This is a genomic window from Micromonospora sp. RTBAU3-60, assembly GCF_054963695.1.
This window is the reverse complement of sequence record NZ_JBUEGB010000015.1, coordinates 1-55909: the sequence shown is the minus strand read 5'-3', so window position 1 is coordinate 55909 and position 55909 is coordinate 1. Positions and strand designations below refer to the sequence as shown.

At 72.2% G+C, this 55909-nt stretch carries 52 protein-coding genes, 1 tRNA gene, 1 other RNA gene and 1 pseudogene (1 of these 55 cut by a window edge); 27 read left to right on the top strand and 28 right to left on the bottom strand.

Annotated features, from left to right (window positions below; translation table 11 throughout):
* The 5 genes from smpB to ACY34I_RS17170 all read left to right on the top strand — a co-directional run.
* Positions 1 to 308 carry the 3' portion of an SsrA-binding protein SmpB gene (gene smpB, locus ACY34I_RS17190; RefSeq protein WP_462756015.1) on the top strand. It extends 172 nt beyond the left edge of the window, so only the last 308 of its 480 coding nucleotides appear in the window; the start codon falls outside the window, past its left edge; its stop codon occupies positions 306 to 308.
* A 104-nt stretch (positions 309 to 412) separates the two neighbouring features.
* Positions 413 to 788: a transfer-messenger RNA gene (gene ssrA / locus ACY34I_RS17185) on the top strand.
* A 77-nt stretch (positions 789 to 865) separates the two neighbouring features.
* Positions 866 to 1522, top strand: coding sequence for a hypothetical protein (locus ACY34I_RS17180; RefSeq protein WP_462756014.1), 657 nt, complete (start codon positions 866 to 868; stop codon positions 1520 to 1522).
* A 124-nt stretch (positions 1523 to 1646) separates the two neighbouring features.
* On the top strand, positions 1647 to 2117 hold the full coding sequence (locus ACY34I_RS17175) for a hypothetical protein (RefSeq protein WP_462756013.1): 471 nt from the start codon (positions 1647 to 1649) through the stop codon (positions 2115 to 2117).
* A 39-nt stretch (positions 2118 to 2156) separates the two neighbouring features.
* Positions 2157 to 3161, top strand: coding sequence for a hypothetical protein (locus tag ACY34I_RS17170; RefSeq protein ID WP_462756012.1), 1005 nt, complete (start codon positions 2157 to 2159; stop codon positions 3159 to 3161).
* 3 nt (positions 3162 to 3164) lie between these two features.
* On the opposite strand, the gene mdlC is transcribed toward ACY34I_RS17170, so the two are convergent.
* Together mdlC and ACY34I_RS17160 are read right to left on the bottom strand one after the other, a co-directional pair.
* Complete coding sequence (gene mdlC, locus ACY34I_RS17165) at positions 3165 to 4760, bottom strand: benzoylformate decarboxylase (protein WP_462756011.1); 1596 nt, start codon at positions 4758 to 4760, stop codon at positions 3165 to 3167.
* 140 nt (positions 4761 to 4900) lie between these two features.
* Positions 4901 to 5704, bottom strand: a complete 804-nt coding sequence (locus ACY34I_RS17160) for an S-methyl-5'-thioadenosine phosphorylase (protein ID WP_462756010.1) — start codon at positions 5702 to 5704, stop codon at positions 4901 to 4903.
* 152 nt (positions 5705 to 5856) lie between these two features.
* Here ACY34I_RS17160 and ACY34I_RS17155 point away from each other — a divergent pair, with 152 nt between their 5' ends.
* Both ACY34I_RS17155 and ACY34I_RS17150 read left to right on the top strand, forming a co-directional pair.
* Positions 5857 to 6447 (top strand): YqgE/AlgH family protein, encoded by a 591-nt coding sequence (locus ACY34I_RS17155; protein ID WP_462756009.1) that lies wholly within the window; start codon positions 5857 to 5859, stop codon positions 6445 to 6447.
* A gap of 89 nt (positions 6448 to 6536) precedes the next feature.
* A tRNA-Ala gene (locus tag ACY34I_RS17150) sits at positions 6537 to 6609 on the top strand.
* A 97-nt stretch (positions 6610 to 6706) separates the two neighbouring features.
* Here the strand turns inward: ACY34I_RS17150 and ACY34I_RS17145 are convergent.
* The 6 genes from ACY34I_RS17145 to ACY34I_RS17120 all read right to left on the bottom strand — a co-directional run bounded on the left by ACY34I_RS17145 (position 6707) and on the right by ACY34I_RS17120 (position 12083).
* Positions 6707 to 8257, bottom strand: coding sequence for an alpha/beta fold hydrolase (locus ACY34I_RS17145; RefSeq protein ID WP_462756008.1), 1551 nt, complete (start codon positions 8255 to 8257; stop codon positions 6707 to 6709).
* A gap of 130 nt (positions 8258 to 8387) precedes the next feature.
* Complete coding sequence (locus tag ACY34I_RS17140) at positions 8388 to 8657, bottom strand: hypothetical protein (protein WP_462756007.1); 270 nt, start codon at positions 8655 to 8657, stop codon at positions 8388 to 8390.
* Positions 8654 to 9007, bottom strand: a complete 354-nt coding sequence (locus ACY34I_RS17135) for an ArsR/SmtB family transcription factor (protein ID WP_462756006.1) — start codon at positions 9005 to 9007, stop codon at positions 8654 to 8656. Before ACY34I_RS17135 ends, ACY34I_RS17140 begins: the two co-directional genes overlap by 4 nt.
* A 299-nt stretch (positions 9008 to 9306) precedes the next feature.
* Positions 9307 to 9747 carry a VOC family protein gene (locus ACY34I_RS17130; protein WP_462756005.1) on the bottom strand — a complete coding sequence of 147 codons (441 nt, stop codon included), beginning with the start codon at positions 9745 to 9747 and terminating at the stop codon, positions 9307 to 9309.
* 117 nt (positions 9748 to 9864) lie between these two features.
* On the bottom strand, positions 9865 to 11436 hold the full coding sequence (locus tag ACY34I_RS17125) for an MFS transporter (RefSeq protein WP_462756004.1): 1572 nt from the start codon (positions 11434 to 11436) through the stop codon (positions 9865 to 9867).
* A 143-nt stretch (positions 11437 to 11579) separates the two neighbouring features.
* Positions 11580 to 12083, bottom strand: coding sequence for a hypothetical protein (locus tag ACY34I_RS17120; protein ID WP_462756003.1), 504 nt, complete (start codon positions 12081 to 12083; stop codon positions 11580 to 11582).
* Between the two features lie 372 nt (positions 12084 to 12455).
* Here ACY34I_RS17120 and ACY34I_RS17115 point away from each other — a divergent pair, with 372 nt between their 5' ends.
* From ACY34I_RS17115 to ACY34I_RS17105, 3 genes are all read left to right on the top strand, one after another.
* On the top strand, positions 12456 to 13739 hold the full coding sequence (locus tag ACY34I_RS17115; protein WP_462756002.1) for an ABC transporter substrate-binding protein: 1284 nt from the start codon (positions 12456 to 12458) through the stop codon (positions 13737 to 13739).
* Positions 13740 to 13806: 67 nt separating this feature from the next.
* Positions 13807 to 14796, top strand: a complete 990-nt coding sequence (locus ACY34I_RS17110) for a carbohydrate ABC transporter permease (RefSeq protein WP_462756001.1) — start codon at positions 13807 to 13809, stop codon at positions 14794 to 14796.
* The gene (locus tag ACY34I_RS17105) at positions 14793 to 15692 is read left to right on the top strand and encodes a carbohydrate ABC transporter permease (RefSeq protein WP_462756000.1); all 900 of its coding nucleotides are present in this window, start codon (positions 14793 to 14795) and stop codon (positions 15690 to 15692) included. The genes ACY34I_RS17110 and ACY34I_RS17105 overlap by 4 nt, the downstream gene beginning before the upstream one ends.
* A 51-nt stretch (positions 15693 to 15743) precedes the next feature.
* Here the strand turns inward: ACY34I_RS17105 and ACY34I_RS17100 are convergent, their stop codons facing one another.
* From ACY34I_RS17100 to ACY34I_RS17080, 5 genes and pseudogenes are all read right to left on the bottom strand, one after another.
* Positions 15744 to 18038, bottom strand: a complete 2295-nt coding sequence (locus ACY34I_RS17100) for a DUF4153 domain-containing protein (RefSeq protein WP_462755999.1) — start codon at positions 18036 to 18038, stop codon at positions 15744 to 15746.
* Between the two features lie 64 nt (positions 18039 to 18102).
* Positions 18103 to 19320 carry an RNA-guided endonuclease InsQ/TnpB family protein gene (locus ACY34I_RS17095; protein WP_462755998.1) on the bottom strand — a complete coding sequence of 406 codons (1218 nt, stop codon included), beginning with the start codon at positions 19318 to 19320 and terminating at the stop codon, positions 18103 to 18105.
* Positions 19321 to 19716, bottom strand: a pseudogene (tnpA, locus tag ACY34I_RS17090) (IS200/IS605 family transposase). It abuts the gene before it with no gap.
* A gap of 310 nt (positions 19717 to 20026) precedes the next feature.
* A complete protein-coding gene (gene mgrA / locus ACY34I_RS17085; protein WP_462755997.1) occupies positions 20027 to 21016 on the bottom strand; it encodes an L-glyceraldehyde 3-phosphate reductase in 990 nt (329 codons plus the stop codon).
* Positions 21017 to 21055: 39 nt separating this feature from the next.
* Entirely contained in the window at positions 21056 to 21508 is a 453-nt protein-coding gene (locus ACY34I_RS17080) for a GNAT family N-acetyltransferase (RefSeq protein ID WP_462755996.1), read from the bottom strand.
* Between the two features lie 65 nt (positions 21509 to 21573).
* Between ACY34I_RS17080 and ACY34I_RS17075 the strand changes: the two genes are divergently transcribed.
* The 5 genes from ACY34I_RS17075 to ACY34I_RS17055 all read left to right on the top strand — a co-directional run bounded on the left by ACY34I_RS17075 (position 21574) and on the right by ACY34I_RS17055 (position 26171).
* Positions 21574 to 22542, top strand: coding sequence for an aldo/keto reductase (locus ACY34I_RS17075; protein WP_462755995.1), 969 nt, complete (start codon positions 21574 to 21576; stop codon positions 22540 to 22542).
* Positions 22543 to 22547: 5 nt separating this feature from the next.
* Positions 22548 to 23045: a hemerythrin domain-containing protein gene (locus tag ACY34I_RS17070; protein WP_462755994.1), complete on the top strand. Its 498-nt coding sequence runs from the start codon at positions 22548 to 22550 to the stop codon at positions 23043 to 23045.
* A 63-nt stretch (positions 23046 to 23108) separates the two neighbouring features.
* Positions 23109 to 24353: a sensor histidine kinase gene (locus ACY34I_RS17065; protein ID WP_462755993.1), complete on the top strand. Its 1245-nt coding sequence runs from the start codon at positions 23109 to 23111 to the stop codon at positions 24351 to 24353.
* Positions 24350 to 25000, top strand: a complete 651-nt coding sequence (locus ACY34I_RS17060; RefSeq protein ID WP_462755992.1) for a response regulator transcription factor — start codon at positions 24350 to 24352, stop codon at positions 24998 to 25000. Before ACY34I_RS17065 ends, ACY34I_RS17060 begins: the two co-directional genes overlap by 4 nt.
* Before the next feature lie 73 nt (positions 25001 to 25073).
* A complete protein-coding gene (locus ACY34I_RS17055) occupies positions 25074 to 26171 on the top strand; it encodes a hypothetical protein (protein WP_462755991.1) in 1098 nt (365 codons plus the stop codon).
* Between the two features lie 228 nt (positions 26172 to 26399).
* Here ACY34I_RS17055 and ACY34I_RS17050 read toward each other — a convergent pair whose 3' ends face one another.
* Positions 26400 to 27827 (bottom strand): MFS transporter, encoded by a 1428-nt coding sequence (locus tag ACY34I_RS17050; RefSeq protein ID WP_462755990.1) that lies wholly within the window; start codon positions 27825 to 27827, stop codon positions 26400 to 26402.
* 25 nt (positions 27828 to 27852) lie between these two features.
* Positions 27853 to 28533, bottom strand: coding sequence for an NAD(P)H:quinone oxidoreductase (wrbA, locus tag ACY34I_RS17045; RefSeq protein WP_462755989.1), 681 nt, complete (start codon positions 28531 to 28533; stop codon positions 27853 to 27855).
* 78 nt (positions 28534 to 28611) lie between these two features.
* On the opposite strand from wrbA, the gene ACY34I_RS17040 reads away from it, so the two are divergent.
* The 3 genes from ACY34I_RS17040 to ACY34I_RS17030 all read left to right on the top strand — a co-directional run bounded on the left by ACY34I_RS17040 (position 28612) and on the right by ACY34I_RS17030 (position 32620).
* Complete coding sequence (locus tag ACY34I_RS17040; RefSeq protein ID WP_462755988.1) at positions 28612 to 29067, top strand: MarR family winged helix-turn-helix transcriptional regulator; 456 nt, start codon at positions 28612 to 28614, stop codon at positions 29065 to 29067.
* A 101-nt stretch (positions 29068 to 29168) separates the two neighbouring features.
* Complete coding sequence (locus tag ACY34I_RS17035) at positions 29169 to 30656, top strand: magnesium chelatase (RefSeq protein ID WP_462755987.1); 1488 nt, start codon at positions 29169 to 29171, stop codon at positions 30654 to 30656.
* A gap of 2 nt (positions 30657 to 30658) precedes the next feature.
* A complete protein-coding gene (locus ACY34I_RS17030) occupies positions 30659 to 32620 on the top strand; it encodes a VWA domain-containing protein (protein WP_462755986.1) in 1962 nt (653 codons plus the stop codon).
* A gap of 140 nt (positions 32621 to 32760) precedes the next feature.
* Here ACY34I_RS17030 and ACY34I_RS17025 read toward each other — a convergent pair whose 3' ends face one another.
* Positions 32761 to 33165 carry an ArsR/SmtB family transcription factor gene (locus tag ACY34I_RS17025; protein WP_462755985.1) on the bottom strand — a complete coding sequence of 135 codons (405 nt, stop codon included), beginning with the start codon at positions 33163 to 33165 and terminating at the stop codon, positions 32761 to 32763.
* On the bottom strand, positions 33165 to 33818 hold the full coding sequence (locus tag ACY34I_RS17020; protein WP_462755984.1) for an SRPBCC domain-containing protein: 654 nt from the start codon (positions 33816 to 33818) through the stop codon (positions 33165 to 33167). Before ACY34I_RS17020 ends, ACY34I_RS17025 begins: the two co-directional genes overlap by 1 nt.
* A 144-nt stretch (positions 33819 to 33962) precedes the next feature.
* Between ACY34I_RS17020 and ACY34I_RS17015 the strand changes: the two genes are divergently transcribed.
* Complete coding sequence (locus ACY34I_RS17015) at positions 33963 to 34439, top strand: hypothetical protein (protein WP_462756102.1); 477 nt, start codon at positions 33963 to 33965, stop codon at positions 34437 to 34439.
* A 5-nt stretch (positions 34440 to 34444) separates the two neighbouring features.
* Here ACY34I_RS17015 and ACY34I_RS17010 read toward each other — a convergent pair whose 3' ends face one another.
* Positions 34445 to 35437 (bottom strand): GlxA family transcriptional regulator, encoded by a 993-nt coding sequence (locus tag ACY34I_RS17010; RefSeq protein ID WP_462755983.1) that lies wholly within the window; start codon positions 35435 to 35437, stop codon positions 34445 to 34447.
* A gap of 52 nt (positions 35438 to 35489) precedes the next feature.
* Here ACY34I_RS17010 and ACY34I_RS17005 point away from each other — a divergent pair, with 52 nt between their 5' ends.
* A complete protein-coding gene (locus tag ACY34I_RS17005) occupies positions 35490 to 36791 on the top strand; it encodes an MFS transporter (protein ID WP_462755982.1) in 1302 nt (433 codons plus the stop codon).
* A 148-nt stretch (positions 36792 to 36939) separates the two neighbouring features.
* Here the strand turns inward: ACY34I_RS17005 and ACY34I_RS17000 are convergent, their stop codons facing one another.
* Together ACY34I_RS17000 and ACY34I_RS16995 are read right to left on the bottom strand one after the other, a co-directional pair.
* On the bottom strand, positions 36940 to 37668 hold the full coding sequence (locus ACY34I_RS17000; protein ID WP_462755981.1) for an RICIN domain-containing protein: 729 nt from the start codon (positions 37666 to 37668) through the stop codon (positions 36940 to 36942).
* Positions 37669 to 37726: 58 nt separating this feature from the next.
* Entirely contained in the window at positions 37727 to 38011 is a 285-nt protein-coding gene (locus tag ACY34I_RS16995; protein WP_462755980.1) for a DUF427 domain-containing protein, read from the bottom strand.
* Positions 38012 to 38146: 135 nt separating this feature from the next.
* On the opposite strand from ACY34I_RS16995, the gene ACY34I_RS16990 reads away from it, so the two are divergent.
* A complete protein-coding gene (locus ACY34I_RS16990) occupies positions 38147 to 39370 on the top strand; it encodes a sialidase family protein (RefSeq protein WP_462755979.1) in 1224 nt (407 codons plus the stop codon).
* A gap of 43 nt (positions 39371 to 39413) precedes the next feature.
* On the opposite strand, the gene ACY34I_RS16985 is transcribed toward ACY34I_RS16990, so the two are convergent.
* Positions 39414 to 41405: a beta-galactosidase gene (locus ACY34I_RS16985; protein ID WP_462755978.1), complete on the bottom strand. Its 1992-nt coding sequence runs from the start codon at positions 41403 to 41405 to the stop codon at positions 39414 to 39416.
* A 212-nt stretch (positions 41406 to 41617) separates the two neighbouring features.
* Between ACY34I_RS16985 and ACY34I_RS16980 the strand changes: the two genes are divergently transcribed.
* Positions 41618 to 42316 (top strand): FadR/GntR family transcriptional regulator, encoded by a 699-nt coding sequence (locus ACY34I_RS16980; RefSeq protein ID WP_462755977.1) that lies wholly within the window; start codon positions 41618 to 41620, stop codon positions 42314 to 42316.
* A 122-nt stretch (positions 42317 to 42438) separates the two neighbouring features.
* The gene (locus ACY34I_RS16975; protein ID WP_462755976.1) at positions 42439 to 43422 is read left to right on the top strand and encodes an acetylxylan esterase; all 984 of its coding nucleotides are present in this window, start codon (positions 42439 to 42441) and stop codon (positions 43420 to 43422) included.
* Positions 43423 to 43490: 68 nt separating this feature from the next.
* On the opposite strand, the gene ACY34I_RS16970 is transcribed toward ACY34I_RS16975, so the two are convergent.
* The 5 genes from ACY34I_RS16970 to ACY34I_RS16950 form a co-directional block, all read right to left on the bottom strand.
* A complete protein-coding gene (locus tag ACY34I_RS16970) occupies positions 43491 to 44423 on the bottom strand; it encodes a dihydrodipicolinate synthase family protein (protein WP_462755975.1) in 933 nt (310 codons plus the stop codon).
* Complete coding sequence (locus ACY34I_RS16965) at positions 44420 to 45445, bottom strand: oligopeptide/dipeptide ABC transporter ATP-binding protein (RefSeq protein WP_462755974.1); 1026 nt, start codon at positions 45443 to 45445, stop codon at positions 44420 to 44422. Before ACY34I_RS16965 ends, ACY34I_RS16970 begins: the two co-directional genes overlap by 4 nt.
* Positions 45442 to 47406, bottom strand: a complete 1965-nt coding sequence (locus tag ACY34I_RS16960) for a dipeptide/oligopeptide/nickel ABC transporter permease/ATP-binding protein (protein ID WP_462755973.1) — start codon at positions 47404 to 47406, stop codon at positions 45442 to 45444. Before ACY34I_RS16960 ends, ACY34I_RS16965 begins: the two co-directional genes overlap by 4 nt.
* Positions 47406 to 48365: an ABC transporter permease gene (locus tag ACY34I_RS16955; RefSeq protein ID WP_462755972.1), complete on the bottom strand. Its 960-nt coding sequence runs from the start codon at positions 48363 to 48365 to the stop codon at positions 47406 to 47408. Before ACY34I_RS16955 ends, ACY34I_RS16960 begins: the two co-directional genes overlap by 1 nt.
* A 76-nt stretch (positions 48366 to 48441) precedes the next feature.
* The gene (locus tag ACY34I_RS16950) at positions 48442 to 50058 is read right to left on the bottom strand and encodes an ABC transporter substrate-binding protein (protein WP_462755971.1); all 1617 of its coding nucleotides are present in this window, start codon (positions 50056 to 50058) and stop codon (positions 48442 to 48444) included.
* Between the two features lie 220 nt (positions 50059 to 50278).
* Here ACY34I_RS16950 and ACY34I_RS16945 point away from each other — a divergent pair, with 220 nt between their 5' ends.
* Positions 50279 to 51001 carry a FadR/GntR family transcriptional regulator gene (locus tag ACY34I_RS16945; protein ID WP_462755970.1) on the top strand — a complete coding sequence of 241 codons (723 nt, stop codon included), beginning with the start codon at positions 50279 to 50281 and terminating at the stop codon, positions 50999 to 51001.
* Positions 51002 to 51010: 9 nt separating this feature from the next.
* Here the strand turns inward: ACY34I_RS16945 and ACY34I_RS16940 are convergent, their stop codons facing one another.
* A complete protein-coding gene (locus ACY34I_RS16940) occupies positions 51011 to 51481 on the bottom strand; it encodes an aminoacyl-tRNA deacylase (RefSeq protein WP_462755969.1) in 471 nt (156 codons plus the stop codon).
* Between the two features lie 95 nt (positions 51482 to 51576).
* Here ACY34I_RS16940 and ACY34I_RS16935 point away from each other — a divergent pair, with 95 nt between their 5' ends.
* The 3 genes from ACY34I_RS16935 to ACY34I_RS16925 all read left to right on the top strand — a co-directional run bounded on the left by ACY34I_RS16935 (position 51577) and on the right by ACY34I_RS16925 (position 54960).
* Entirely contained in the window at positions 51577 to 52977 is a 1401-nt protein-coding gene (locus ACY34I_RS16935) for an FAD-binding oxidoreductase (protein WP_462755968.1), read from the top strand.
* On the top strand, positions 52974 to 54317 hold the full coding sequence (locus ACY34I_RS16930; RefSeq protein ID WP_462755967.1) for a class I SAM-dependent methyltransferase: 1344 nt from the start codon (positions 52974 to 52976) through the stop codon (positions 54315 to 54317). The genes ACY34I_RS16935 and ACY34I_RS16930 overlap by 4 nt, the downstream gene beginning before the upstream one ends.
* Positions 54318 to 54438: 121 nt before the next feature.
* A complete protein-coding gene (locus ACY34I_RS16925; protein WP_462755966.1) occupies positions 54439 to 54960 on the top strand; it encodes a SigE family RNA polymerase sigma factor in 522 nt (173 codons plus the stop codon).
* Positions 54961 to 55065: 105 nt separating this feature from the next.
* Here the strand turns inward: ACY34I_RS16925 and ACY34I_RS16920 are convergent.
* Positions 55066 to 55909, bottom strand: an 844-nt coding sequence (locus ACY34I_RS16920; protein WP_462755965.1) for an RNA-guided endonuclease InsQ/TnpB family protein, incomplete at its 5' end; no start/stop codon positions are given.

The window sequence follows — 55909 nt, the reverse complement described above, 5'->3', positions numbered from 1 at the left end:
AGCTCTACCTGCACGGCATGCACATCCCGGAGTACACCCAGGGCACCTGGACCAACCACGAGCCCCGGCGTACCCGGAAGCTGCTGCTCAAGCGGCTGGAGATCGACCGGCTGATCGGCAAGACCCGGGAGAGCGGGCTCACCATGGTGCCGCTGCAGGTCTACTTCTCCGACGGCTGGGCGAAGGTGGAGATCGGCCTGGCCCGGGGTAAGAAGTCGTACGACAAGCGCCAGGACCTCGCCAAGCGGGACGCCGACCGGGAGATTGCCCGGGCGGTCGGCCGGCGCGGCAAGGGCATGAACGAGTGATTCGTCCCCCGTTGTCCGGAACGATGATCCGGCCGGCCTCGGGATGAATCCGGTTGCGGCAGGCGTTAGGCTTAACGGTGCTGCCGACAGGGGCAGCCCGTCGAGGGGGTGACTGGTTTCGACTTCGTGCGTTGCGGCAGGGGAAGCGAGCCGAGGAAGCCGACGTCGTCTCGTGAATCGGTCGTCGGAAACCAATAAGCGCCAAGAACAATCGCGCTGACTTCGCTCTCGCCGCCTGAGGCGAGTAGCAAGTCTGTCGGCCTGGGAGCGCCTTCGACCCAGTTAGCCGGCATCAGCTAGAAGGCTGGCCAATCGGACCCGGTCGCGGGGTCCGTGCGGCGAGATCAATCAGCGACTGGGCCCGTCACACCGACTCGCTCGCGTGATCGGAGGGGCCGAGTAGAGGCACAGCGAGCTGCGCTCGGAGAAGCCCTGACAAGGCGGCGAAGGACCCGGGTTCGATTCCCGGCACCTCCACCACCTGACCTGTGCGCCCCGGTCCACCCGGACCGGGGCGCACAGTCGTCTTCGGCCCCGGTGCCATCTAGGCTGCGGCTGTGGCGAACGAGAAGATCCGGCTCTCCGTGGGTGCCGCGCCCGGCCAACGCGCCTTCGCAGCGGTGGTGGGCGTCCTGTGCACCGCCTTCGGGGCGGTCTTCGTGCTGCTGCCGATCTTCGCCGGCCCGCTGCTGAGCCGGCTGACCGGCTACGGCGACCCCTTCCCGTCGTACGACGAGGCGCGGGACCTGCCGCCCGGCATGCTCCCGCCGGCGCTGAACGACTCCGCCGCGCCGGGGTCGTTCCGGTTCGCCGGGCTCTGCGGCCTGCCGTTCGTGCTGCTCGGCCTCTATCTCCTGTTGCGGGTGCTGCGGACCGCCGCCTGGCTGGACGGGACCCGGGCCTCTGTCCGCGGCGCGCTCGGCACCCGCACCGTGGACCTGGCCACCGCCGAGGTGCGGGGCGGGGCGCTCGCCTACCGGGGCGGCGACGACGCGGTTCTGCGGGTGCCGACCGTGATCGCCCGCGACCGGGACACCGGCCGGCGGGTCACCATCCCGCTCCAGGGCATGGGGCTGGCCACCCTGCCGTCGGACGAACTGCGGGCGCTCGCGGACGCGATCACCACCGGCCGGCCGAATGAGGGCCGGGACGCCGACGTGCACGTCCTGGCCGGTCGCCTGCGCGACATGGCGGGAGATCCGCTGGGCCGGTGAGGTTATTGGGACAGATGGGGCTGCTGGGGCGAACGGGGCAGATGAGGCGCGGCGTGACCCTGGACAGCCCGCCCGGCCAGGTCCACCATCGCTGTACGCGGAAGCGCAGCAGCGGGAGGTGCCCATGGTCACCGGTCCGATCCAGCAGCCGTCCACCGTTGCCCCGGCGGCGCGACCGCCCGCCGCGCGCCAGCCCGGGCCCACCCTCCCCGGTGAGCTGCGCGCCCTCGCCCGGGCGCTCGCCACGTCGGCGGAGGAGTCGCGCTGGCGGGAGCACCTGGTCGTCCAGCTCGGCCCGGTCCGGCGGGGCTTCGCCGAGCACGTCCGGCTCACCGAGGGCCCCGACGGCCTCTACGCGGAACTGCTCCACCAGGCGCCCCGGCTGGACCGGGGGGTACGCCTGCTGACCCACGAGCACGCCGCCATCGCTGCGGCGCTCGTCGCCCTCCAGCGCGCCGCCGAGCTGCCCGCGGTGCCCGCCGAGGAGGTGCGGGAACGGGTCGGGAACCTGCTGCGGGCCCTCGACCGGCACCGGCAGCGGGGCGCGGACCTGCTCTGGGAGGCGTACGAGACGGACCTGGGCGGGGAGACCTGATCTGGGGAACCGGGGGCGGGGACGCGGCGTCCAACCGGCATGCGTCGCACCTTCGCCCTGCTGGGGTTGCCGCTTCTGCTCCTCGCCGGCTGCGCCGCGCCCGGCCCCGCTCCGATCGGGCCGCCGGGCGAGGACCCCGACCACCGCTGGGCGGCGTTCCACCAGCGGGCCGGCGAGGTGGCCGACGCCTGGCGGCCGGGCGAGGTGTGGCGCAGCGGTTACGTGCCGCTGGAGGAGGCCACCGTGCTGACCGGTGAGCCGGGCTTCACCGGCGACACCAAGCAGGCGTTCCTCCTCGGCTGGTACCGGGACCAGATCGCCCTGCCGACCGCCACGCCGGCCGACGGGACGATCCGGTTCCCGGACGGCACGCTGCGGGTGCCGCTGATCAGCGCCGCCGAGGCGTACGCCCAGCTGGACCAGGGAGACCCGCCGACGTGTGACGGGCGGCCGATGGCGCCGCCCACCGCGCGACCGGGGCGGCTCAAGGACGGCGGGCCGACCATCGAGCCGGGACCGGACGGCCTGCTGCCCACCCGCCCGGGACCGGACAGCCCGGTCGCCACCCACGTGGACACCCCCTGCATCCCGCTCACGGTCACCGGGGTGAAGCTGGGCAGCGCCTCGGTGCGTACCAGCCGGGGCTTGGCCGAGGTGCCGGCCTGGCTGTTCACCGTGGAGGAACTGCGGGTGCCGGTGGCCCGGCTGGCGGTCGCGGCGCGCGCGGTCGGGGCCCGACCGGAGGGCGTGACGCCCGCCCGGCCGCTGCCCGACGGGGTGGTGGCCGTGCAGACCCTCGACGCCGTGGACGGCGCCCGCCTGGACTACCGGGTCGGGGTGGGCGCCTGCGACGGCGGTGTCACCCTGCTGGTGCTGGAGCGGGACGACGTGGTGGTGCTGGGCGCCGGGGTGGTCCGGTCGACCGGCATCTGCACGGCGCAGCTGGTGCTGAAGCCGGCGAGCGTCACCCTGAAGGCCCCGCTCGGTGCCCGGACGGTGCTCGACGTGGGCAGCGGCACCCCGCTCACCCTGGTGCGGCGGTGACGCTCAGAGGAGCCGGGGCAGCTCGGTGCTGATCGGCGCCGGCAGCACCGTGGGCCGGTCGGCGGCCAGCGCCGCGTCGAGCGCCTCCCCGAGCCGGTCCAGCGGGTCCACCACGGCGGACGCGCAGCCGTAGCCGTGGGCGATGGCGGCGATGTCCAGCCCGGGTAGGTCGAGCGCCGGCACCCCGGGGGTGTGCTTCAGCTCGGCGAAGGCCTTGAGGATGGCGTACTGGTGGTTGACCGGGACCACGACGGCGAGCGGCAGGCGCAGCTGCGCGGCGGTCCACAGCGCCTGCACGGAGTAGTGGAACGAGCCGTCGCCGACCACGGCCACCACCGGCCGGCCGCGCCCGGTGTCCCGCTCGGCCAGGGCGACCCCGACCGCCGCCGGCAGGCCGAAGCCGAGGCCGCCGCTGGCCATCGTGAAGTACGACCGCGGCCGGCTGATCCGCAGTTGCCGGCGCAGCGCGGCCAGGTTGGATGGTGACTCCTGCACCAGCACCCCGTCGGCCGGCCAGTGCCGGGCCAGCGCGGCGAAGAGCGCGTCGGCGCTCGGCGGGCTGGTCGCCTCGGGCGTCTCCGGCTCCGGTCGGACGGGCGGCGCCGGCCGGTCCGCCGGCGGCAGCAGCTCCAGCAGGCCGGCCAGGACCAGCCCGGCGTCGCCGAGCAGGCTCTCCCCGACCGGGGCGCGGGCCGCCTCGTCCGGGTCGTCGGTGACGTGCAGCAGCCGGGCGCCGTCGGGCAGGTAGTCGCCCGGCACGTGCGGGTAGTAGCGGAACACCGGGGCGCCGACCACCAGCACCGTGTCGTGGCCGTGCAGCGCCGCGGCGAGCGGGCCGATCGCGTACGGCAGGACCCCCCGGAAGTGCGGGTGGTTCTCGGGGAAGACGGCCCGCTCCGGCGCCGGGGCGGCCCACACCGGGGCGGCCAGCCGTTCGGCCAGCGCCACGGCCGCCGGCCACGCGTCGGTCCGGTCCACCGCCGCGCCGAGCACCAGCACCGGGGCGCGGCTGGCGGTGAGGGTGGCGGCGAAGCCGCGCAGCCGGTCCGGGTCCGGGGCGGCCCGGGTCGCCACCGTCCGGACCTGCGGGGGCGGGTCGGCGGGCTGGGCCCAGTCGTCCATCGGCACGGAGAGGAACACCGGCCCGGCCGGGGGCTGCACCGCCGTCGCGTATGCCCGCATGAAGGCCGCCGGCACGTCCTGCGCGCGGGCCGGCTCGTGGGCCCACTTGACGTACGGCTGGGTCAGCTCGGCCGCCCGCGGGCTGGCCAGCCGGGGTTCGAGCAACAGCATCTCCCGGGTCTGCTGGCCGGCGGTGACGATCAGCGGGGTCTTGTTGTGCCAGGCGGTGACCAGGTTGCCCATGCCGTTGCCGGTGCCCGGGGCGGTGTGCAGGTTGACGTGCGCGGGCCGGCCGGTGGCCTGGGCGTACCCGTCGGCCATGCCGACCGCCGCCGCCTCCTGAAGCGCGTGCACGTAGCGGAAGTCGGCCGGGAAGTCGCGGAGGAAGGGCTCCTCGGTGGAGCCGGGGTTGCCGAAGACGGTGGTCAGCCCCAGGGCACGCAGCAGGTCGTACGTGGTGTCGCGGACCGTTGCCATCGCCGGCTGCCCCCCGTCCCCCAAAGGTGCGGGGAGACGGCTCGATGATCAGTTCCCCGACGATCCGAATCTATCGGGCGGTTGCCGGCTTTTCGGGCGCTTCCCGAGTCTGGTGGCGGAGGTGGCCGACCGGTCACCGATCAGGGCAGCGGAAACGGCAGTTTGATCCCGTCGAGCGCGTGACCGCACGGGCAGTCCCGCTCGTCCGGCAGCGCCGCGACCGCGTTCAGCAGCACGGCGCGCAGCACGTTGGTGTTCTCCGCGAAGACCCGGAACACCTCCTCCTGGGTGACCGACTCTTCGGCCGTCACGCCCGCGTCCAGGTCGGTGACCAGCGCGATCGACGTGTAGCAGAGGGCCAGCTCGCGGGCGAGTACAGCCTCCGGGTGGCCGGTCATGTTGACCACCGTGCCGCCGAGCGAGGCGAACCAGCGCGACTCGGCCCGGGTGGAGAAGCGCGGCCCCTCGACCACCACCACGGTCCCGCCGTCCACCGCCGGTACGCCGCGCCCTGCCGCCGCGTCGAGCAGCGTCCGCCGCCCGACCGGGCAGTAGGGGTCGGCGAACGAGACGTGCACCGCGCCCTGGTCGTAGTAGGTCTGGGCGCGCCCGCTGGTGCGGTCGACGAGCTGGTCCGGCACCACGAACGTGCCCGGGCCCAGCTCGGGCCGCAACCCGCCGACCGCGCAGGGGGCGAGCACCTGGCGTACGCCGAGGGAGCGCAGCGCCCAGAGGTTCGCCCGGTACGGGATCAGGTGCGGTGGGTAGCGGTGGTCGCGCCCGTGCCGGGGCAGGAACGCCACCCGGCGCCCGCCCACCTCGGCGATGGTGACCGCGTCCGACGGCGCTCCGTACGGTGTCTGCACGACGTGCTCGGTGGCGCCGTCGAGCAGGGCGTACAGACCTGACCCGCCGATCACCGCCAGCTCGGCCGTTGGACCCATCGGCCCTCCTTCGATCCTGTCGCGATCACCCGCCTGCCAGACCTTAACCAGCGGGCGAGCCGCAGGCTAATGTGCGTGGCATGGGGTTGACCGCGCGGATGGTCGACGACGTCGGGTGCGCCGCACAGGCGTACGGCTGACGGGTGTCGGACATGCAGGGTGAGGGACAGGCGATCGGTGGCCGAGCCATGGAGTCCATGACCGGGCGGCTGCTGGTCGCGACTCCGGCGCTCAAAGACCCGAACTTCGACCGTACGGTCGTGCTGCTGGTCGCCCACGAGCCCGGCGGCGCCCTCGGCGTGGTGCTGAACCGGGCCACCGAGGTGCCGGTCGCCGACGTCCTGGGCGACTGGAGCGACCTGGCCCGGCACCCCGCGGTGCTCTTCGAGGGCGGCCCGGTGCAGCCCGACTCGGCCATCTGCCTGGCCCGGATGCGTCACCCGGTCAAGCCGGTGAAGGGCTTCCACCGGGTGTCCGGCGCGGTGGGCACCATCGACCTCTCCGTCGACCCCGAGCGGCTGCGCGAGGCCGTCGGCGGGATCCGCGTCTTCGCCGGGTACGCGGGCTGGGGCGCCGGCCAGCTCGAGCGCGAGATCGAAGAGGGTTCCTGGTTCGTCCTCGACGCCCTCCCGGGGGACGCGTTCGTCGACCGGCCCGACGACCTCTGGCCCATGGTGCTGCGCCGGCAGGGCGGCATGATGGCGGCGGTGGCCCACTTCCCGCCGGACGTGGCGCTGAACTGACCGGCGTGGGGGGTACCCCCGCGAGATGACCATGCCGACCGGCGTGTGTATAGTTCTCTGCGTGCCCGGGCGACCGGGGACGACCGCAAGGGGCCGTGGCGCAGCTGGTAGCGCACCACACTGGCAGTGTGGGGGTCAGGGGTTCGAGTCCCCTCGGCTCCACCCAAGCAAAATGCCCTGATGGGGGACACAATCCCCCATCAGGGCTTTTCTCGTTTCTGCTGCTCTCGGACCGTCGCGGGCCAGAAACCACGCCAGATCAGGCGCTGATCTTGCCTCCTCGATGAGGGCAGCTGGTGCCTGGGACGGGCACGGCCAGGTCGATCAGGTAACGGTCGGTCGTTCCCCTCGTGCACTCGGTGGCGTTGTATATGCCGTGGCCGGCACCCTCGTAGGTGAGAAGCACTCCGTGCCGGCCGAGCTGCCGGGCTACGTTCGTGGCCCAGTTGTACCCGGTGGCGGGGTCGTACAAAGAGTTGATCAGTAGGAGTGGCTGGTCGGTGCGGAGCCGCAACCGGTGCTGCGGGTTGTCGACGGTGGGCGTGCCGAGGCACGATTCGACCACCGCGAGCGCCTGCGGGTACGGCAGGTCGGTTCCGATTCGGGCCATCTCGTTGATCCGTGCGGTGTATTCCGGATAGTTCCGGATCGGCAGCTTCCAGTCCTGGCAGAAGATCGCCAACGGGTTCGCGCGGGTCTGCGCCTGGGGCGCGGTCGAGGCGGCGGCCTTCTCGGGAGCCACCCGGCCCGACGGCGCGGTGCTCAGCCTGCTGATGGTCTCGGCCAGTCCGGCGAAGTCGGGTTCGTAGAGCGCCCGCGGTGCGAGGAAGCCGCTCAGGGCGTACGGGGTCAGCGTGGCTGAGGGGTTCTTCGGGTCCGGCACCTCCCCGCGAGAGGAACGGGCGAGCAGGTCGGCCCAGATTGCGTGGACGTCCTGCCCTTGCAGCGCGCAGCGCTCGGTGCGGTCACACCACGACACGAACGCGTCGAACGAGTCTTGTGCCGCGGCGGTCTGGGTGTTCAGGAAGGCGCGGGTGTCAAGGCTGTGGTCCACGACGCTCTCCAGCACCATCGCCCGGACCCGGTGTGGGAAGAGTTCGGCGTACTGTTCGCCGAGCAGCGTGCCGTATGAGCTGCCGTGGAAGGTCAGCTTCGCCTCACCCAGCACGGCCCGGATGGCGTCCAGATCCCGGACCATGCTGAGCGTGTCGACGTGGTCGAAGACCGGTCCGGTCTTCGACCGGCAGTCCTCCCACAGTCGCTGGTTGTACGCCACGGTGGCGTCGAAGTCGGCTTGGCTCTTCAGCACCGGAGCGGGCCGCTGGTCGAGCAGAGCAGTAGAACAGCGCACCGGGCTGCTGGCGCCGACCCCGCGCGGGTCGAAACTGACAATGTCGAACCGGCGCTGGATGTCGGGGCTGAATCGGCTGATGCCGTTCACCACGCGGCTCACGCCGGAGTCTCCGGGCCCCCCGGGGCCGAAGACGAGGGTTCCCACCCGGGCGGCCGGCTCCTTCGCGGTACGGCGGGCCAGCGCCAGGTCGAACTTCGGTCCGTTCGGGTGGTTCCAGTCGATCGGCACAGACAGGGTGCCGCACTGGGCGGCGGCGTCCTCGGCACACGGCCGCCAGTCGATGGCTGCTGTCTGGGCTGTCGTTGTGCTCGCGGCAGAGGGGGTCGTGTCGGCTGCCACCATGCCGACCACCACCATGCCGACCATCGCGAGCGTCGTCCCCCAGGTGCCGGTCCGCGCCGGCACATGTCGTCGGGGCGGGTTGCCTTTCCACAGCATGAAATGCTGTCCTTTCACCGAAGGAGCGTTGCGCTGAGAACTCGCCCGGTGGGCGAGGTGATGCTTCTTCTTCCTGGGCCGTCGAGTTGGCGCTCGACGGCCCAGGGCTCGAGTGCGGGAACGGGGCAGCCCTACTCGATCAGAACCGCTACTCGACCTCTTTGAGGAGCCGTTCGAGAGACGCCAACCGGGACTCCATCGCCGCCAGCCGTTGACCGAGCTCGGCGAGTTGGCGTTCGGTGTTTTCCTGGGCCTGAACCGCCGTCTGGGCGAGCGTCTGGTATTCCGTCTCCCGGCTTAGCGCGGCCCTGGCCCGCAGCGTGGTCGCCACCTGCACGATGACCACGGTGACCACCGTGATAACCAGGGCGAAGAGGCCGATGGCTCCGACCACTTCCACCCAGTCGTTCGCATTCATGCCCGTGCTTCCTTGTCCTCATCGGTGTCGTTTGGTTGCGGGAGGCTCAGCGTCTGCACGGCGGCCTCCACACTGTCCGGTGTCAGCCGGAGATCGAACTGGTTGACCTCGTAGAACTTCATAGCCTTCCCGTCTTCCGACAGCTCAAGGTGTGCCGACACCAGGCCGGCTTTCTCCAGCTTGCGCAGATGCACCTGCAGCAGTGCCCGGCTGATGCCCAGTTCCCGGGCCAGCTGGCTTACGTAGTTCCGTCCCCTGACCAGTGCCGCGACAACCCGCAACCGGTGCGGGTTGGCCAAGGTGGCCATCACCCGTACCAGGTCATCACCGGTGGCGCCCGGGCTGCTCATAACGTAACCCTGCACATGCCAAGAAATGTTAGCAGGTGCCTACGGCGGATGCCGAGCCCGTCTCGCCACACAACGACGACGTGGGCTGTGTGAGAGGACTCGGCGCCGTGTAGGGCAGCCAGGAGTGCTCTTCGGCGCTTTGTATGCGGCGGCCGCGATCACCGCGTGCCCGATCCGTGTCCGATACAGCGTGGCGATCAGCGGCACGTCAATGGCAGCGAAGCGCGCGGCAGCGAGCTTCCAACTGTTGGCCGGCGCACCTCCCGGGCGCGGGTGCCCGGGAGGTGCGCCGGCGGCCTTCAGCTGAGCTGTTCGGCCAGTCCGACGATGATGCCCTCAGGGCCGCGGACGTAGCAGAGCCGATAGATGTCCTCGTACTGCGCCAGCTCGCCGACGAGTTCGGCGCCGTGGGTGCGCAGGCGGGCGAGGACGTCCTCGATGTCGTCGACGGCGAACATGATGCGGCGAATGCCCAGCGTGTTCGCCGGTGCATCCTTCGGCTCGGCGCTGATCGCGTTCGGCGTGTGGAACATCGCCAGCTCGATTCGGCCGTGGCCGTCCGGGGTCCGCAGCATTGCGACTTCCTGTCGGACGTCGTCGATCCCGATGACACGCTCCACCCAGCGTCCCTCGATCGGCGCCCTGCCCTCCAGCTCCATGCCAAGTTCCACGAAGAACGAAATAACAGCGTCAAGGTCGTCGACAACGATGAGGACGTTGTCCATCCGCTGGATCGTCATGCTGGGTCTCCTTGGTGTGGGACGGCCACGGTGGCCCCATCCGCCCCTGAGACGGAACCGCCAGGCCGTTCTCGACATCCTTTGCACATCGCGCGCCCGCGTCCCGAGGACAGCGAATCACCCCTGCGGGGGTGAGACGAAGTCCTGCGCGCGGATCAGGAGGAAGGACAGGAGCCCGGCGACGATGCTGACGATCGCCGCGAACAGCAGAATCTCGTTCAGGGCGCTGGCGAAGCTGCCGCGGGCGATCTCGACGAGCAGGCCGTGCTGCTGCGGCGGGACGGCCGCGAACAGTCGATTCACGCTGCCGTTGCGCAGTGCCGTCGCGATCTCGGCGCTGTGGGCGGCCAACGGGGTGCCGGCAGTTCGGGTCTGCACCATGGCGGTCAGCCGGTTGGCGAGCAGGGTGCCCAGCAGCGCGACGCCGGTGGCGATGCCGACCTGCCGGAAGGTCAGGTTGATCCCGGACGCCATCCCCGACCGCCGCGGCGGCACGACCCCGACCGCCGTAGAGGCCAGTGGCGGGTTGACGAACCCGATGCCGACGCCTGTGGCGATCAGTCCCGGGATCAGATGGGTCCACGACGAGGCGGCGGTGAGGCCGCGCATGAGCAGCAACCCGACGCCGACCAGCACCAGGCCCGGGCCGACGAGGGCGCGGACCGGCATCTTCGCGCTCAGTCGGCCAGCCAGGCCGCTGGCGACCAGGACGCCGACGGAGAGGACGAGCAGCCGCAGGCCGGTCTGCAGGGCGCTGTAGCCGAGCACGTTCTGCAGGTAGAGGACCAGGTAGAGCAGCATCGAGAAGATGCTGAAGGAGAGGCCGAACGCGGCGATGTCGCCGCCGACGAAGGTGGGCACCCGGAACAGCCGTAGATCGAACATCGGGTCCGCGGTGCGGGCCTCAATCAGCAGGAAGGCCGCGAGCAGCACGGCGGCCGCGACGAAGCAGGCGATCACCGGCTTCGCGGTGAAGCCGCTGCGTCCCGCTTCGATGAGGGCGTAGATCAGGCAGGCGAGGGCCGCGGAGAAGATCACGAAGCCCGGCCAGTCCGGCCGCGGACCCCGCTCGCGGGACTCGACCACCTTTCGCAGGGTCAGGGCCAGCGCGACGACACCGATGGGCACGTTGACGAAGAAGATCCACCGCCAGGACAGGCCCGACACCAGCGCGCCACCCACGATGGGCCCGACGGCGGCGGCGATCCCGGCCAGGGCACCCCAGATGCCGAAGGCCGTGCCGCGTTCGGCGCCGCGGAACGCGTTGGCCAGCAGGGCCAGCGAGACGGAGAACATGATGGCCCCGCCGATGCCCTGTAGGCCGCGGGACAGTTCGAGCATGAGCGGAGACTGCGCGGCGCCGCACAGCGCCGACGCGGCGGTGAAGACGACCAGGCCGATCAGGTAGAGCCGGCGGCGGCCGTACAGGTCCGCCAGCGATCCCGCGGTCAGCAGGAGGGCGGCCAGAGTGAGCGCGTAGGCGTCGACGACCCACTGCACGTCGGAGAAGGACGCGCCCAGCGACGCCTGGATGTCGGGCAGCGCCACGTTCACGATCGTCAGGTCGAGCAACAGCATGAAGGTGCCCAGGCAGACGGCCGTGAGGGCCCACCATTTCGGGTCGGCCCGCGAAGGTGAGGCCGCGTGGCCAGCTGTGCTCGCGGCGCCGGCCCGGCTCGGCTCGGTCATAGCCCGGATCGTACCGACCGGTTTGTACCGGAATTCACGTTTGGGGCCATCGGTGGTGGCGGGGCGTGTTCTGGCGGTGGGCCAAGCGAAACACCCTGGTGCGGGCGAAGGCCCCCACCAGGGTGTTTGTCACTTCTCAGGCGTCAGCAGCCGCAGGTGTAGTAGAGGATGTCCCAGTGGTTGCCCTCGTCGGTGTAGAGGTTGCCCGACGGGGCGCGCCACTGGTATCCCCAACCGGAGATATAGCCCTGGTATGTGTAGGCCCGGGAGATGTAGTTGTAGACGCAGGTCGTCTTGGTGATGTCGACCTTGTAGCCGTTCCAGTGGCTGTAGGTGCCGCTGGCGTGCCCGATCTCGGTGCCGCCGGTGATGTTGATGGCGCAGCCGCTGGCCCGCTTGAAGGTGATGATGCCGTCGATCGTGGCCTGCCGGATGCCCTCGAACGAGGTGCAGGTGGAGTTGTAGCGGTCGCTGCAGTTGCCGGTGGAGCTCCAGGTGATCCCGGCTGCGCGCAGTTGCGAGGTGGCGCTGGAGTGGCTGATCGCGAAGGCGGGGGTGCTGAAGCCGAGCGCGGTGACGATCGCCGCCACGCCCGCGAGGAGCAGGGTGAGCATGCGGCGGCGCACTACACGACGGGTCGTTGACATGGCATCTCCTGGTTCGCAGTAGCGGTAGATGTTTGCGAAGCGGAGGCCGGCCCGGGAACTTTCTACCATGCATCGACGTTCGTGAATAGATGGCAAGCCGTCGGGCTGGTTGCGTGAGGTTGCCTGATGCGGCTTGACCAGCGGAAACGCCGCCGTGGAACCCGCCCGGAGCCGCGCGAGCGGTCCTCGACCGGATCTCGACCGGATCTCGAGCGAGGTTCAGGACGCTCGACGCCGCAAGCGGCGTCGAGCCACCGGCGCCGACGGCCGCCTGCGTGACCGCGCGCCCCATCGTGACGCGGACAGCGGGCGCATCAGGTGCCCGGCGGGCTGTGCGGAGTCGAGGTACCGAGTGACTGAGAAGGAGTACCCATGAACCCGTGGCTGCGGCGGATGGTCCCGCTGGCCGTGCTCGCGCTCGCCACCACCGCCTGCTCCACCGGCGGCTCGTCCTCGGACGAGAACGATCTCAAGGGCAAGACCGTCAACGTGATCGGCACCTGGGGCGGCGACGAACAGGCGGCGTTCCTGAAGATGGTCGAACCCTGGGAGAAGCAGACCGGGGCCAAGGTGAAGTACACCGGCACCCGCGACATCAACACCGTCCTGACCACCGGTGTCGCCTCCGGCGTGCTGCCGGACGTGGCCGGACTGCCGGGTCCCGGACAGATGGCCGAGTACGCCAAGGCGGGCAAGCTGCTGCCACTGGACGACGTACTGGACATCAAGACGTACGAGAGTGAGACCGCCTCGGCGCTGGTCGAGCTGGGCAAGGTCGACGGCAAGGTGCACGGCGTCTTCATCAAGGCCGCCGTCAAGGGCCTCATCTGGTACGACCCGAAGGTCAACGACTACGGGGCGAACCCGCCCAAGACGTGGAACGACCTGATGACCCAGGCGAAGGCGAACCAGGGCAAGGCGAAGGCGATCTGGTGCGTCGGCCTGGAGTCCGGCGCGGCGTCCGGTTGGCCGGGCACCGACTGGATCGAGGACCTGGTGCTGCGGACCGCCGGCCCGGATGTCTACAGCCAGTGGTACCAGGGCAAGGTCAAGTGGTCCGACCCGGCCATCAGGAAGGCGTTCGAGATCTACGCCAACGACGTCGTCGCCAACACCTACGGCGGCGGCAAGGCCGCCGTGGCGACGAACTTCGAGGCCGGCGGCGACCCGCTGTTCGCGACCCCGCCCGGCTGCCAGCTCCACCACCAGGGGAGCTTCATCACCGGGTTGGGGAAGTTCAAGCAGGCCAAGGCGGGCACCGACTACAACTTCCTGCCGTTCCCGAACATCGAGGCCCAGTACGCGGGCGCGGTCGAGGGTGCGGGCGACCTGTTCGGCATGTTCAAGGACACGCCGGCCGCCAAGTCGCTGATGAAGTACCTGGTCACGGCCGAGGCGCAGGACATCTGGGTCAAGGCTGGCGGGGCCCTGTCGGCGAACAAGAACGCCAAGAGCTACCCGGATGACGTCAGCAAGCGTTCCGCCGAGATCCTGGCCAACGCGAAGTCCTTCGCCTTCGACGCGTCGGACCTGATGCCGACCGCCATGAACGACGCGTTCTGGAAGGCGATGGTGGCGCTGACCAACGGCACCAAGTCGCTCGACCAGGTCCTCGCCGACCTGGATGCGGCGCAGAAGGACGCGTACCAGTCCTAGTCCGTGCCGGGGGAGCGGCGTGGCCGCTCCCCCGCCTCATCCCGTGGTGCGATTCCCGGAGGCAACAGTGGATTCACGCCTGGCCACCGCACTCCAGGTAGTTGTCGGCATTCCGGCCATCCTGGTCCTGTACGTCTGGGGAACCGAGCGCGTGCTCGCCGTCGCCGCGCGCGACAACCAGTGGCAGCGGCGCATCCGACCGTGGCTCTGGATCGCGCCGGCGCTCGGATTCCTCGCCTTCTTCCTGATCTATCCGACGATCCGGACGATCATCCGGAGCTTCTACGGCAAGAACGAGCTCACCCCGACGTTCGTCGGGCTGGACAACTACAAGTGGTTCTTCACCAACAGCGACGCCATCGGCACGCTTTTCAACAACGTCCTGTGGCTGCTGTTCTTCGCCGGCTTCACGGTCGGGATGGGCCTGGTCATCGCCGTGCTCGTGGACCGGGTCCGATATGAGGCGCTGGCCAAGAGCATCATCTTCCTGCCACTGGCCATCAGCATGGTCGCGGCCGGTGTCATCTGGAAGTTCATGTACGACTACAAGCCGGCGGGGAGTGCCCAGACCGGCACGCTGAACGCGTTGCTCGGGACGGTCGGGCTGGGGCCTGTCGGCTGGTTGCAATCGCCCGGCTTCCGGCTCAGCACCTTCGCGCTCATCGCCGTCATGGTGTGGATGTGGACCGGCTTCGCGATGGTCATCATCTCTGCCGCCCTCAAGGGGATCGACCCCGAGTTGCTGGAGGCGGCCCGGATCGACGGCGCCAACGAGTGGCAGGTGTTCCGGCGGGTGACGCTCCCGCTGCTCGGCCCGGCGCTGGCGGTCGTCTCCACCACGATGATCATCACCTCGTTGAAGACGTTCGACATCGTCTACACGCTGACGAACGGCAACTACGACACCGAGGTCATCGCCAACCTCATGATCAAGGAGATGTTCGTGTTCGGCGACTTCGGCCGGGCCAGCGCAGTCGCGGTCGTCCTCCTGCTGGCGATCGTCCCGATCATGGCGTTCAACATCCGAAAGTTCCGTGCCCAGGAGTCGATCAGATGACCGCGGTCGCAACGCCCAAGGCGCCCGGCACCCGGGCCACACCCACCCGCAAGCCCGCCCGCCCCCGCCGCCGCCTCGTGCTGCACCTGGCGGTCGTCGCCCTGATGGTCATCTGGGCGGTGCCGACGATCGGGCTGCTGGTCAGCTCGTTCCGGCCGCAGTCGGAGCTGTCCACCTCCGGCTGGTGGACGGCGTTCGCCCCGCCGTACCACTTCACGATGGAGAACTACCGGGACGTCTTCCAGCAGAGCGGCATCGGCGAGGCGTTCGTCAACAGCCTGCTCATCGCGATCCCGGCCACCATCATCCCGCTCTTCGTCGCGGCGTTCGCCGCGTACGCGTTCAGTTGGATGGAGTTCCCCGGCCGTGACGTGCTCTTCGTGGTGATCGTCGGGCTGCTGGTCGTCCCGCTCCAGACCACCCTCATCCCGGTGTTGAAGCTGTTCGCCGAGTGGGAGCTGACCGGCGAGTTCCTGTCCGTCTGGCTGGCCCACACCGGCTACGGCCTGCCGTTCGCGGTCTACCTGCTGCGCAACTTCATGGGCTCCCTGCCCCGGGCGGTGTTCGAGTCGGCCTACATGGACGGCGCCTCCCACGTGACGGCCTTCTTCCGGATCGCGGTGCCGATGAGCGTGCCGGCGTTCGCCGCGCTGGCGATCTTCCAGTTCCTGTTCGTGTGGAACGACCTGCTCGTCGCGCTGATCTACATCGGGCTCGCGAACTCGGACAACCTGCCGATGACCGCGGCGATCGCCAACCTGGTCAACTCCCTGGGCGGCGGCTGGTACCTGCTCAGCGCGGCGGCGTTCGTGTCGATGGCCCTGCCGTTGGCGGTCTTCTTCGGCCTGCAGCGCTATTTCGTCCGCGGCATCGTGGGCGGCGCGGTCAAGGGCTGACCCGGGTTCGGGGCCGGGGCCGAACCCGGCCCGGCCCCAAACCCGGGGGCGTCACCTGGTGCCGCGCGTCTTGGGCAGGTCGAACTGGTCGGCCTTTCGGCAGTCCTTCTGCCCGCCGATCGCGTTCGGGCCCAGCCGGTCGAGTTCCTGCCGGGCCCGGTACCGGCCCAGGTTCCACGCGTACCACGGGTCGGCATCGGCCAGGTCGTCGGCGACCCAGCTCAGCGTGCAGCGGCGTACCGGATCGGGGAGCTTGGCCAGCGCGGGAGTGGCGTCCGCGGAGAGCGCCCGCAGGTACCACGCGTCGATCTTGCCGGTCTGCTCGTACCGGAGGATGTTGCGCCGCGCGGCGTAGTCCTCGGGGTTGAGCACCGCCAGGCCGAGCAGCATCGCCACGGCCAGCGCCACGGTCGTGCCGGGGATCCAGCGACCCTGCCACCGGACGCCCGCCGCCAGGATCATCAGGAAGACCGCCCCGAGCAGCAGCTCGAACGCCATCACGAAGATCCGCTCGCCGGTGAAGCTGTACACCTTCTGGTACGTCCACATCCGGGACAGCGCGGACACCACGATCACCACGCTGAGCGCGCTGAGCAGGCCCAGCAGGACCCGCAGCCCGGTCCGTTCGGCCGGGCGCTCCCGGCTGGCCCAGCGGCTCACCCCGCCCAGCACGGCCAGGGTCAGCAGGGTGACGAAGAGCAGCTGCCAGAAGCCGCTGCGGGCGTACTCGGAGTAGCTCAGCCCGGCGACCTTCTGCACGTGCCGCTGCCCGCCGAAGAGCACGGTGAACTGCACCACGACGAAACCGGCGAAGAGCAGCGTCAGCGCCGCGATGGCGGGGGCCCATTCCAGCAGCCCGAGCCGGCGGCTGCTCGGCTTGTCCACCGTGGACAGGTCGGGCGGGGCGGCCAGGGTGTAGACCGCCGCGACCGCGATCAGCCCGCCGACGGCGGCCAGGAAGATCCCACGGAACATCGCACCGACGTCGGTCTCCGGGACGGTCGCGCCGATGAGTTCGGAGAACGCCGCGTCGGCCGAGGCGAGCAGGCTGCCGAACACCAGCAGCACCAGCACCGTGGCGACCACCGACCCGGCGACCTTGCGGACCATCCCGGCGTCCGGGGAGGCGGTGATGTGCCGGCGTACCCAGGGCAGGCCGCGGAACGCCGCGAACGGCGCGGCGAGCAGGCCGAACAGGATCGACCGGATCATCCGGCCGCCGACGATGGCCAGGGTCGCGCAGCCCAGCGCGCCGAGGACGCAGAACGTCACCAGCCACCAGGCGTTACGGAAGGCGAGCACGGCGAGCAGGACCAGGGCGGCCGCCGCCCAGCCGCCGCGGATCAGCCGCTCGGTGCGGGGCAGGTCGGCCGTACGCCGCCGCACCGCCAGCAGCACGCCCACGGTCAGCGTGAGCCAGCCGAGGAACCAGCCGATGCCAACCCGGTTCAGCGGTACGAAGAACGCGGTGCCGAGCGCGCCGGCCAGGACCGAGAGCGGGACGGCTCGCCCGGTGGCCGGCTTCGGCCCGGGCCAGCGCGCGCCGAGGAACGACGTCCGGGGCACGGGCGGGCGCGGCGCCCAGCCACCCCCGGGGTGCAGCACGGGCTGCGTCACCGCGTACGGCGGCGGGTAGCCCGGGGGCGGATAGCCCGCGGGCGGGGTCGCCGGCGCGGCGGAGGCCTGCGGGGCGGTGGGCGGGGTGATGCCGCTCGGCGACGGCGTCGGGTCAGGGGTGCCTTCGGTCGCTGGTCCGTCGGCTGCGCTCTCGTCGGCCGCGGTTCCTCCGGCCGCGCTCCGGCCGGTCGCCGCCTCCTCGGCCGCCGTCGCGCCGGTCGCCGATTCGGCCGGAGTCGGGCCTGCGGGCGGGGTGTCCGCGCTGCTCACGTCGGTTGACGTGGGCGCAGCAGGGACAGCTTCGGCCAAGGCGGTCGGGTTCGAGGCCGGTGCGGTGCCGGTCGGGGTCGATGCCGGTGTGGTTCCGGGGCCGGCCAGGGCCGGAACGCCCCCCGCGCCCTCGACGGCCGGCGGGGTTGCCTGGGCGGGCACGCCCGGCGCGGGCACCATGACCCGGGGGGCCGCGGCCTGCGCGGGGACCGGCTGGCCCTCGCCCGGCGACACCAGCGGCACGAACAGCGCGTACCCGCGGGTGCCTGCCGGCACAGTCACCGGGATCGCCCAGGCAGGCTGGCCCTCCTGGCCGGGCCACACCATACCGGGCGGCGCCCCGTCGACCGTGGGCATGACGAGCAGGTACGGCGTGACGTCGGCCGGGACGTCACCACCGCTCGGTCCGGCCGCCGGGGCGGTCCGGGGGGAATCTGGCGCCGATGGCGACTCGGACACGGCACGCTCCTTGTTGACTTCCTCCCCATGCCTGAAGGCGGGGATTCCCGTGGCTGATCGTTGCTCAAGCTGCGATCAGTTTGAGTGGTTGGCGCTTCGTAGACCGCCCGACGGCGAGGTCTCCACGCCCTGTTACCGCCAGCCCGGCGGCGAGTATGTTCTTGGCCGCGTTCACGTCGGCGTGGTCCTGGTGCCCGCAGGCGACGCACCGGAAGACCGCTTGGCTCTTGCGGGACTCCGGGGCGGCATGCTTGCAGGCGTTGCAGGTCTGCGACGTGTATGCGGGCTTGACCGGTACCACCCTCGCGCCGTGGTACCGGGCGGCGTGCCTCAGTTTCAGCAGGAACCCGCCCCAGCCTTTGTTGAGGATGGCCCGGTTCAGACTGGCCTTGGCCTTCACATTCCGGCCGGGCTGGTCAACGGTGCCTTTGGCGCTGGCGGTCATGTTCTTGATGCGCAGGCCTTCGACAGCGATCAGCCCGTGGTCGCGGACCAGCCGCACGGCCGTCTGTGCGGCGAAGTCAGCCCGGCGGGCCCGGATACGGGCGTTCAGCCGGCCGAGCTGCGCGCGCGTCGCCTCCCGCCGCCCCGACCTGCGGTTACAACCGTGGACCCGTAGCGATCGGGAAAGCCGCTGCTGCAACCGCTTGAGCCTGGCTGCCTCGCCGGGGGTGACGAACTCCCGGTCGTCTAGACCCCCGTCGGACGTCGCCACGGCGACCGCCACGCCCCGATCTACGCCGATCGACGGTTTGCCGTTTGGCGCCGCCTCGGTCCTGCCGTCCTCGATGCAGAACGAGATGTACCAGCGCCCGCCGTCGCGGGAGACCGTGGCATTGCGAACCGTACCGCCCAGCGGTCTGGTCCACCGGAACCTGACCGGCCCGAACTTCGGCAGCCGCACCTCACCCCACCGCCGGTTGAGCCGCCGCACGGCGATAGCTTTCGGGTCGGGGAAGCGAAACGACGGCTCGTTACGAGCCTTAGACCGCCACCGCACCTTCCACGTGCCATGCGTCTTGCATGCCCGCTCCAGGTCCCGCAGGGTCTGCTGCAGGGTGTGCGCGGGGGCGTCGGCCAGCCAGGCGCAAGCGGGATCCTTCTTGGCCTCAGCCAACTGCCGGGCCTGCTCGTTGTAGGTGATCCACGCGCCACGGCGGCGGTACTCACGGCGCTGCTCCAGCGCGGTGTTCCACACCGCCCGGCACACCGCGCCGACCTGTTCGGCGTAGGCGACCTGCTCGTCGGTGAATGCAAGCAGGTACCGGCGGCCGCTAAACATTCAACGGCCCTCCTGCTGCTCGACGTACGGCTTCACTGCAGCCAGCGGAGGCCCACCAGTGGTCGCCATGAAGTACGGGTTCGCCCACAGGGTCGGCAGCCCGAAGCGCAGGGACGGGATTTCCTCCCGCCGCACCAGCGGCGTGTGTCCCTTGATTGCCCTGACCAGTTTGCGGACGCCGTACGGCGGGTTGACCTCGACCAGTAGGTGCACGTGGTCAGGCATGACTTCCACGGCCACGAGCCACGCCTCCTTCGTCCCAACCACCCTCAGATGAGCTGCTTGAACAGTTCCTTAATCAGACCGCCGAGCAAATACGTCGATACTTCGGGCACCAGACACGACGTGGAAGCGCGTCGGAACCACGTCGCAGTCCGACCGCACGGTGACCGACACCCAGGCAGCACTCAGATTTGTGCTATCTACCGTCCATCCTTAGTCGATGCGTAAACCCCACGGCCAAACCGAGGGTCCGCGCGCTATGCATTTTGATCACTCGGTGCCGACACTGTAGGGCACGGCCCCGGTCCGCCGCCGCCCCGCGCCGCCCAGGCGGCCCATTCGGCCGGCAGTCCCGAGCTGGCCCGGTGATGCGTGCGGATCCCCTGTGGCCGAAACTAGCTGGACCGGGGCTGCGTTGGCGCCGTCGTGGGCGGACCGCACCCGCCGTGCGGGCTGGGGAGCGCTGCGGTCCGACAGCCAGGGATCAGCCCAGGGCCTGGTCGATCTCGGCCAGCTCCTCGGCACTGACGTCGAGGTTGTCCAGCGCGGCCACGTTCCCCTCCAACTGGGCGACGCTGCTCGCCCCGATGATGAGGCTGGTCATCCGCGGGTCGCGCAGTGCCCAGGCCAGCGCGAGTTGGGCCAGGGTCTGGCCCCGGCGTTCGGCGATCGCCGCGAGCCCCCGGATGGTCGTCATCCGCTCCTCGGTCAGGTCGCCCTCGTTGAGGAAGACGCTGGTCCGCACCCGGGAGTCGGCCGGGATCCCGCCCAGGTAGCGGTCGGTGAGCAGGCCCTGCGCCAGTGGGCTGTAGGCGATGCAGCCCGCCCCGACCTGCTCCAGCGTGTCCAGCAGCCCGTCCTCCTCGGTCCAGCGGTTGAACATCGAGTACGCCGGCTGGTTGATCAGTAGCGGCGTACCGAGGTCGCGCAGGATCGCGGCGGCGCGGGCGGTCTGCTCCGAGGTGTAGTTGGAGATGCCGATGTAGAGCGCCCTGCCGGAGCGGACGATGGCGTCCAGCGCGCCCATCGTCTCCTCCAGCGGCGTGTCCGGGTCGAACCGGTGGGAGTAGAAGATGTCCACGTAGTCGAGCCCCAGCCGGCGCAGCGACTGGTCCAGCGACGAGATCAGATACTTGCGGGAGCCCCATTCGCCGTACGGGCCGGGCCACATCAGGTAGCCGGCCTTGCTGGAGATGACCAGCTCGTCCCGGTACGGCTTGAGGTCGGTGGCGAGCAGCCGGCCGAAGTTCTCCTCGGCGGCGCCGGGCGGCGGGCCGTAGTTGTTGGCCAGGTCGAAGTGGGTGATGCCGAGGTCGAAGGCGCGTCGGACGATGTCCCGCTGCCGCTCGTACGGGCGGTCCGGGCCGAAGTTGTGCCACAGCCCGAGCGAGATGGCGGGCAGGCGCAGCCCGCTGCGCCCGCTGCGCCGGTAGGTCATCGAGTCGTAACGCGCATCAGCGGCGAGGTAGGTCACGGCCTTCGACCCTAGTCCTGGCGTCTGACGGGACCGGAGTCAGAGGTCGTAGCGCAGGCGGGGCAGGGTGCGGCCGGTGGAGGGGGAGACCGCGGTGCCGGCGGGGACCGCGCCGACGTGCCGGTAGAACGGCTCGGCGCCCGGGTCCGCGTCGATCCACAGCGTACGGGCGCCGGTGGCGCGGGCCGCGGCCACGGCGTGGTCGAACAGCACCCGGCCGGCGCCGGTGCCGATCGCCGGTGGGTCGACGAAGAGCATTTCCAGCTCCAGCTCGGGCGGTGCGCCGCCGAGCACCACCAGCCCGACCGCCCGACCGTCCCGTTCGGCCACCGCCACCTGTCGCGCGGCCACATCCGCCGGGGTCAGCGTCAGTTCGCTGCGGCAGCGGGCCAGGAACTCGGCGTCGTAGCCCCAGTGGCCCTTGGAGCGCAGCGTCAGCTCGGTCAGCTCGGCCGCCTCGTCGGGGCGGGCAGGCCGGATGCGGAGATCCACCCGACCATTGTGCCGGGGCGCCGGAACGGGCGTGCGGTCCCGCTTGTCCGGGTAGCTTCGGTGCCATGCGTTTCGTCCAGCTCGACACCCCCAAGCCGATCTCGAAGATCGGCCTCGGCACGTGGCAGTTCGGCTCGAAGGAGTGGGGCTACGGTGCCGACTACGAGCGTCGGGCGGCGGACATCGTCCGGCGGGCGCTCGACCTCGGAGTCACCCTCTTCGACACCGCCGAGCTCTACGGCTTCGGCCGCAGCGAGCGCATTCTCGGCGCGGCCCTCGGCGGGGACCGGGCCAGGGTCGTGGTGGCCAGCAAGATCTTCCCGGTGTTGCCGGTCGCCGCGGTGGTGCAGCAGCGCGCGGTCGCCTCCGCCGCCCGGCTCGGCGTCAGCTGCATCGACCTCTACCAGGTGCACCAGCCCAATCCGGTGGTCGCCGACACCACCGCCATGCGGGGCATGCGCGCCCTGCAGGACGTCGGGCTGGTCGGCGAGGTCGGCGTCAGTAACTACCGCCTGCGCCGCTGGCAGGCGGCGGAGGCGGCGCTCGGCCGCCGGGTGCTGAGCAACCAGGTCCGCTACAGCATGGTCGACCGTGGCCCCGAGGAGGACCTGATCCCGTACGCGGAGCAGGCCGGCCGGATCGTCATCGCGTACAGCCCGCTCGCGCAGGGCTTCCTCTCGGGGCGGTACGACGCGAGGAACCTGCCCAGCGGGGCGGTTCGCCGGGCCAACCCGTACTTCCTGCCGGAGAACCTGGAACGCGGCACCGCGCTGATCGCCACGCTGCGCGAGGTGGCCGCCGCGCACGACGCCACCCCCAGTCAGATCGCCCTGGCGTACGTGCTGCGCCACCCGAACGTGGTGGCCATCCCCGGCGCCTCCGGCGTCGAGCAGATGGAGCGCAACGCAGCCGCCGCCGAGATCGATCTGAACGACGGCGAGTACGCCGCCCTGGCCACCGCCGCCCGGCAGTTCCGGCCGGTCACCGGCCTGGCCGCCGTACCCAAGCTGATCCGCGCCCGGACCGGGAAGTGAGCATCATGGACGACATCACCGCACTCATCCTCGACGACCACGCCTCCTTCCGGCGCGGCTTCGCCCGGCTCGACGACGCCCGCGACCCGGCTGAGCTGCTGGCGATCTGGGAGGCGCTCGCCCTGCATCTGGACATCCACGCCGAGGCGGAGGAGGCCATCCTCTACCCGCACCTGGTCAAGCACGGCGACGACGGCGAGGACGAGACCGAGGACGCCATCGGCGACCACAACAAGATCCGCGACGCGATCGCCGAGTCGAAGCGCCACGAGGTCGGCTCGGACCCCTGGTGGCGCGCGGTGTGGACGGCCCGCCGGGAGAACAGCGAGCACCTGGCCGAGGAGGAGGACGAGGCGCTGCCCGACTTCCGCCGGCACGCCAGCGTGGAGCTGCGCGCCGAGCTGGGGGCGCGCTGGCTGCGGTTCTACGGCGAGCACAAGAACGGCCGGAACCTGCCGTTCCTCGACAAGGACCCGGAGAAGTACGTGCAGCAGCACCGCTGACCGGTGACGATCTCCCCACCGTGGGGGAGTCGGTGGGGTGGGCCGGGGCGCGACAATGGGTGGGTGAGTCTCCGGGGGGTGCTGGGGCCGCTGGTGCGCGGGAGCACCTGGCGGCGGGCCGTGTTTCTGCTGCTCGGCGGGGTGCTCGCGCTGCCGTACGCGTTGCTCGCGGCGGCCTTCGCCCAGATGCTGGCCAACGACGACGTGCCCCGGCCGGCGGTCTTCGGGCTGCTGTTGGTGGCTGTGGTGCTGGCGGCGGTGCCGGTGTTCCTCGCCGGCAGCCGGGCCCTGGAGATCGCCGCCGCCCGGGCGCTGCTCGCGGTCGACCTGCCCGACCCGGCGGCGGGTCACCGGCTCGACCGGGAGACCCGGGTACGCGCCGCGCTGTGGATCGCCCTGCACCTGTTCACCGGTGGTCTCGTGCTGTTCGCGGCGATCAGCGCCCTGCCGATGGCGTTGGTCTTCCTGGCCGGTCCGATCGGCCTGGACCCCGGCGCCGCCCGGGCCGGGTTCGGGCCGCTGATCGGGAACCCGCTCGGGGCGACGTTGACCGGGGTGGTGCTGCTGGTCGGGCTCGGCTACGCGGTGGCCGGGCTGGGGGCGCTCGCCGCGTCGATGGCGCCGGTGCTGCTCGGCCCGTCCCAGGGTGAGCGGATCGCCGCGCTGGAGGCCCGGGCCGCCCGGCTGGCCGAGCGGAACCGGCTGGCCCGGGAGCTGCACGACTCGGTCGGGCACGCGCTGACCGTGGCCACCCTTCAGGCCGGGGCCGCCCGCGAGTTGCTCGACGCCGACCCGGAGTTCACCCGGCGGGCGCTGCGCGCCATCGAGGAGACCAGCCGGCACGCGATGGACGACCTGGACCACGTGCTCGGGCTGCTGCGGGAGAGCGAGGGCGGGTCGACCCGGGCGCCCACCGCGCCGCAGCCCACCCTGGCCCGGCTGGACCGGCTGGTCGCCGACACCCGGGCCGCCGGCCTGGCCGTGGAGTCGCGGGTCAGCGGGGCGGTCGGGGAGTTGCCCGCGGCGGTGTCCCGGGAGGGCTACCGGATCGTGCAGGAGGGGCTGACCAACGCGGCCCGGCACGGCCGCGGGCCGGTGACGCTGCGGGTGGACGTACCAAGGGATGGTTTGGAGATCGAGCTGGTCAACGGCCTGCGCGGCGCCGCGGGGGCGGGGCGCGGCGGTCGTGGCCTGGCCGGCATGCGGGAGCGGGTGCTGCTGCTCGGCGGGCGGCTCACCGCCGGCCCGGAGGGCGACCGGTGGCGGGTCCAGGCCTCGTTGCCGGTGCCGAGGGGGGAGACCGGGTGACCATCGACGTGCTGATCGTCGACGACGACGAGCTGGTCCGGGTGGGGCTGCGGGCCATTGTGGACGCCCAGCCCGACCTGCGGGTGGTCGGCGAGGCGACGGACGGCGCGGAGGTGCCGCCGCTGGTGGCGAAGCTGCGCCCCCGGGTGGTGCTGATGGACGTCCGGATGCCCGCCATCGACGGCATCCAGGCGACCCGGCGGCTGCTCGCCACCTCCGCCGATCCGCCGCGCGTGCTGGTGATCACCACGTTCGCCAACGACGAGTACGTCTACGACGCGCTGCGGGCCGGGGCGAGCGGCTTCCTGCTCAAGCGGGCCCGGCCGAGCGAGGTGGTGGAGGCGATCCGGGTGGTGGCGGCCGGTGAGTCGCTGCTCTTCCCGACGGCGATCCGGCAGCTCGTCGGGGCGTACGGGGGGCGGGGCGGGGACGGGCTGCGGTCGGCGCGGCTAACCGACCGGGAGGCCGAGGTGCTGCGGCTGATGGCCACCGGGCTGTCCAACACCGAGATCGCCGAGCGGCTGGTGGTCGGGGTGGAGACGGTGAAGACGCACGTCGGCAACGTGCTGACCAAGCTTCGGGTACGGGACCGTACGCAGGCGGTGATCGCCGCGTACGAGTCGGGCTTCGTGGTGCCCACCGGCTGAGTCCCTCGGGCGGGGGAGCGGGTTCCCCGCCGCACGGGAGGAGCGGGGTGTCCGGTCGGCCGAGGCTGGAGCCATGACGACGATCACCGATTCCCCACCCCGCCGGGCCGCCGGGACGCGGCTGCGCCTGGCCGCCCCGCTCGCCGCCGCCTGGCTCGGCGGTTGGGGCCTGCTCGCCCTGCTGTCGGCGCTGACCGGCGCCGGATACCCGTTCGGCGCCAACGATCCGCACGGCGGCGAGACGACCGTGCTCCGGCTGGTACCGGTCCGCCTCGGCGCCCCGCTGTTCGCCGGGGTGCTGCTGCTCGCGGCGGTCGCGGCGCTGCTGATGAGCCGCACCGACCGGGTACGTGGTCTGCCCCGGGCGCTGCTGCTCGGCTACGGATGGACGGTCGCCTTCGGGCTGGCGGTGGTGGTGCCGGACGCCCGGGTGCTGATCATCCTCGGCTACCTGCCGATGCTGATCATCGGCGCGCCGTTCGGCTGGCCGCCGGTCGACTACGCCGACATCTTCGACTGGCCGCTGCTGGCCCGGTGCGGCGCGCTGCTCGGCGGCCTCCTGCTGGCCGGGGCGGTGCTGGTGTGGCAGCGGCGCACCGTCGGGGCCTGCGCGGGCTGCGGCCGGAACGACGACGAGCGGGGCTGGACGTCACCCACGGCGGCCGCCCGCTGGGGCCGGTGGGCCGCCTACGCCGCCGCGGCCATCCCGCTCTGCTACGCGGTCACCCGGCTCGCCTGGGCGGCCGGCATCCCGCTGGGCATTTCCGGGGACTTCCTGCGGGAGTTGCGGGAGAGCGGGGCGGTCTGGGCCGGTGCCGGCCTCGGCGCGTTCGCCACCGTCGGCGCGATCCTCACCCTGGGGCTGGTCCGGCCCTGGGGTGAGCGGTTCCCCCGGTGGATGGTGGGGCTGGCCGGCCGGCGGGTGCCGATCACGCTCGCGGTCGTACCGGCGGCGCTGGTCGCCCTGTCGGTGACCGCGGCCACTCTCGGGCTGCTGAGCAGCCCCGCCTTCTGGCACATGGAAGAGGTCAGCCTCGCCACCGCCCCGATGCTGCTCTGGCCGTTCTGGGGGCCGGCGCTCGGGGCGGCGACCGTCGCGTACCACCTACGCCGGCGGGGCGCGTGTGCCCGCTGCCGGCGGCCCTGGCCCGGCCCGATCCGCCGCCCGTGACGGGTGTCCGGTTCGCGCGAAGGTTGCCGATGATCAAGGCGGCCGGTCAGCCGGCGCTCGGCGCCGTGCCTGGGGCGTCCGCCGCCCGGTTCGCAGGGGTGCGGCCCGGGCGGCGGACGCTGCCTCACGCCGGCTGACCGGAACAGCCAGCACAGTTGCGACGTAACCGCGACGACGGCCTGGTCGTGGTCGAGCCGCGCAAGGCGGTGCCGAAACCAGCGCCGGCGGTCAGCCGCGCCGGTGCCGTGGGAGCAGCAAGCTGACCACCGCGATGGCCAGGCCGAGCCCAGCCGCCGCGAGGAAGACCAGGTCGTAGCCGGCGGTGAGGGCGGCGGCGGGGGAACTTCCGCCGGCCTCCATCGCGGTTCTGGCGCTGGCGGCGGTCGCGAGCACCGCCAGGCCTACCGACCCGCCTACCTGGCTGGCGGTGTTGGCCAGGCCGCCGATGGTCCCCGCGTCGCTGTCGGGGACGCCGGCGGTGGCCGCGGCCATGAGGGTGGGGAAGGCCAACCCGATGCCGACCGCGATGAGCAGCGTGGGCCCGAGCACGCTGGTGAGGTAGCCGCTGTCGGCGTGGGCCTGGGCGAGCCAGCCGAAACCGGCTACCAAACCGGCGCAGCCGGCCAGCACCAGCGGGCGCGCACCGGTTCGCGGCAGCAGGGCGGCGGCCCATCGCGCGATCACCACGAACGTCACCGCCGCGGGGGTCTGCCCGAGCCCGGCTTGAAGGGCGCTGTAGCCGAGTGCGTTCTGCAGCAGCAGCGAGGTGAAATACCACATCGCGATGGCAATCCCTCCGAACAGCAGCAGCATGGCGTTGCCGACGGCCACCCCCCGGATTTTGAACAGCCGCAGGGGCATCATCGGCTGGGCGGCGAAACGCGCCTCCACCACGGTGAAGACAACCAGCAGGAGCAGGCCCGCCACGGCTGGCCCGACGACCAGCGCGGATGTCCAGCCGTGCTCGGCGCTGTGCATGACCCCGTAGATCAGCGCGGCCAGCCCCGCCGTCCCGGTGACCGCGCCGGCGAGGTCGAGCGACTCCCGCCGGCCGGTGCGTGTCCCGGTCAGCGACATCATGGCCACCACGATCAGCAGCACGCCGATCGGCACGTTGATCAGGAAGACCCACCGCCAGGACAGCCCGGTGGTGAGTGCGCCGCCCGCGAGCGCGCCGGCCATCCCGCCGACACCGCCTGAGGCGGACCATGCGCCGAACGCGCGGGCGCGCGCGTGCTGCTCGGTGAAGCTGGTGTTGATCACGGCCAGCGTCGCCGGGGCGAGCATCGCGGCTCCCACCCCCTGCGCGACGCGGGCCGCCACCAGGACCTCCGGAGCGGTTGCCAGGCCGCCGACCAGACTCGAGGCGGAGAACAGGAACAGCCCGGCGGCCAGCATCCGGCGATGGCCGAACAGGTCGGCGGCGCGGCCACCAAGCAGCATGAAGCCGGCGAAGGTGAGCAGATAGCCGTTCACCACCCAGGCCAGACCGGTGGGCGTGAAGCCGAGGTCCTGGCGGATCGAGGGCAGGGCGACGTTGACGATGGACGCGTCCAGGATCACCATGAACTGGCAGGCGCAGGCCAGTGACAGGACCAACCAGGCGGGGCCGGTGAGCGGCCTGGTCCGCTGAGTTACGGTGCTGGTGCTTGTCATGATTTCCTCCTCGCTGGCCCGGCACTCATGCGCTGTGTGAGCTGGTTGCGGCCATGGGTTCGCGGGCGTTCCCGGCGCCTGCGGCGGCATCGGTGACGCGGCCGTGCTCCAGCAGCCGGATCGTGATCTGGGCCAGCCGCCGTCCCTGGTACCGGGCCGCTGCCAGCGCCGCGGCGTCGGGGCCGGCTCCGGTCGGGCCGGTCACGAACGACGTGCCGTAGGGGTTGCCGCCGGCGGCGGACACGGTCGGGTCGGTGAATCCGGGCGGGACGATCAGCGCCCCCCAGTGGTAGAAGACATTGGCTAGCGACAAGATCGTGGCCTCGCTACCGCCGTGTCGGTTGAAGGCCGAGGTGAAGGCCGTCACGGGCTTGTCGGCCAGTCGCCCTTCCCGCCACAGCCCGCCGGTCTGGTCGATGAACTGCTTGAGCTGTGCGGCCGGCGCGCCGAACCGGGTCGGCGTGCCGAACGCGAACGCATCGGCCCACGCCAGGTCCTCGACCGAGGCCTGGGCGATGGACGTGGCGGCGTCGGCGTGCCGCCGCCACTGCGGGTTCTGGTCGATCGCGCTGTCGGGTGCCAGTTCGGCGACCCGCCGCAGCCGCACCTCGGCTCCGGCCGAGGCGGCGCCCTCGGCGACGGCCTGCGCGAGCGTGTGCACGGTGCCTGTCGCGCTGTAGTAGATGACGGCGACCTTCACGGTCATGTCCGGCTCCCCCGAGTCGTTGTAGAATTGGTTATGCGCATAATGTTATGCGCATAACGAACCTGTCAAGGAGCCCCCATGGACTTCGCGTACGCCGACGCCCTCAACCAGGCCATCCGCCTGCTGAGCCTGCGCCACCGGGCCAGGGCCGCCGCGTTGCTGGCCCCGCTCGGACTGCACCCCGGCCAGGAGGCGCTCCTGCTCGAACTCGACCGGACCGGCCCGATGATCCAGGCCCAGCTCAGCGAGGCGCTCGGCTGCGAGCCGCCCAGCGTCACGCTCATGACCCGCAAGCTCGAAGCCGCCGGCCACATCCGCCGCGAACCCGCCCCCTCCGACAAGCGCGCCAGCATCGTCGAACTCACCGACAGCGGTAAGGCGCTCGCCGACCAGGTCAAGCAGCTGTGGTGCGCGCTGGCGGAGGAAACCGTGGCCGGCCTGCCCGCCCAGACCGTGGCCGAACTACCCGACATCCTCACGGCCATGACCGGCAACGTCGACACCAGGCGTGCCGGCCACCCGCACGGCCGTTGACTCGCAGGACGTCAGGCAGGTCCGGGCTCCGCAGCGTTCGAGCGCAGCGGACCCGGTCCGGACTCCCGGAAGCGGGCGCGCGGTCACCCGGCCGAGATAGCGTGGGTCGGGTGACTGCGCCAAACCAGGTTTCCCCGGTCCCGTCCGCCGACCTGCCCGGCACCCTCGGCGCGCTGCGGGCGTCCGGCCACCGCTACCGCACGGTCAAGCAGGAGATCCGCGACAACCTCCTCGCCCGGATGCGCGCCGGCGAGGAGCGCTTCCCCGGCATCGTCGGCTACCAGGACACGGTGCTGCCGGAGGTCGAGCGGGCCCTGCTCGCCGGCCACGACATGGTGCTGCTCGGTGAGCGGGGCCAGGGCAAGACCCGGCTGATCCGTTCGCTCGGCGCGCTGCTCGACGAGTGGACCCCGGTCATCCCGGGCTCGGTGCTCAACGAGCACCCGATGCACCCGCTCACCCCCGCCTCCCGCGCCCTCGTCGCCGAGCGCGGCGACGAGTTGCCGATCGGCTGGCTGCACCGCTCGATGCGGTACGGCGAGAAGCTGGCCACGCCGGACACCAGCGTCGGTGACCTGATCGGCGACGTCGACCCGATCCGGCTCGCCCAGGGCCGTACGCTCGGCGACCCGGAGACCATCCACTTCGGACTGGTGCCGCGTACCAACCGGGGCATCTTCGCCGTCAACGAGCTGCCCGACCTGGCCGAACGGATCCAGGTGGCGCTGCTGAACGTGTTGGAGGAGCGGGACATCCAGGTCCGCGGCTACCAGCTGCGCCTGCCGCTCGACCTGCTCCTGGTGGCGAGTGCCAACCCGGAGGACTACACCAACCGGGGCCGGATCATCAGCCCGCTGAAGGACCGGTTCGGCGCGGAGATCCGTACCCACTACCCGGTCGAGCTGGAGCTGGAGCTGGCGCTGATCCGGCAGGAGGCCGACCTGGTCGCCGAGGTGCCGGAGCACGTGCTGGAGGTGCTCGCCCGGTTCGCCCGCGCGGTGCGGGAGTCGCCGTCGGTGGACCCGCGCTCCGGCGTGTCCGCCCGGTTCGCCATCGCCGCCGCGGAGACCGTCGCGGCGGCCGCGCTGCGCCGCGCCGGCCTGCTCGCCGCTCCGGCGGCCGGCGGCGCCGCGCCCGGTGCCGGCGACTCCGTGGTACGCCCCGAAGCGCCGGTGGCCCGGGTCGGCGACGCGGTCTCGGTGACCTCCACCCTGCGCGGCAAGGTCGAGTTCGAGAGCGGCGAGGAGGGGCGGGAGATCGAGATCCTGGCCCACCTGCTGCGTACCGCCACCGCGGAGACGTTCCGCGCCCGGCTGGCCGGGCTGGACCTGTCCGGGTTCACCGCGCTGGTCGCCGAGGGCGGAATGATCGAGACCGGCGAGCTGGTCTCCTCCGCCGAGCTGCTGCGCCAGGTCGGCACCGTGCCCGGGCTGGCCAAGGTGCTCGACCGGCTCGGCCTGGGCGACGCACCGAGCCCCGAGGAGGCCGCCGCCGGGATCGAGTTCGCGCTGGAGGGGCTGCACCTGACCCGCCGGCTGGGCAAGGACGTCACCGACTCCGGGCGCACCGTCTACGGCGGCCGAGGCTGAGCATGGCCGGCAACCGGTTCCGGTACGGGCAGTGGCGCGGCGGGCCCGACCCGCTCGCCCCGCCGTACGACGTGCGGGCCGCGGTGGACGCGGTCGGCGCGGAGGTCCTCGCGGGCGGCAGCCTGCGGGAGGCGCTGCGGGACCTGCTGCGGCGCGGCCCGCAGGGGCGCGGCGGCCTGGACGAGCTGGCCGCCCGGGCCCGGCGGCTGCGCCGCGAGGCGCTGCGTCGGGGCGACCTGGACGGCGCGGTGACCCGGGCGCGGGCGCTGCTCGACCAGGCCCTGGCCGCCGAGCGGGAGGAGCTGCGCGGCCGGGACGGCGACGATGCCCGCTTCGCCGAGGCGGTGCTGGACAACCTGCCCCGCTCGACCGCCCGCGCGGTGGAGGAGCTGTCCGGGTACGACTGGGCCAGCGCCGAGGCCCGGGCCACGTACCAGCGGATCCTCGACGGGCTGCGCGGCGAGGTGCTGGAGCAGCGCTTCGCCGGGCTGCGGGACGCGGCGCGGGCCGCCGCCGACCCGGCCGCCCAGCGGCAGCTCGCCGAGATGATGCGCGACCTCAACGACCTGCTCGCCCGGCACGCCCGGTCCGAGGACACCACCGACGCGTTCGCCGAGTTCATGCGCCGGCACGGCGAGTTCTTCCCGGAGCGGCCGAAGGACGTCGACGAGCTGATCGACGTGCTGGCCCGGCGGGCGGCGGCGGGGGAGCGGCTGATGCGGTCGCTGTCGGACCGGCAGCGGGAGGAACTGGCCGGGCTGATGCGCCAGTCCCTCGGCGAGCAGCTGGCCGGGGAGCTGTCGCAGCTCGACGGCCACCTGCGGGCGCTGCGCCCGGACCTGAACTGGCAGCGCGGCGAGCGGGTCCGGGGCGAGCGGCCGCTCGGCTACGGCGAGGCGGCCGGGGCGCTCGGCGAGCTCGCCGAGCTGGACGACCTGCTCGACCAGCTCGACCAGCTCGACCAGGACCAGCCGGGCGCCACCCTGGACGACGTGGACGTCGACGCGGTGACCCGGACGCTGGGTCGGGACGCGGCCGACGACGTACGCCGGCTGCGGGACCTGGAGCGGGAGCTGCGCCGGCAGGGCTGGGTGACCCGGGACGCGGAAGGGTTGACGCTCAGCCCGAAGGCGTTGCGCCGGCTGGCCGGCACCGCCCTGCGGCGGGTCTTCGCCGACCTGACGGCCGGCCCGCGCGGCCAGCACGACCTGCGTTCGGCGGGTGCGGCCGGCGAGGTCAGCGGCGCGTCCCGGCCGTGGGAGTACGGCGACGAGCAGCCCCTCGACGTGGTGCGCACGCTGACCCGTGCGGTACGGCGGGCCGGCCCGGCCGTGCCGGTGCAGCTTGCGGTCGAGGACTTCGAGGTGGTGGAGACCGAGCGGCGCGCGTCGGCGGCGGTGGCGCTCTGCGTCGACCTGTCGTATTCGATGATCTCGCAGGGGCGCTGGGGGCCGATGAAGCAGACGGCGTTGGCGCTGTCGCATCTGGTGGCGACCCGGTTCCCGCAGGACGCGCTGCAGATCATCGGGTTCGGTCGACAGGCGCTGCCGCTGACCCAGCAGGAGCTGGCGGCGGTGGAGCCGGATCTGCAGCAGGGCACCAACCTGCAGCACGCGCTGCGGCTGGCCGGCCGGCATCTGCGCCGCCATCCGGGAGCCGAGCCGGTGGTGCTGGTGGTCACCGACGGGGAGCCGACCGCGCACCTGGATCCGGAGGACGGCGAGGCGTACTTCCACTGGCCGCCGCTGCCGGAGACGATCGAGGCGACCATCCGGGAGGTGGATCGGCTCACCCGGTACGGCGTCACGTTGAACCTGTTCATGCTCGGCGACGATCCGGGCCTGCGCCGGTTCATGGACGCGGTGGCCCGCCGGTCCGGGGGGCGGCTGTTCACCCCCGATCTGGACGACCTCGGCGAGTATGTGGTCTCCGATTACCTGCGCGCCCGCCGCGGCCGCCGCTGACCGGTCAACGGCGGCCGGTCAGCGGTGGGCCTGTCCGTGGCACGCTGTCGAGCTGATGTCGTAAGCGACTCGCGGCCCGCGGTCGTGCCGGCCGGCCGCAGGTGTGTGGTCGGGGTCCGGCCGCGGGAGAGGCCCTGATATCAGGCCGTGGCCCTGGGGCTTCGACGCTCGGTCGGGGGCCCGGGCTGCTGCGCCTGGTCCGGGTTGCCGGCGCGCCGCCGTTCCCGGCGACCGCGAGCGAGTTCGGTCTCCAGGGCGTCGAGGGGCTGGGCGAAGGGGTCCGCGAAGCGGGCGAGCCATTCCTGGGCCACGCCGACTCCGGCGGTGTCGACGCCGTAGATGCGGCGGGTGCCCTCGGCACGCACGGTGACCAGTCCGGCCTGGCGCAGCACCCGCAGGTGCTGGGAGGCGGCCGGCTGGGAGATCCCGAACTGCGCGTGCAGCGCGTCCGCGATCGCCCCCGCCGGCCGCTCGCCGAGGCTCAGCAGCTCGAGGATCCGGCGGCGCACGGGATCGCCGAGCGCGTCGAAGACGGCACCCGCCATCAGCCTTCCGATGCCTCCTCCGGCATGGTCGTGTAGAACGCGACGGTACGCGCCGCGGCGGCTTGGGCCTGCTCGGGGTCGTCGCCGTCGGCGATCGCGGCCTGCGCCCAGCCCTCGCCGGCGAGCCGGACGAACCGGGTGCCGTCGGGGCTGAGCGGCCAGGCGGCCCCCTCGGCCGGGTCGAGGGCGGCACCGGCCAGGTGCTGGCCGAGGCCCAGCAGCGCGAGGTCCCAACCGATGCCGACCGCCCCCGGGCCGAACTGCGCCCACAGGTCGGGGTCGACGTGCGCCTCGTGGAACAGTTCCAGCGTCGTGCCGCCGTCGGCCTCGCCGAGGTGGACCTGCACCCACGAGACCTGGCCGTTGAACTCCCAGGTCACGGCGAAGCTGGCCGGCTCGGTGCAGCTCTCCACGAGGCCGCTGGCGTTGCCTTCGAGCTGGTAGCGGCCGCCGACGACCAGGTCGCCGCTGATCGGAAGGAACCAGCGGGGGATCCGCTCGGCGTTGGTGAGCGCATCCCACACGTCCGGGCGCTCGGCGGCGTACCGGCGGCGGGCTATCGCGATCTTGGTGGGCCGGCCGTCGCGTGTGCCGCTGCGGATCTCGCGGGCCACCAGACCGGCGGCGCGGACAGGGTCACTGGTGAGCGTCAAGACTCCTCCTTAATAAGTTGCGGCTTATATTAGCGAGGCCGAGCGGGTGGGTAAACCCCGACATGCCGCCCCGTCCGGGTGAACCCGGCGGGGTAGCCGCCGCGCTGCCGTCCGGGGACGGGGTTGGATGCGGGGATGGACGACGTGGACACCGCCGAGCTGCGGCGCGCGTACGAGGCGGTGCTCGCCGAGGTGGATGCGGGCGGGTTCGGGCCGCCCGCGGAGGGGGAGTTGAGCGCCGAGCAGATCGTCGCCCACCTGGCCGCCAGCGACGAGCTGATGAGCGAGGCGACCGAGGCGGTGCTGGCCGGCTCGCCGTTCGCGTACTACGACCTGGAGACCATCCACCGCCCGCAGCTCGACGCGCTGGTCTCCGAGTGCGGCGGGCTGGACGGGCTGGCCGCCCTGCTCCGAGCGACCAGCCAGAAGCTGTGCTCCCTCGCCGAACGCCTCGGACCGGCCGCGGAGACCCCGGTCGAGACGGTGCTGCGGGAGGGGTTCGACCTGGACGTGGCCGACACCCTGCCCTGGGGCCGCGCGCTGGACCTGCACACCCGCGTCCACCTGCCCATGCACCTGGCCCAGCTCCGCGCCCTACGCCGCCAACCGCATCTCGCCTGACCCCGTCAGGGCGTGCGGCGGAAGGTGTGGCGGTAGGCGGTGGGGGCGACGCCGACCCGCTGGTGGAAGTGCTGGCGCAGGGCGGCGGTGGTGCCGAAGCCGGCGTGCCGGGCGATCTGGTTGACGCTCAGGTCGGTGGTCTCCAGCAGCAGCCGGGCGTGCTCGGTGCGCTGCTGGAGCAGCCACTGTGCCGGGCTGAGCCCGGTCTCGGAGCGGAAGTGCCGGGTGAAGGTGCGTACGCTCATCCGCGCGTGGGCGGCCAGGTCCCGCAGGGCGACCGGCTCGTGCAGCCGCTGCCCGGCCCACTCCCGGGTGGCGGCGGTGCCGGTCTCCGCCGTTCGGGGGACCGGGCGCTCGATGTACTGGGCCTGGCCGCCGTCCCGCCACGGCGGCACCACGCAGCGCCGGGCCGACCGGTTCGCCACCTCGCTGCCGTGGTCGGTGCGGATCACGTGCAGGCACAGGTCGAGGCCGGCGGCCACCCCGGCCGAGGTGAGCACCCTGCCGGAGTCGATGAACAGCACGTCCGGGTCGAGGTCGACGGCCGGGTGCAGCCGGCGGAAGCGCTCCGCGTACGCCCAGTGGGTGGTGGCCCGGCGGCCGTCGAGCAGGCCGGCGGCGGCCAGCACGAACGCGCCCGTGCAGATGGACATGAGGCGGGCGCCCCGCTCGTGGACGGCCCGCAGCGCCGCCGTCACCTCCGGGGCCAGCGTCCCGTCCTCCAGCGGCGGGCCGCCGTGGATGCCGGGGACGATCACCGTGTCGGCGGCGTCGAGCAGCTCCAGCCCGTGGTCGGGGAGGACCTGGAAGCCGGCGGTGCTGCGGACCGGGCCGCCGCCGGGGGCGCAGGCGGCGACGGTGTAGAGCTGCTGGAAGTCGTCGGTGCGGGCGGTGCCGAAGACCTGGGACGGGGTGCCCAGGTCCAGGCCGACCACCTGGTCGAGGGCGAGGACGGCGATCCGGTGCGGGACGACAGCCATGGCCCGATTATTGCGCATGATGGCTTTCCGGCCACTCGTCGTGCGGCCCGCCCACCCCGAGACTCGGAGGGTGACCCGATCCCGCCGTCTCCACCCGGCCTGGGCCGTCGCCGCCGTCGCCTTCGTGGCGCTGGTCGGCGCGGCCGGTTTCCGCGCCACGCCCGGGGTGCTGCTGCACCCGTTGCACGCCGAGTTCGGCTGGCCGCTGGCGACCATCTCCGCCGCCGTCTCGGTCAACCTGATGCTCTACGGGCTCACCGCCCCGTTCGCCGCCGCGCTGATGGACCGGTTCGGCATCCGCCGGGTGGTGGCCGGCGCGCTGCTGCTGGTGGCCCTCGGCAGCGGGCTGACCGTCGTGATGAACGCGAGCTGGCAGCTCATCGCCTGCTGGGGCGTCCTGGTCGGGCTGGGCACCGGGTCGATGGCGCTGGCCTTCGTCGCCACGGTCACCGGGCGCTGGTTCGTCCGCCGCCGGGGGCTGGTCACCGGCGTGCTCACCGCCGGCGGGGCGGCCGGGCAGCTGGTCTTCCTGCCGCTGGTCGCCGTGCTGGCCCGCGACCACGGCTGGCGGGTGGCGGCGCTGGTCGTCGCCGGGGCCGCGCTGGCGGTCGTACCCCTGGTGGCGTGGCTGCTGCGCGAGCACCCGGCGGATCTCGGCCTGCCCGCCTACGGCGCGACCGAGGTGTCGCCCCCGACGCCGCCCGCCGGCGGGGCGGCGGCCCGGGCGGTCGGCGCGCTCGCCGCCGCCGCGCGGACCCGGCCGTTCTGGCTGCTGGCCGGCGGCTTCGCGATCTGCGGCGCGAGCACCAACGGCCTGGTCGGCACCCACTTCGTGCCGGCGGCGCACGACCACGGCATGCCGGAGACCACCGCCGCGGGTCTGCTCGCCCTGGTCGGGCTCTTCGACATCGCCGGCACGGTGGCCTCCGGCTGGCTCACCGACCGGGTGGACAGCCGCCTGCTGCTCGGCGTCTACTACGCGCTGCGCGGCGCGTCGCTGCTGGTGCTCCCGGCCCTGTTCGCCGACACCGCGCAGCCGAGCATGCTGGTCTTCATCGTCTTCTACGGGCTGGACTGGGTGGCCACCGTGCCGCCGACCGTGGCGCTGTGCCGGGAGTACTTCGGCGCGTCCGGCGCGGTGGTGTTCGGCTGGGTGTTCGCCGCCCACCAGATCGGCGCGGCGGTGGCGGCGACCGGTGCCGGCCTGGTCCGGGACCAGCTCGGCGACTACGCCCTCGCCTGGTACGCGGCCGGCGCGCTGTCGATCGGGGCGGCCGGGCTCTCGCTGCTGCTGCGCCGCCGGCAGCCGGTGCCCGTGCCGGTCGCGGTGCCGGTCGCCGCCGGCCCCCGGGCGTGGAGCTACCGGGGCTGACGCCGGATCGCCGAGGTCGTGGCGTCCGTGGCCGCCGGACCCCGCGCGACATCGGCGACCTGGCGGCGGCCTGGCCGGGCACCGCGTCATCGGCGACCCGGCGGCCGGACACCGCCACGTCGGTGACCGTGCGGTGTCCGGTGGAGGCTCAGCCGATTGCCCACTGTTGTTCGGGAGCGCCGGTGCAGGGGGCCTGTTCGAGCTGGCTGCCCGGCTCGTTGGCCGCGCCGCGCACCTGCGCGCACTTGCCGCTGTGCACGGCGACCAGCAGCACCACGCCGCCGCCGGCCGGGGCGAGCCGCCACTGCTGGTTGGCCTGCCCGTTGCAGGACCACTGCACCACGTTCACGCCGTCGTCGGGGCTCTGCCCGTAGACGTCCAGGCACTTGCCGCTGGCGGCGTTGGCCAGGGTGAACACGTCGGCGGCGACCGCTGTGGCCACCCACTGCTGCTCCGGCCCGCCGGTGCAGTCGGCCAGCGCTGCCTGCGCGCCCTCGGGTTCGCCGCCGGTCACCCCGACGCAGCGCCCGGAGGGGACGCCTCGGAACACCTTCGGCCCGGCCGCGGGGGCCGGGGGCGGGGCCGGCGCGGTCGTCGGCGACGGCGACGGCGGGGCGGCCGTGGTGGGCGCCGCCTCGGTGGTGGGTGCCGCCGCGCTCGACCCGCTCGCGGCCGGGGTCGGCACGGCCGCCGCGGGCACCACCGGCTGGTCCCCGCCGCCACCGAGCACCCCGGTGGCGAAGAACGCCCCCAGGAGTACGCCGACCACGGCGACGCCCAGCGCGATCCGCATCAGCGGGTCCTGCGGCAGGCGCGGACGGGCCGGGCGGCGGGCGCCGTAGACGGTGCCGGGCGGGTCGGTGTGTGGCGCGGACATGGGGGCATCCTGACCCACGGCGAACGCGGTTGGCGAGTCGACCCGGTGCGGGCGTGACTCAGTCGACGACCTGGACGTCCTTCCAGAACGCCACCCGGTCGCGCACCATCTCCGCCTCCGGCTTCGGGTCCGGGTAGTACCAGACGGCGTCCGGGCTGGTGCGGCCCGCGTGTTCGAGGGTGTAGTAGGAGGCGGTGCCCTTCCACGGGCAGAAGGTGTGGGTGGCCGAGTCGCGGATCAGGTCCGGGCGCAGCGCGGCACGGGGGAAGTAGTGGTTGCCCTCGACCACCACGGTGTCGTCGCTCTCCGCGATGACCAGGTCGTTCCAGACGGCTTTCGGCATGGTGCCAACGGTAGGCCGCCGGGTGCGACCTTGACCACTTCGAAACCCACCTTTAGCGTCGGATCGGACAGTGGACGTCCTACCTCCTGGCCTCATCGCCCATGGAGACCACCCACCACCACGAGAGAGGTGCGCATGCCCGCCTTCACCGCCCGGTCATCCCTCCCGGCGATCGCCCTCGCCGGTGTCACGCTCGGCGCCTCCCTGGCCGCGGGCACCGCACCGGCCGTAGCGGCCCCCGCCGGCGGCCCCCGCCACTGCGACACCTCGGTGCCGTTCGTCTCCGGCACCGAGGGTTACACCGCGTTCCGGATCCCGGCGGTGGTCACCGCCCGGTCCGGGGCCTTGCTGGCCTTCGCCGAGGGCCGGGCCGGATCGCTCGGCGACGCCGGGAACATCGACCTCGTCCTGAAGCGGTCCGGCGACGGCGGCTGCACCTGGGGGCCCCTGCAGGTGGTCCACGAGCGGGGGCCGGACACTGCCGGGAACCCGGCACCGGTCCTGACCTCGGACGGCCGCCTCGTGCTGCTGTCCACGGTGAACGCCGGGGACGCGTCGGAAGCCGAGATCATGCGCGGCGAGGTGACCCCCGAGCAGAGCCGCCGGGTCTTCGTCCAGTACAGCGACGACGAGGGGGCGAGCTGGTCGGCTCCCCGCGAGATCACCGACCAGGCCAAGGCGTCGACCTGGCGGTGGTACGCCACGGGACCGGGTCACGCCGTACGGCTGACCGGGGGCGCCCACGTGGGGCGGCTGGTGGTCCCCGCCAACCATTCGATCGCCCCGCCGGCCGGCTCGCCCGACCTCGGCACGGAGGCGAAGTACTACGGCGGCCACCTGCTGTACAGCGACGACGACGGGCTGAGCTGGCAGATCGGCGCGGTTGACGACAGCCCTGACGGCTACCTGAACGTCAACGAGTCGACCGCGGCGGAACTGCCGGACGGCCGGCTCTACCTGAACAGCCGGGACCAGAACGGCAGCGCGCCCGGCACCCGGGCCGACACCTACAGCGCGGACGGCGGGGAGACGCTCGTGCAGCCGTACCGCCCGCAGGCGACCCTGGTCGGGCCCGTGGTGCAGGGCAGCGTCCTGCAGCTGGCCGGGCCGCAGGCGCCGCTGCTCTACTCCGGCCCCGCCGATCCGAACAGCCGGGCGGTGATGACGCTGCGGACCAGCACCGACCAGGGCGCCACCTGGCAGCCGGCGCTGGCGTTGTCCGGGTTGCCGGCCGGTTACTCCGACCTGGTGCAGCTGGACAACCGGACCGTCGGCGTGCTGTACGAGACGGGTAGCACCGGCCCGTACCAGAGCATCACCTTCCGTCGGGTGTCGGTCGGAGACCTGTCGCCACGCTGAGCAGGGGGTGCGCCGCGGCGACCGCCGCGGCGCACCCGGGGCGTCAGGACCGCAGCACGGCGACGCCGCGCGGCGCGAGGGTGACCGTGTCGACCGGGTGGTGCACGTCGCCGAGCAGGTCGACCGCCGGCTCCGGCAGCGTGACCGCGGCCTCGGTGGCGCCGTGGTTGAGCAGCAGCAGGTAGGACCGGTCGGTGCCGTGCCGGCGGACGGCTTGGACGCTCTCGGGCAGGCTGGGCAGGACCGGTTCGACGCCGGCCTCCGCCCGCACCTGGTCGAGCAGTGCCTGCATCAGGGTCGGTTCTGGCCGGGTGGCCAGGTACCAGGCGGTGCCGCTGCCGTGGCGGTGGCGCAGCACGGCGGGCCGCCCGGCCAGTTCACCGTCGGTGAAGCGGCCGATCACCTCGGCGCCCGCGGGCTCGACCCACTCCGACCACTCGAGGCCCCGGCCCACCTGGCCGTCGAGGTCCAGCCCGATCGCGCCCGTCGCGGGCAGCGGCCAGAACTCCTCGACCCGCAGCCCGAGCAGCTCGCGCAGCGGGCCCGGCGCCCCGCCGGCGTGCCACCGCTCGGTCTCGTCGACGACGCCGGAGAAGTAGGAGACCAGCAGGTGCCCGCCGCGTTCGACGTGGTCGCGCAACGCGGCGGCGGTTGTCTCCCGCAGTAGGTAGAGGTTGGGTGCGACCACCAGGCGGTAGCCGCTGAGGTCGGCGTCCGGTGGCACCACGTCGCAGGTCACGTGGGCGTCGAACAGTGGCGCGTAGTGGGCCCGGTGGGCGGCCAGGAGGTCCAGCGGGGCCGGATGGGCGTCCCCTTCCACCGCCCACCAGTTCGGCCAGTCGTGCAGCAGCGCCACGTCGGCTCGTACCCGGGTGCCGGCGAGCTCGGCGGCGGTGCCGAGTTCGGCGCCGAGGTGGCGGACCTCGCGGTGCGTACGGGTGTCCGGTCCGGTGTGCGGCAGCATCGCCGAGTGGAACTTCTCCGCGCCCCCGGCGGCCTGCCGCCACTGGAAGAAGAGCACCCCGTCCGCGCCCTGGGCGACTGCCTGCCAGCTCCACAACCGCATGACCCCCGGTGGCTTGGGGGCGTTGCGTTCCCGCCAGTTCACGGCGCTGGGTGCCTGTTCCATGAGCAGCCACGGCTGACCCCCGCGGGCCGACCGGACCAGGTCGTAGCCGAACGCGGCCTCGACGTGGGTGCGCGGGTCGTACGGGTCGGGGTAGCTGTCGAGGCTGACCACGTCCTGTTCGGCGGCCCACTGGTAGGAGTCGATCGGCTTGTGGACCAGGCCGATGAAGTTGGTGGTCACCGGCACGTCCGGGGTGTGCCGGCGCAGGATGTCGCGCTCCAGGGTGTAGCAGGCCAGGATTGCGTCGTTGCTGAACCGGGCGAAGTCCAGCTTTTGGGCCGGGTTGCCGAAGGTGGGGGCGGTACGCGGTGGCATGATCTCGGCCCAGTCGTCGTAGCGCTGGGACCAGAACGCGGTGGACCAGGCGGCGTTGAGCGTGTCGAGGTCGCCGTACCGCGCCCGCAGCCAGCGCCGGAAATCCTCGGCCGAGACGTCGCACCAGCAGGCCCGGACGTGGCAGCCGTACTCGTTGCCGACATGCCACAGCCGCAGCGCCGGATGGTCGGCGTATCGGGCGGCGAGCTGTTCCACCAGCCGGCCGGCGTGTTCGCGGTAAACCGGGCTCGACGGGCAGTAGTGCTGTCGGGCGCCCGGCCACAGCCGCACCCCGTCGGCCCGCTGGGGCAGCGTGTCCGGGTGGTGGCGGGCCAGCCAGGCCGGCGGTGACGCGGTCATGGTCGCCAGGCTCGCGCCGATGCCGGCTTCGGCCAGCCGGTCCATCACCCGGTCGAACCAGGCGAAGTCGTACTCCCCGGGTCGCGGCTCGACCTGGGCCCAGGCGAAGATGCCCACCGACACCAGCGACACGCCGGCCTCGACCATGAGCTTCATGTCCTCGGCCCAGACCTCCTCGGGCCACTGCTCCGGGTTGTAGTCCCCGCCGTACATGAGTGCGGGCATGGTCATCAGCTTCCCCCTTGCTCGGCCGCAGCACCCGAATGCCAGCAGGTCAGGCAAACAGGACATGGGATGTCTGGGCGTGTTGCGGGCAACATAAGGACTGGGCGTGATCGGCGTCAAGCGGGCCGCCGTGTAAATTCTTCCCACCGCCTCGCTTCGTCACGGTCACGACGTGGGATGTTAGGAGCGCGAGGAGACGATGGAGTGTGGGAGGCAAGATGCGGGCACGTGGCAAGGAGAGCCTGCAGGAGCGCATCGTCGCGCTCATCCATGAGCGGCAGTTGGCCCCCGGCGCCCCGATGCCGACCGAGCCCCAGTTGATGGAGTTACTCGGGGCGAGCCGCAACAGCGTGCGGGAGGCGGTCCGGGCGCTGCAGGCGCTCGGCATCGTGGAGATCCGGCACGGCTTCGGCACCTTCGTCGGCCACGCCCCGCTGGACGTGCTCACCCCGTCGCTCGCGTTCCGGGTCCGGACCCGACCGGGGCACGGGGTCCGGGCGCTGCACGACCTCGTCGCCGTCCGCGAGTTGCTGGAGACCGGACTGATCGGCTCGGTGGCGCAGGACATCAGCGAGACGAAGCTGGCCGCGCTGGACGCGCTGGTCACGGCGATGGCCCGGGACAAGGAGGCGGACCGTGCCTTCCACTCGCTGCTCTACGAGGCGTGTGACAACGAGCTGGTGCTCCAGTTGATCGGGCTGTTCTGGGACGTCTACCACGAGGTTGAGCCGGCCCTCGGGCCGCCCGAGGACCGGGCCGCGGACATCGTCGCCAACCACCGGCGCATCGTCGAGGCGTTGCGCGCGCGGGACAGCAGCGGTGCGCAGGAGGCCATGCGCCGGCACTTCCGCGACGTCAAGGCGAGGATCGCCCGGGCGGAGCGGTGGCTGGCCGAGGCCGGCCGGCAGTCGGCCTGATTCCCGGCGTCTTCTTTCCCCGGTCGTGCGCAAATCCGTCTACCGCCTCTTCCGGACATCCTACGTCCGACGTAGGCTGACCCCGTTTCTGACGCGACCCCTGGCGACGGAAGGCGAAACCTGTGCTCAGCGACTGGCCGCTGGAACAGCTGCGCGAATACCGGCCGGCCCGGACCGAACCCGACGACTTCGACGAATTCTGGGCCGGGACGATCCGGGAGGCCGCCGCCGCGGCCTGGCCGGCCCGGGTGGAGCCGTACGACGCCGGGCTCGCCACCGTGGAGGTGCACGACGTCACCTTCGCCGGCTACGCCGGTCAGCCGGTCCGCGCCTGGCTCCTGCTGCCCCGCCACCGCAGCGGTCCGCTGCCCTGCGTGGTCGAGTACATCGGCTACGGCAGCGGACGCGGCCTGCCGCACGACTGGCTGTTCTGGACCGCCGCCGGCTACGCCCACCTGGTGATGGACACCCGGGGCCAGGGCGCGGACGGGTCACTCACCGGGGACACCCCCGACCCCGACCCGTCCGGCGCACCGCAGGCGAACGGCTTCCTGACCCGGGGCGTCACCGACCCGGAGCACTACTACTACCGGCGGGTCTTCGCCGACGCGGTACGGGCGGTCGAGACCGCGTCGGCGCTGCCCGGGGTCGACGCCACCCGGATCGTGGTCGCCGGGGGAAGCCAGGGTGGCGGGATCGCGCTGGCCGTCGCCGGCCTGGTCGACGGGCTGGCCGCGGTCCTGCCGGACGTGCCGTTCCTGTGCCACTTCCGTCGGGCGGTCGACGTCACCGACGCCGGGCCGTACGCGGAACTGGCGTCGTACCTGCAGACCCGGCGGCGGGACATGGAACCGGTGTTCCGCACGCTCAGCTACTTCGACGGCCTCAACTTCGCGTCCCGCGCCCAGGCTCCGGCGCTGTTCTCGGTGGCGCTCGGGGACCGGATCTGTCCTCCGTCGACGGTGTTCGCGGCCTACCATCAGTACGCCGGCGCCGACCGCGACCTCGTGGTCTGGCCGTACAACGGGCACGAGGGCGGCGCCGCGTTCCAGCGGGTGGAGCAGCTGCGCTGGCTCGGCAAGCGGGTGCCACCCGTAGCGGGCTGAGCCGAGCGCGATCGAGGGGGGTCGGCAGCCGGCCGGACCGGGAGAAAGGCCCGGCCGGCTGCCGGCGCTCAGAGCAGCCCGGCGTCAGTCAGGTACTTGCCGACCCGCGCGGTCTCCTCGCTGTTCAACGGCACCTGGGGCAGCGCCGTGGTCGGGTGGTCGATGATGCCCCGCAGGTGCAGTGCGGCCTTGAAAGCACCGAGCGCGGACGAACTCATCCCCATCCGGCGCGCACCCACGAACACCAGCTCGAACAGGCGGAGCAGCCGCTCCTGCTCGATGCGGGCGGCCACCCAGTCACCTGCCGCCGCGGCCTGGCAGAGCCGGACGTAGCCGTGCGGGTCGACGTTGCCCAGGCCCGGTACGACCCCGTCGGCGCCCATCCAGAGCGCCGAGTCGACGGTCAGTTCCGACCCGGTGAGCACGCTGAAGCCGGTGATCTCGGGCCGGTCCCGCCGGCCGAGGAGCAGCCCTCGCAGGCCGGCGTCGTCACCGCTGGAGTCCTTCAGCCCGGCCAGCACCCCGTCCGCGGCGAGGCCGAGCACCAGGTCCGCGCCGAGCTTGCTGTGCACCGACACCGGCAGGTCGTAGGCGTACAGCGGCAGCCCGATCCGGTCCGCGATGGTCCGGAAGTGCGCGTCGATCTCCACCGGGTGGGTCCGGGCGTAGAACGGCGCGGTGGCCACCAGCCCGGCGGCTCCGGCCGCCGCGGCGACCCGGGCGTGGTCGAGCACCCGCAGTGTGGTCATGTCGATCACTCCGGCGAGCACCGGCACCTGGCCGGCGACGTGGCCGATCACCGTGTCCAGCACGGCCTTGCGGTGGCCGTCCGGCAGGAAGGCCACCTCGGACGAGGAGCCGAGCACGAACAGGGCGTCCACCCCGCCCTGCAACTGGTGGTCGACGAGCCGGACGAGCGACCGGGTGTCCACCTCGAAGTCGGGTGTCAGCGGGGTGCAGACGGGAGGAATGACGCCGGTGAGTGCGGTGGCGATGGTCATGGACGCTCCTGTGCTTGGCTGATCAGTTCCAGGTCGGTGGCGCCGTCCTGGACGGGGTGGTGACAGCGGAGGCGGTGGCCCGCGGCCAGGTCCTGCATTGCGGGAAGTTCGCGGGCGCACGTGTCGTCCGCCTTCCAGCAGCGGGTGCGGAACGGGCAGCCGGACGGTGGCCGGGTTGCGGAGGGCACCAGGCCCGACAGGGGGATCGGGTCGATCGGCGAGAGCAGTCCGGGGGTGGCGGAGAACAGGGCGCGGGTGTACGGATGGCGCGCGTGCCGCGGCACCGAGGTGGCGGGTGCCTGCTCGACGATGCGGCCGAGGTACATGGTGACCACCCGGTCGCTCATCCGCCTCACCGTCTGGATGTCGTGCGAGACGAACACCATCGCCAACCCGAGCTGTTCCTTGAGGTCCAGCAGCAGGTTGAGGATCTGGGCGCGTACCGACACGTCCAGCGCGCTGGTCGGTTCGTCCGCCACGACCAGCGCGGGATCCAGGGCGATGGCCCGGGCGATGGCCACCCGTTGCCGCTGCCCGCCGGACAGTTGGCCGGGCACCAGGTCGGCGCAGCTCGCCGGCAGGCCGACGAGGTCGAGCAGCTCGCGTACCCGCCGGTCGCGGTCGTTCGGCGTGCCCCGGCGGTGCACGTCCAGCGGGTCACGCAGGATCCGGCGTACGGGCAGCCGCCGGTTCAGCGCGGTGGCCGGGTCCTGGAAGATCATGCCGGTCGTCGCGCCGATGGTGCGCCGGCGCCGCGCCTCCGGCATCGACCACACGTCGTCGCCACGGAAGCGGACCGTGCCGGCGGTGGGCCGTTGCAGCGCCACCAGCACCCGGGCCAGCGTCGACTTGCCGCAGCCGGACTCGCCGACGACGCCGACCGTCTCGCCGGGCGCCACGTTGAGATCCGCGCCGGTCAGGGCGTACACCCGGTCGCGGGAGAAGAGGCCGCCGGAGCGGGCCCGGTGGACGACGTGCACGTCGGCGAGTTCCAGCAGGGGGCTCCCGGTCGGGGGGTTCATCGGGCCTCCGTCTCCGCCGGTACCGGCTGGGCGAGCTCGATCGCGGGGTGGTGGCAGGCCGCGGCGTGCCGGTGCGGCTCGCCGGTCAGTTCCGGGGTGACGGTGCGGCACACCTCGGTCGCCATGGGGCAGCGGTCGGCGAAGCGGCAGCCGGCCGGGAAGTCGGCGGGGGACGGCACCACGCCGCGGATCTGGGTCAGCCGGGTCGCCCCGGCCTCCAGGGAGAGCACCGAGCCGAGCAGTCCGCGGGCGTAGTGGTGGGTGGGCGCGCCGACCAGGGAGGCGGTCACCCCGGTCTCGACGATCTGGCCGCCGTACATGACCACGACCCGGTCGGTGACGTCGGCGACCAGGGCGAGGTCGTGGGACACCAGGATCAGCGCGAAGCCGAGTTCGGCGCGCAGTCGCAGCAGCAGCTGGATCACCTGGGCCTGGACCGTGACGTCCAGGGCGGTCGTCGGTTCGTCGGCGATGATGAGCTTCGGGTCCCGGGACAGGGCCATGGCGATGAGCACCCGCTGCCGCTGGCCGCCGGACAGCTCGTGCGGGTAGGCGGAGAGCGTCCGGGCCGGGTCCAGTCCGACCAGTTCGAGCAGTTCGGTGGCGCTGCGTCGGCCGCCGCGCCGGATGACCTGCTTGAGCTGGGCGCGGACGGTCATCGCCGGGTTGAGCGACGAGAGGGCGTCCTGGTAGATCATCGCCATGTCGTGGCCGAGCAGCCGGCGCCGTGCCGAGCGGGGCATCCGCAGCAGGTCGTCGCCGGCGAACCGGATGCTGCCGCGGACCCGGGCGTCGCGTGGTTGCAGGCCCATGATGGTCAGCGCGGTGAGTGACTTGCCGCAGCCGGATTCGCCGACGAGGCCCAGCACCTCGCCGGGGCGGACCTCGAAGGAGATGCCGTCGACGATGTCCACCCCGTCGTGCCGGCCGTCGAAGCCGATGGCCAGGTCGTCGACCCGCAGGATCGGTGGGCCGTCGGGCAGCGGGCGGGCGCGTTCGGCGAGCCGGTGGGCTGCCTCGGCGAGCCCGGGGAGTTCGGTGATGCCGTCGGTGCCGGGTTGGACCTGCTCGTACTGGTCGACGTCGCCGTCGCGGCGGGCGGCGGGGCGGCGGGCGGCGGGTGTCGCCCAGGCGTCGGAGATGCCCTCGGAGAGGATGTTCAGCGCCAGCACGGTGAGGAGGATCAGCAGCCCGGGGAAGACGGTCGCCCACCAGCCACCGAGGAGGACGAGGTTCCGGCCGTCGGCGATGACGCTGCCCCAGGACGGGTCGGGTGGGCGGACGCCGGCGCCGATGAAGGAGAGCGAGGCCTCGAAGACGATCGCGTCGGCGACCGTGACCGTGCAGTAGACCAGGATGGGTGCGGCGCAGTTGACCGCGACGTGCCGGGCCAGGATGTACGCCTTGGGCGCGCCGATGATCTTTTCCGCGGCGACGTAGTCCTCGCTGTACTGGGCGAGCACGTTGGCCCGGACGATGCGGGCCACGGGCGGGGTGTTGAGGAAGCCGATCGCGGCCACCAGCACGCCGATGCCGCCGCCGAAGACCGCGACGAGGACGGCGGCCAGCGCGATGCCGGGGAACGCCATGACCACGTCGAGGACTCGCATGATCGCCTCGTCGGCCCACTTTCGGGAGGTGGCCGCGACGGCGCCGATCAGCGATCCGGCGAGCAGGGCCAGCCCGGTCGCGCCGAGTCCGATGATCAGGGACCAGCGGGCTCCGTACAGCAGCCGGCTGAGGATGTCCCGGTTGGCGCTGTCCAAACCCATCCAGTGGCTGCCGGACGGGCCGCCGCCGGTGGAGAACTGGGCCAGCGGGGAGTGCGGCGCGATGACCGGGGCCAGGATCGCGGCGAGGGCGACGGCGACGAGCACGCCGAGGGCGATCCAGGACGTCGGTGGCAGCCGCCGGAAGCCGATGCCCGGTCGGGCCAGCCGTTCGGTGAGTCGTCTACGCATCAGCCAGCGCTCCTGAGGCGGGGGTTCACCAGTAGGTAGAGGATGTCGACGACGAGGTTGACCACGACGAATCCGGTGGCGATCGTCAGCACCACGCCCTGGACGACGGCGGGGTCCCCGTTGGTCACCCCGTCGATCATCAGCTTGCCCATCCCGGGCAGGGAGAAGATGGTCTCGATGACCACCGCGCCACCGAGCAGGTAGCCGACCCGTAGGCCGAGCACCGTGAGGGGGTTGATCAGGGCGTTGCGCAGGACGTTGCGGCCGACCACCACGACCGAGGGCAGGCCGCTGCCGATCGCGGTGCGTACGTAGTCCTTGTCCAGTTCCTCGACCATCGAGGTCCGGACGATGCGGGTCAGTTGGGCGGCCACGGGCAGCGACAGGGCCAGCGCCGGGAGGGTGAGCGAGCGTAGCCACCCGGTGAACGAGTCGGCCGGGTTGATGTAGCCGCCGGTGGGGAAGAGGCCGGCGTCGACCGCCAGGTACTGGATCATCAGCAGGGCCAGCCAGAAGGACGGCGCGGCGACGCCGGTCAGGGACACGACCCGGATCAGCTGGTCGGGCCAGCGGTCCCGGAAGATCGCCGCGGTGACGCCGAAGACGAGGGCGGTCACCACACCGATGAGCAGGCCGAGGAAGGTCAGCTGGAGGGTCAGCGGCAGCGCGGTGAGCACCGAGTCGAGCACCGGCGCCCGGGTCAGGACGCTGGTGCCCATGTCGCCGTGCGCGAGGTCGCCGACGAACCGCAGGTAGCGGATCGGTAGGGGGTCGAGCAGGCCGTTCTCCACCTGGAACTGGTGGATCTGTTCCGGGGTGGGGTTGGCGCCCTGGAAGTAGGCGTACTCGGGCTTGTTCTGCGAGAACCGCATGATGATGAAGACGAAGAGGATCACGCCCAGTTGGAGCGGGATCAGGACGAGCAGGCGGCGGACCAGCATTCTGGCGATCACGGCCACGGTGGTCTCCTCGGCGGGGGCTTCCGGCGGGTGCGGTCCGGGCGGGCGGCAGGTGGCGCCGCCCGCCCGCGGGCCGTCAGGCGGGTTCGGCCTGCAGCAGGTTGATGCCGGGGTAGGCCTGGGCGCGGATGCCGGTCAGCTTCTTCGGGTCCCAGGCGGTCATCAGCTCGGTGTGCACCACGGGGTAGAGCACGGCCTGCTCGGCGATGACGTCCAGGTACTGGTGGATCACCTCGAGCTTGCGGGCCTGGTCCGGTTCGCGGGTGGCGCGGTCCATCATGGCGAAGAGACTCTTGGCCTGCGGGCTGCTGTCCCACTTGGTGTACTTCATCCAGGTGCCGCCGGCGGTGTAGTTGTAGCGGAGGATGAGGTCGGCGTCGAGGCCGAACTGGTTGGGGTTCGAGGCGGCGGCGACGACCTGGTAGTCCTGGGACTGGTCCATCTTGGTGAACAGTGCGCTGGTGTCCTGCGGTTGCAGCGTCGTCTTGACGCCGATCGCGTTCCACGAGTTGGCGATGGTGGGCAGGCAGTCGGCGATCCAACTGACGTTGACCGCCATGAGGGTGATCGACAGGTTGGTCACCCCGGCGGCCGCGAGGAGCGATTTGGCCTTGGCCGGGTCGTACGCGTAGACGGTCTTCGCCTTGGCGTAGGACGGGTTCTGCTCGTTGAGGAAGCTGGTCGACGGGGTTCCGTGGCCCTTGAGTGCGACCTCGATCATCTTGCCGGTGTCGATGGCGTAGAGCAGCGCCTGGCGGACCCGGACGTCGTCGAACGGCTTCGCGCCAGTGTTGAACATCAGGAACATGTGGTTCATGCCCTTGCCGCCCTCGACGGTGAGGCCGGACTTCTTGAGCTGGTCGATGTTGGCGTACGGGATGTTGTCCGCGATCTGCGCCTCCGCGGATCCGCCGGAGATCTTGGCGACCCGGGCGGAGCTGTCGACGATCGACAGCCAGTTCATCTTCTTGAAGCGGGGCTTGCGCGGGCCGTTGTAGTCGGCGAACGCCTCGAAGGTGCTGTTGGACTTCGGGTTGTGTGCGGTCAGCCGGTAGGGCCCGGAGCCGACCGCCTTGCCTGCCTTGGCCGCGTCCCAGCCGCCCGGTGCGCCGTAGACGTGCTTCGGCATGATCTTCGCGATCGACAGCCGGGGCAGGGCGTCCGGGAAGGGGAAGTTGAACACCAGCTCGACGCTCTTGTCGTCGACCTTGCGGACCTCCTTGAGCCAGGCACGGAAGAAGGAGCTGACCAGCGTCGAGGGGTTGAGCACCCGCTCGAAGGTGAACAGCACGTCGTCGACCGTGACCGGCTGGCCGTCGTGCCACTTCGCCCCGTCGCGCAGGGTGAACTTCCACGAGGTGCCCTGCAGGTCGGTGGGGAGTTCGGTACCGAGCGCCGGGTACGGCTGGCGAGTGATCGGGTCCGTCTCGACGAGGCCCTCGTAGATGTGGTTGTTGGCGGCCATGGTGAACGCGGACGCGGTCATCGTCGGGTCCCAGCTCTGGTCGTTGCCGTAGCCGATGACCGCGGTGACGAGGTCCTTGTCGGCGCCGGCGCCCACCGAACTCGTCGAGGCCGGTCCGGATTCACAGGCGGAGATGGTGGCGGTCACGGCGGCGGCCGCACCGATGATCCCGCTTAGGCGCAGGAAGTCGCGGCGGCTGTAGTGGGGCCGGGATACCGGGGCGCTCACGGTGCCTCCTACGGATCGAGGTCGGTGGAAATCTTGAGGAGGTGGGACGTTCCACATCCCACGTCTTGGGTTAGGGTGGAGGCTAGAGCGGCCGCCGCAGCCGGGTCAAGAGAAATGCTTCGACGAGGTTTCCGGAAGATTGCGGCGGTTGCGGCCCGGCTAGCGGTCACCCGTGAGCCCGGGGTCATAGGATGTCCAGCGGAAGGTTGTGTCAGAAGCCATGAGCGTTGCCGACCGTCCTGTCCGCCCTCGGCAGAGTCGGGCGACCGAAGCCCGGGAGGCGGTCAAGAGGCTGATCCTCGACCGGCGCCTCGGCGTCGGTGATCCGCTGCCCACCGAGTCGGAGCTGATGCGGGAACTCGGGATCAGCCGCAACTCGGTGCGGGAGGCGCTCAAGGCGCTCCAGGCCGTCGGCATCGTGGAGATCCGGCACGGGTTCGGCATGTTCGTCGGACCGATGTCCCTCGGCGGACTGGTCGACGAGCTGGCCTTCCACGGCCAGGTCACGCCCGCCGACGGCGGCCACCACCTCGCTCACCTCATGCAGATCCGGGAGGCGTTGGAGAGCGGACTGGTCATGCAGCTCATCGACCGGCGCGACGACGGCGAACTCGCCGCGGCGGCCGACGTGCTGGCCCGCATGGCCGAGGAGGCCGAGGTGGGAACGGTGTCGCCCGAGACCGACCGCCTCTTCCACGACGTGCTCTATGCGCCGTTGGGCAATCCCCTGGTAGGGCAGCTGCTCGGCGCGTTCTGGGACGTCTTCCACCAGCTGCGGCTGGACCTGGGCACGCCGGTCGAACCGCCGGTCGAGGTGGTGCGCCGCCATCGGGCGATCTACGACGCGGTCGTCGCCGGCGACCGGGAGCAGGCGCTCACCGCGGTCCAGGCCCACTTCGACGGCGTACGCGGGCGGCTGGCCCGGCTACGCGGCGGGCGCTGACGCTCCCGGTCAGCGCGCCGGTTCCGGGTCGGTCACGTCGGCGACCGTCGCGTCCAGTGCGGTGAGGGCGGCGTCCGCGTCGACCGCCACGGCCACCCCGTGCTCGCCCGCGCCGAGGGTGATCTCCCGGCCGCGCAGCCGCTCGTCGGCCACCACCGGCCAGGCCATGGTCGAGCCGAACGGGGTGATGGTGCCACGTTCATAGCCGGTGGCCGCCCGGGCCGCCTCGGCGTCCGGCATGGACATCCGGCTCACCCCGAGCAGGGCGCGCAGCTTGGGCCACGAGATGACCCGGTCGCCGGGGGTGAGTACGAACAGGTGGTCGTCCTCGCCGCGGCGTACCACGATGGTCTTGACCACGTCGGGGACGGCCACGCCGCGCGCCCGGGCGGCCTCGGCGAGGCTGCGGACCGGGCCGTGCCGGATCACCCGGTACGGCAGTCCGGCGGCGTCGAGGGCGGCGAGCGCGGGAGACGGCATGCCCGCCACGCTAGCCCCGCGGGCCGATCGGTGGATGTGAAAGGGGCCACGTTGGACAGCCCGCCAAGCTGGCCGGGCAGGCGTAGGGTGATCTCATGCGCGCTGAGCGTGGAGATCACCCGGTTGACCATGATCAGGCGGTGGACACCCTGCGGCGGTCGTACGCCGCGGTGCCCGCCGGTGAGCCGGTGCGGCTGGCCAAACGCACCTCGAACCTGTTCCGTCCCAGATCGGCGCCGCGCACCCCCGGCCTGGACGTGAGCGGCCTGACCGGGGTGATCGCCGTCGACCCGGCCGCCCGGACGGCCGACGTGCAGGGCATGTGCACCTACGAGGACCTGGTCGACGCCACCCTGCCGCACGGGCTGATGCCGCTGGTCGTGCCGCAGTTGCGCACCATCACCCTGGGCGGCGCGGTGACCGGGCTGGGCATCGAGTCCACCTCGTTCCGCAACGGGCTGCCGCACGAGTCGGTGTACGAGATGGACATCCTCACCGGGGCCGGCGAGATTGTCACCGCCCGGCCGGAGGGGGAGCATGCCGACCTGTTCCGGGCCTTCCCCAACTCGCTCGGCAGCCTCGGCTACGCCACCCGGCTGCGCATCGAGCTGCAACCGGTACGCCGGTTCGTGGCTCTGCGTAACATCCGGTTCACCCGGCTGGAGGAGCTTACCGACGCGATGGGCGAGGTGATCGCCAAGGGCTCCTGGGAGGGCGACCCGGTCGACGCGATGGACGGGGTGATGTTCAGCCCCGGCGAGGCGTACCTGGTGCTCGGCACGTTCACCGACGCCCCGCAGGGGCGGCCCAGCGACTACACCGGCCAGGAGATCTACTACCGGTCGCTGCAGCGGCTCACGCGGGATGTGCTGACGGGTTACGACTACCTGTGGCGCTGGGACACCGACTGGTTCTGGTGTTCGGCGGCGTTCGGGGTGCAGCACCCGGTGGTCCGCCGGCTGTGGCCGGCCCGCTACCGGCGCAGTGACTTCTACCATCGGATCGTCCGGTTGGAGCATCGGTATCAGGTGGCCGCGCGGGTCGACCGCTGGCGGGGCAACCCGGCCCGGGAGCGGGTGGTGCAGGACGTGGAGATTCCGCTCGACGGCACCGCCGACTTCCTGCGGTGGTTCGCCCGGACGGTGCGGATGAGCCCGGTCTGGCTGTGCCCGCTGCGGCTGCGCGAGCCGGCCGGTCCGGGATCCGCCCGGGCCTGGCCGTTGTATCCCCTCCAGCCGGGGGAGAGCTATGTGAACATCGGCTTCTGGGGCAGCGTGCCGATCGCCGAGGGCGCCGCGGACGGCGACGCCAACCGGGAGATCGAGCGCAAGGTGTCGGAGGTGGGCGGGCACAAGTCGCTCTACTCCGACGCGTACTACGACCGGGCGGCGTTCGACCGGCTCTACGGCGGGGAGACCTGGCGCGCCGTGAAGGACCGCTACGACCCGGAACACCGGCTGACCGGACTGTACGAGAAGGCGGTAGCACGACAATGAGCCTGACCGACCGTGAACAGGGGGCGGCGAGCACCCCGAGCGACCCGCCGGCGGGTGGCCGGCGTACCGACCCGACCGTGGCGGACGTGATCCGCGCGGTCACCACCGGCGACCTGCCCCTCCGCATCACCGGCTACGACGGCAGCGCCGTCGGCCCGGCCGACGCCGGCATCACCCTGGCGATCCGCAACCCGCGCGGGTTGTCGTACCTGCTCACCGCCCCCGGCGACCTGGGCATGGCCCGCGCGTACGTGAGCGGTGACCTGGGGCTGGAGGGTGTGCACCCGGGCGACCCGTACGAGGCGTTCACCGTGCTCAAGGACGAGTTGCACCTGCGACTGCCGGCGGTGGGCGAGGCACTGGCCCTGGTGAAGGGGCTGGGCTGGGAGCGGCTGATGCCGCCGCCGCCCCCGCCGCAGGAGGCCGCGCCGCGCTGGAAGCGGGTGATGAACGGGCTGCGGCACTCGCGCGGCCGGGACAGCAGCGCAATCTCCCACCACTACGACGTCTCGAACGCCTTCTACGAGAAGGTGCTCGGCCCGTCGATGACGTACACCTGCGCGGTCTTCCGCAGCCCGGACGACACGTTGGAGGAGGCGCAGCGTTCGAAGTACGACCTGGTCGCCGGGAAGCTGGCGCTCAAGCCGGGGATGCGGCTGCTCGACGTCGGCTGCGGCTGGGGCGGCATGGTCCGGCACGCGGCCCGGGAATACGGCGTCAAGGCGCTCGGGGTGACCCTGTCCCGGGCGCAGGCCGAGTGGGCGCAGGCGGCGATCGAGCGGGAGGGGCTGGGTGAGCTGGCCGAGGTGCGGCACCTGGACTACCGGGACGCGCCGCGGGAGCAGTTCGACGCCATCTCTTCCATCGGCTTGACCGAGCACATCGGGGTGCGCAACTACCCGGCATACTTCGGGGCGCTCAAGGAGCGGTTGAAGCCCGGCGGCCGGCTGCTCAACCACTGCATCACCCGCGCCGACAACCGCGCCCCGCACCGCTCCGGCGCCTTCATCGACCGGTACGTCTTCCCCGACGGTGAGCTGGCCGGGCCGGGTCGCCTGGTCAGCGAGATCCACGACGCCGGGCTGGAGGTGCACCACGAGGAGAACCTGCGGCAGCACTACGCGCTGACGCTGGCGGGCTGGTGCCGCAACCTGGTCGAGCACTGGGACTTCTGCGTCGGCGAGGTGGGTCTGGGCACCGCCCGGGTGTGGGGGCTGTACATGGCCGGCTCCCGGCTGGCCTTCGAACGCAACGACATCCAGTTGCACCAGGTGCTGGCCACCCACAACGGCCCGCTGGGGGGCAACGGCTACCCGCTGCGTCCCGACTGGACGCCCTGACCTCATCGGTTCAGCGAAAGGCCGCGCGGTTCGCGCGGCCTTTCGTCGTGAGATTGGTCGGTCAGGCCAGTCAACCTTCAGGCGTGACCTGTCGTCCTTGGTCGCGACGAAAGGAGAGCCGGTGTGGCGGAAGAAACGCTTCGAGGGGCTGGACGTCCTCGTCGCGGAACGCGGCAGTGCCCTACTCGCGGCGGCGGTGCTGCTGACCGGTAGCCGGGCCGCCGGGGAGGACCTGGTGCAGGCGGCGCTGGAGCGGCTGATGCGGAACTGGAGCCGGGTGCACGGCGACAAGGAGGGGTATCTGCGTCGCACGCTGTACCACCTCGCGGTTGACCGGTGGCGGCTGCGCCGGCGCCGGCCGGAGGTGCTGACCGAGATCGAGCCGGCGGGCCAGACCGACGGCACCGAGACCCTGCACCTCCGGCAGGCACTCATCCAGGCGCTGGCCATGCTGCCGCCCCGGCAGCGGGCCGTGCTGGTGCTCCGCTACTGGGAGCAGCTCAGCGAAGCAGAAGCCGCCGAGGTGCTCGGCTGCTCGGTCGGCACCGTCAAGTCGACCGCCTCCCGGGGGCTGGCCCGGCTACGCGAGCTCACGGCCCACTGGGTTCTCGAAGACGCAGGATTGACATCCTCCCGGCCCTGAAGGGGCCGGGATTCCCGCGGTCGCCCGTGAGGTTTCCTGTTTCATCGCCGGCTGCCTTTCCGGGAGGATTTTCCCTTGAGGTCTTCTGTCAGCTCCGCAGGCATTTTACCTCTCCGCCAGCCCGGCGGCGAGGATGTTCTTGGCAGCGTTGATGTCCCGGTCGTGCTCGACCCCGCAATCCGGGCACGTCCAGGAGCGCTCGTTGAGGGCGAGCGCGGTGTTGATCCATCCGCACCCCGAGCAGGTTTTGGACGACGGCAACCACCGGTCGACGGGGATGACCTTCCGCCCGTACCACTGGGCTTTGTACTCCAGCATGCGGCGGAACTGACCCCAGGCCGCGTCGGAGATGACGCGGGCCAGGCGCCGGTTGCGGAGCATGTTGCGCACGCTGAGGTCTTCGATCGCGACCGTTTGGGTCTCACGGACGAGCCGAGTCGTCAGCTTGTGCAGGTGGTCCCGACGCCGGTCGGCGATACGGGCATGGATCCGGGCCACCGTGAGTCGGGCCTTGGCCCGGTTCGCGGAGTCCTTCTGTTTGCGGGCCAGGTCGCGCTGCGCCTTGGCCAGCTTGCGCCGGTCGGCCTGCCCGTACCGCGGGTTGGCCACCTTGCCCTGCTCGTCAGTTACCCCGGGGATCGGGTGGGACAGGGTGAGCAGACTGGTGATACCCGCGTCCACACCAACGACGGCCGCAACGGGCGGCAGGGGCTTCACGGTCGGGTCCTCGACCAGCAGGGACACGAACCAGCGGCCGGCGGCGTCGCGGGACACGGTGACGGTGGAGGGTTCCGCCCCGTCGGGCAGAGGCCGAGACCACACGATGTCCAGCGGGGTGGTCATCTTGGCCAGGGTGAGCCGGCCGTCGCGCCAGCGGAACGCGGAGCGGGTGTACTCCGCCGACGCCCTGGATTTGCGTTTGGACTTGAAGCGCGGGTACCGGGCCCGC

Bases quoted from the DNA above. Each gene is read 5' to 3' on its own strand.
- ACY34I_RS17175 (WP_462756013.1), top strand. From the start codon at position 1,647: ATGGTCACCGGTCCGATCCAGCAGCCGTCCACCGTTGCCCCGGCGGCG.
- ACY34I_RS17170 (WP_462756012.1), top strand. From the start codon at position 2,157: ATGCGTCGCACCTTCGCCCTGCTGGGGTTGCCGCTTCTGCTCCTCGCC.
- mdlC (WP_462756011.1), bottom strand. From the start codon at position 4,760: ATGGCAACGGTCCGCGACACCACGTACGACCTGCTGCGTGCCCTGGGG.
- ACY34I_RS17160 (WP_462756010.1), bottom strand. From the start codon at position 5,704: ATGGGTCCAACGGCCGAGCTGGCGGTGATCGGCGGGTCAGGTCTGTAC.
- ACY34I_RS17155 (WP_462756009.1), top strand. From the start codon at position 5,857: ATGCAGGGTGAGGGACAGGCGATCGGTGGCCGAGCCATGGAGTCCATG.
- ACY34I_RS17140 (WP_462756007.1), bottom strand. From the start codon at position 8,657: ATGAATGCGAACGACTGGGTGGAAGTGGTCGGAGCCATCGGCCTCTTC.
- ACY34I_RS17135 (WP_462756006.1), bottom strand. From the start codon at position 9,007: ATGAGCAGCCCGGGCGCCACCGGTGATGACCTGGTACGGGTGATGGCC.
- ACY34I_RS17130 (WP_462756005.1), bottom strand. From the start codon at position 9,747: ATGACGATCCAGCGGATGGACAACGTCCTCATCGTTGTCGACGACCTT.
- ACY34I_RS17125 (WP_462756004.1), bottom strand. From the start codon at position 11,436: ATGACCGAGCCGAGCCGGGCCGGCGCCGCGAGCACAGCTGGCCACGCG.
- ACY34I_RS17120 (WP_462756003.1), bottom strand. From the start codon at position 12,083: ATGTCAACGACCCGTCGTGTAGTGCGCCGCCGCATGCTCACCCTGCTC.
- ACY34I_RS17115 (WP_462756002.1), top strand. From the start codon at position 12,456: ATGAACCCGTGGCTGCGGCGGATGGTCCCGCTGGCCGTGCTCGCGCTC.
- ACY34I_RS17105 (WP_462756000.1), top strand. From the start codon at position 14,793: ATGACCGCGGTCGCAACGCCCAAGGCGCCCGGCACCCGGGCCACACCC.
- ACY34I_RS17095 (WP_462755998.1), bottom strand. From the start codon at position 19,320: ATGTTTAGCGGCCGCCGGTACCTGCTTGCATTCACCGACGAGCAGGTC.
- ACY34I_RS17075 (WP_462755995.1), top strand. From the start codon at position 21,574: ATGCGTTTCGTCCAGCTCGACACCCCCAAGCCGATCTCGAAGATCGGC.
- ACY34I_RS17070 (WP_462755994.1), top strand. From the start codon at position 22,548: ATGGACGACATCACCGCACTCATCCTCGACGACCACGCCTCCTTCCGG.
- ACY34I_RS17055 (WP_462755991.1), top strand. From the start codon at position 25,074: ATGACGACGATCACCGATTCCCCACCCCGCCGGGCCGCCGGGACGCGG.
- ACY34I_RS17050 (WP_462755990.1), bottom strand. From the start codon at position 27,827: ATGACAAGCACCAGCACCGTAACTCAGCGGACCAGGCCGCTCACCGGC.
- wrbA (WP_462755989.1), bottom strand. From the start codon at position 28,533: ATGACCGTGAAGGTCGCCGTCATCTACTACAGCGCGACAGGCACCGTG.
- ACY34I_RS17040 (WP_462755988.1), top strand. From the start codon at position 28,612: ATGGACTTCGCGTACGCCGACGCCCTCAACCAGGCCATCCGCCTGCTG.
- ACY34I_RS17030 (WP_462755986.1), top strand. From the start codon at position 30,659: ATGGCCGGCAACCGGTTCCGGTACGGGCAGTGGCGCGGCGGGCCCGAC.
- ACY34I_RS17025 (WP_462755985.1), bottom strand. From the start codon at position 33,165: ATGGCGGGTGCCGTCTTCGACGCGCTCGGCGATCCCGTGCGCCGCCGG.
- ACY34I_RS17010 (WP_462755983.1), bottom strand. From the start codon at position 35,437: ATGCGCAATAATCGGGCCATGGCTGTCGTCCCGCACCGGATCGCCGTC.
- ACY34I_RS17000 (WP_462755981.1), bottom strand. From the start codon at position 37,668: ATGTCCGCGCCACACACCGACCCGCCCGGCACCGTCTACGGCGCCCGC.
- ACY34I_RS16995 (WP_462755980.1), bottom strand. From the start codon at position 38,011: ATGCCGAAAGCCGTCTGGAACGACCTGGTCATCGCGGAGAGCGACGAC.
- ACY34I_RS16990 (WP_462755979.1), top strand. From the start codon at position 38,147: ATGCCCGCCTTCACCGCCCGGTCATCCCTCCCGGCGATCGCCCTCGCC.
- ACY34I_RS16985 (WP_462755978.1), bottom strand. From the start codon at position 41,405: ATGACCATGCCCGCACTCATGTACGGCGGGGACTACAACCCGGAGCAG.
- ACY34I_RS16980 (WP_462755977.1), top strand. From the start codon at position 41,618: ATGCGGGCACGTGGCAAGGAGAGCCTGCAGGAGCGCATCGTCGCGCTC.
- ACY34I_RS16970 (WP_462755975.1), bottom strand. From the start codon at position 44,423: ATGACCATCGCCACCGCACTCACCGGCGTCATTCCTCCCGTCTGCACC.
- ACY34I_RS16965 (WP_462755974.1), bottom strand. From the start codon at position 45,445: ATGAACCCCCCGACCGGGAGCCCCCTGCTGGAACTCGCCGACGTGCAC.
- ACY34I_RS16960 (WP_462755973.1), bottom strand. From the start codon at position 47,406: ATGCGTAGACGACTCACCGAACGGCTGGCCCGACCGGGCATCGGCTTC.
- ACY34I_RS16945 (WP_462755970.1), top strand. From the start codon at position 50,279: ATGAGCGTTGCCGACCGTCCTGTCCGCCCTCGGCAGAGTCGGGCGACC.
- ACY34I_RS16940 (WP_462755969.1), bottom strand. From the start codon at position 51,481: ATGCCGTCTCCCGCGCTCGCCGCCCTCGACGCCGCCGGACTGCCGTAC.
- ACY34I_RS16935 (WP_462755968.1), top strand. From the start codon at position 51,577: ATGCGCGCTGAGCGTGGAGATCACCCGGTTGACCATGATCAGGCGGTG.
- ACY34I_RS16930 (WP_462755967.1), top strand. From the start codon at position 52,974: ATGAGCCTGACCGACCGTGAACAGGGGGCGGCGAGCACCCCGAGCGAC.